Genomic DNA, 55,680 nt, shown 5'->3' with positions numbered 1-55,680 from the left:
GCGTTGAGGAGACGATGGCCCTGTCGCGCAAGGGCGTCGGCGCCTTCCCGGTCGAGGCCAATAATCTTTTGCAGACCAAGGTCGCCAAGATGGCCCAGGCCGCTGACCCGCTGCTCCTGAAGGACATCGAGCTCAACAATAAGGGCGCCGAGGCGGAGACCAGGGCGGCGGCCGACAGCTACCGCACCATCTTCCGCGTGCTGGTCGGCATCATCCTGGCCGCCGTCCTGCTCGCGATCGCCGCGGCGTATTTCCTGATCCGCGACGTGTCGCGCGGCATCAGTTCGATCATTCAGCCGATGCAGGCGCTCGGAGAGGGCGATCTCGCCGCCGAAGTGCCGCATCGCGGCGAGCGGACCGAGATCGGATCGATGGCCGATGCGCTGCAGATATTCAAGGAGGCTCTGATCGCGAAGCGGGCGGCCGACGAAGCGGCGGCGCGCGATGCGGAGGCCAAGATCGAGCGCGGACGCCGCGTCGATGCGATCACCCGCAAGTTCGAGGCCATGATCGGTGAGGTCGTCGGCACCGTCTCGTCAGCCTCGACCGAACTGGAAGCGTCGGCGACGACGCTGAGCGGCACCGCGCGGCGCGGGCAGGAGCTCTCCACCGTCGTTGCTGCGGCATCGGAAGAAGCCTCCACCAACGTCCAGTCGGTTGCGTCGGCCTCCGAAGAGCTCTCGTCCTCCATCACCGAGATCAGCCGGCGCGTGCAGGATTCGGCGCGCATGGCGGCCGAAGCCGTCGAGCAGGCTGCGCGCACCAACGAGCGCGTCAACGAGCTGTCGCAGGCGGCTGCCCGCATCGGCGACGTCGTCGAGCTCATCAACACCATCGCGGGCCAGACCAATCTCTTGGCGCTGAACGCGACCATCGAGGCCGCACGCGCCGGCGAAGCCGGCCGCGGTTTTGCGGTCGTTGCCTCCGAAGTGAAGGCGCTGGCCGAGCAGACCGCGAAGGCGACCGGCGAGATCGGTCAGCAGGTTGCGGGCATCCAGGCGGCGACGCAGGAATCCGTCAGCGCCATCCAGGAGATCGGCGGTACCATCGAAAGACTGTCCGAAGTGTCGTCGGCGATTGCCGCCGCCGTCGAGGAGCAGGGCGCCGCGACCCAGGAGATCTCGCGCAACGTGCAGCAGGCCTCGCTCGGCACGCAGGAGGTCTCCTCGAACATCACCGACGTGCAGCGCGGCGCGGTCGAGACCGGCTCGGCCTCGACGCAGGTGCTGTCGGCGGCAAAGTCGCTGGCGTCAGACAGCACGCGCCTCAAGGTCGAGGTCGCGAGTTTCCTGGAGTCGGTGCGCGCGGCCTGATCCTTAAGGCATGATCCGGAAAAGTGTGCAGCGGTTTTCCGAAAAGGCCATGCTCAAACAAAGAGCCGAAGTGCGATAAGTCGCGCTTCAGCTGCCTGGCTGTGCGACGGGTGGCGGCGTTTGCCGGCGGAACAGGATCCGCTGGTAGAGCCACCCGATGGCGACCAGCACGATGCCGAGCCCCATGAAGGACAGCGCGCGGTAGACACCCGTGAGCGCCGACATGTCGATGACGAAGGCCTTCAGGATCGTCAACGCGATGACGATGGCCGACGCCAGCCGCGCCCGCTCCGAATTGACCAGGATGCCGACGCCGAGCAGCACCACGCCGAAGGCGAGCCAGCCGATCGAGTAGGTGTATTGCTCGGCGCCCGTGGTCACGCCGATGGAGAGGATCGGGCCGTGATAGAAGCGTCGAATCTCCAGCGATAGATAAGCGAGCGCGAACACCAGCGCGCCGCCAGCCAGCGTATTGGCATAGGCCGTGGGGCGGTGACCCGCGACCGCATAGGACAGCAGCAGCATCAGCAGCGACGGCAGGGCGTAGCCAAGCAGGATATAGTTGAAGATCGGTCCGCCGACGTCGGTGCGCCAGAGCAGAGGATTCTCCAGGAGCAACAGTCCGCCGACGGCGATCAGGCCTGCGATGACCGTGAGAATGACCGCGCCGACATTGTGGACGATGCTGCGGCTCCGCAGCCGTAGCCGTTCGAGCCCGATCGCCATGGCGAGCGTGACGCAGACCTGGAGCGCGAATTCGAGCAGCGAGGGCGCCGCCGTCATGTTGCCCCCGGTTGCGAAGTGACGGATCTCCATGAAGGCGAGCAGCGCCGTGAACAGGATCGCAGCCGCTTCCACCATGCGCAGCGGCGCGTCATCAGCGCGGCGGCGCAGGAAGATGCTCGCGCCCCAGAACGACAGCGCCGGCAGGCCGTAGCCCCAGAGCAGCCAGTTCAGGATCGGCGTGGTGCCGACGGCGTCGCCGACGATGCGGGGATCGTAGGCCACGCGCGCGGTGACGATGGCCGCGAAGATCGCCGCGAGCCAGCGCAGGAAGGGAATCGGCCGCTGCATCGAAATCCAGGCCGTGCCGAGCGACATCAGCGCCAGCGCTATCGTCAGCCAGCCCTTCTCCAACGCGAAGGTGAGCGCCAGCGCCAGCGCGCCGAGCGTGCCTGTTGCGAACAGCGCGATCGAGATCGGCAAACCGGGTCGGTTCTCGCGCCGGGTCAGCGCCTCGGTCGCAGTGCCAAAGGCTGCGGCCAGGATCACTGCGAGGATCGCGAACGGGATCGAGCGATCGAGATGGGCGATGCGGGCATAGAGCGCGACCAGCAGCGCAATCGGCGTTGCGGTCGCCGTCGCCGCCCACACCACGGGGATGATGGGCGAGGCAGAACGTCCCTGCGCGAGGAAGCCGGCGATGCCAAAGCCCGCGGCGAACAGCGCGGCCATCACCAGGTGCAGCATCACCGAACTGTCGGTCGCGACGGGGCCGATGCCGGGCAAGGGACCGCCGGGCAGCACCAGCATGTCCGGATTGGCGCGCACGGCCCATTCGGCAAACATGATGAAGACGAACGCGGCGGCAGCACCTAGCGCGCCGGTCGCGGACGGTGCGCGCCAGGCCACCAGCAGCGTCGCCGCAACCAGGATGGTGAACGTGATCAGTCCGAGATCGGCGTGCGAGCTCGACAGCACGATCAGCATGGCGCCGAACAGATAGGCCGCGAGCGAGCCCGATGAGATCGGCTCGATCGTGCCGTCCTCGATATCGGGACCGAACATGAACCCGCACACGACCAGCAGGCTCGCGAGGACGAAACCCGCGATCACGTGGAAGGCATGCGGCGCGACCAGTTGCGCGCCGAGGTCGAGCCCTGGGAAGGTCCAGAGCAGCGCGAACACGATGGTGGTGACCGCGAGCCAGCGCCACAGCCGGATGCGGGCAAGACCGAAGCTCGCAGCGCTGACGATCGCGAGATAGACGTAGAGCGCCCAATAGTCCGGCTTGTCGCTGGAGACGAGGATCGGCGTCACGAACGCGCCGACGACGCCCAGACCCGCCAGTGCGGGCCCATGCAACAGCGCGGCAGCCAGCGTGCACATCGCGACGATGCCGAGCAGCACGAAGGCGGTTGCGGGCACGAGGAAGTCGTAGAGCGCGTAAGCTGCATAGATTGTCGCAAATGCGACGGCCGTGCCGGCCGCGGTGAGGATCGCCGGAATATTGGCGATCGGCAGCGCTTCGATCGCGGAGATGCTTTCCTTGCGGCGCGTCCATTCGCCGGCACCGAGCAGCGCCAGCGCAAAGAGGCCGCCGAGGAACACGCGCACGCCGGGGCCGAGCAGGCCGGCTTCGATCGAATAGCGAACCATGAAGAAGCCGCCGAGCGCGAGCGCAAGGCCGCCGATCCAGACCACCCAGCGCGTGCCGAGCCGTTCTTCGAGCCCGGGCGTGGCTGCCGGGACCGGAGGCGGTGCGGAAACTTCGCCCGCATCCGCCTGGAGAGGCGCGATCTGCTCCGTTGCGAGCGGCGGCGCCAGTTCGGGTTCGGGCGGAAGCGGTGGCGGCACGGCCGCGCTTGCAGCCGGCGCGAGACCATCCTGCAAGGGCATCGGCGCGGGCGGTTGGATCGGTCGCGCCGTGCGCGCGGCCTCTTCCAGCAGGTTCAGCCGCCGGCGCAATTCCGTGATCTCGTTGGAGGCTCTCAGCGCAAACATGAACGCAGCGATCGCACTTATCAGTGCAACGAGCTCAAACGGGTTCTCGAACATAAGGCCTCCAGGCGATCGGCCAGGGAGGCGAATCGCGCAAATCTATCCTAGCGACGGGAGCGCATGCGCAAACCGGGCGCGGGCCGCTCCTGCAGCACTTCGCGGCGGAAACGGTAGAGCGCTGCCGGCCGCCCGCCGGTCTGTGTCGACATCACCCCGGTCGGTTCGACCAAGGCCTCGGTCTCCACAAGACGGCGGAAATTTTGCTTGTGCAGGTGCCGGCCCGAGATTGCCTCCACCGTGTGCTGCAGTTCAGTGAGTGTGAACTCGGCGGGCAAAAGTTCAAAGATGACAGGGCGGTACTTCAGTTTTGCGCGCAGCCGCGCGATTCCGGTTGCCAGAATCCGGCGGTGGTCGAACCGCATCGAGATACCGAGGGAAGGAAGCGCCTTGCGCGCTAATGCCGCAGGGCGGCCATCCCGCCGCGCCTCCTCGATCAGGCCGGCCTCGTAGAGCAGCTCGTAGCGGTCGAGCACGCGCTCCTCGTCCCAGGGCGCTCCGTCCTGGCCGAAATAGAGCCGCACGCGATCCTTCCGCGGCAGCGCGCGTGTCGTCTCCGGCGTGTCCTCCTCGGCCCATCGTGCCAGTGCCGGAATGATGTCGCGCGCGATGATTGCCGGCGGCTGCTCGCGCCAGTCCTCCCAGGGGAAGAAGCGGTACCAGGGCTCGAAGGTCGCCCCCGGCGCCGGCGCGGCGTTGTCGGCGGCGCGGGTCAGCGCGAGATATCCGATCGAAACCATATGCGCGTCGGTATCGCTGGCCTCCGCATGCCGGCCGCGATCGCCAAATGTGTAGAGCTGCTCGACATAGCCGAGCTTCAATCCCGCCTGCGCCTCGACCCAGGCGCGCAGCCCGATCTCGAACGTGCGATGGGAAAGCGCATCGAACGGACCGAAGGGGAGTCCTGCGAGCTGATCGCTGCCGCGCGCGGTCAGGATCAGCGGCTCATTGCCCTCGATCGCGACGATCGCAGCGGTCAGGCCGATCTCGATCGGCGTCAGCAGCTTGTCGCTCATCCGGCGGCGATCGAAGAGATTTGTGCGGTCATTCGAGATCGATCACGAAAGGGCGGCCCTCGACCAGCATCGCGCCGGGGCCCATCTCGTCGAGCGCGCGCAGCATGCGGCCTTCGCGGCCGAGCGCGCGGTCGGCGAGGCCGACGATGCGCCGGTTGGGCGAGGCGATTGGCGAGGCCGCGCGGATCTTCCTGGCGATCTCTATCTCGTCGCGATGCGGGTTGAGCGCGCAGACCGCGGCGAACGCGCTCGCGGTGGAGCGGCTGATGCCGGCATAGCAATGCACGACCAGCGGCGCGCTGCGGTCCCAGCTGCGCACGAAGTTGAGGACCTGCTCGATGTGTCCCTCGGACGGGGCGACAAAACCGTCCATTTCCTCGGTGATGTCATCCATCGACACTTTGAGATGATTGGCGGGCAGCACCGAGACGGGCCGGGCCACTTGCTCGACATTGGCCATCACCGTCAGCACATGGCTGGCACCGGTGAGGCGGACGGTTTCGGGCAATGCGGCGAGCGAACAGACGTGGATCATGGCAGTCCCTTTTGGAAACCGATTATAGCGAGCTGCCGTAGGGTGGGCAAAGCGAAGCGTGCCCACCACTTCTGTTGCAATTGCGGAAGGATGGTGGGCACAGCGTTTCGCGCTTTTGCCCACCCTACCAGAGCGGAACACACCTACGAAAACACCGCATTGAACCGCTCCAAAAAGCGCTTCTCGGCCCGGGCGGCGGTCCAGGGCGTCAGGTAGTCGCGCTCGGTCGCCTCGGGCAGGCCCGGATCGCGGCCGAACAGGCGCCTGGCCTCGCTCTCGCCGAAGCCGGCCAACCGGGTTGCCTCCAGATACGCTGCACCGCGATCGGCGGCCTTGATCGCCTGCGTGATCTCGTCGGCGAGATCAGGCGGCAATCCGAAGCGGATATGGATAGCGCCGAGCAGGCGCTTCTCGACCGCCTTGTAATGGCCTTCGAGCACCGCCTTGAACGGCGAGATCATGTCGCCGATGACGTATTCGGGGGCGTCGTGCAGCAGCGCGGCGAGCCGTACGCGCTGGTCCACCCGCGGCGTTTCGTGCCGCATCACGGTCTCGACCAGCAACGTGTGCTGAGCCACCGAGAAGATATGCGCGCCGACGGTCTGCCCGTTCCAGCGCGCGACCCGCGCCAGGCCGTGGGCGATGTCGGCGATCTCGACGTCGAGCGGCGAGGGATCGAGCAGGTCGAGCCGCCGTCCCGACAGCATGCGCTGCCAGGCGCGGGACGTGACGTCGTTGGTGGCCGGCTTTCGTGCCGTCATTTGACTTTGAGGCGCGGCTTGCGGGCGGTCTTGCCGCAGATTGCGTGACAATGACAGTCGACGAGATGATCGTTGACCATGCCGGTCGCCTGCATAAAGGCGTAGACGATGGTCGGGCCGACGAACTTGAAGCCGCGCGAGGACAGTTCCTTCGAGATCTGCACCGAGAGCGGCGTCGACGCCGGCACGCTCGCAGTGGTCTTGAAACGGTTGACCTTGGGTTGGCCGCCCATGAAATCCCACAGCAGTCTTGAGAAGCCCGGGCCTTTCTCCATGATTTCGAGATAGGACTTTGCGCTCAAAATCGCGCCGTCGATCTTGGCGCGGTTGCGCACGATGCCGACGTCGTTCATCAGCGCGTGGACTTTCTTGGCGTTGTAGCGCGCGATCTTCTCCGGCTGGAAATCGTCAAACGCTTTGCGAAAATTGTCGCGCTTGCGCAAAATCGTGATCCAGGAGAGGCCGGCCTGAAAACCGTCGAGGATCAGCTTTTCATAGAGTGCGCGGTCGTCGTATTCCGGCACGCCCCATTCGGTGTCGTGATAGGCGACGTAGAGCGGATCTTCGCCGGGCCAGGGGCAGCGGGTGAGGCCATCGGCGTGCAGGCGGGGACCACGGCTCATGCGACGGGCTGCTTGGCTGGCATGCGGACGACGTCCGGTTCAGCGAGCTTCACGCTCAGGCCGCCGGCCGTGAGCGTCAGGCCAGCATCGAGCGCATCGGCGACACGATCGGTGCGCACCAGTGCGATGCCCGCGCCGCGCGCGGTCGAGCCCATGGTGCCGACCGGCTTGTCGCCGGCGAGAACGGGCACGCCGACTTCGGGCGCGGGACCGTCGATCAGCACCTTCACGCTGCGGGTGCGCGCGGTGCCGCGGTGCTGCATGCGCGACACCACTTCCTGGCCGACATAGCAGCCCTTGTCGAAATCGACGCCGGCCAGCCGGTCCATGTTGGTCTCGTGCGGAAAAGCATCGCCATACATGAAATCGAGCCCGCCGCGCGGCACGCCAAGCGCGATGCGATGGGCCTCGTAGTCGGCGGCATCGACGAGTTCCGCGCCGATCAGGCTGGCGAGCTTCTCCTTGAGGTCCGCCGGGATCAGGATGCGCACGCCGAGCCGCTCGTCGCGGGGATCCGCGAAGGTGAGGTCCGGCTGGGTCGCGAGCGCGCCATCCCAGGCCGCGAGCACGCCGAGATCGTCGGTGAGGTTTTCCACCGCGACCTTGGCGCGTAGCTTGTAGAATTTGAGCTTGTCGGCGAGGGCCTGCGCCAGCGCGCGCGGGCAGTCGATCAGGAAGCCGCCGCCATGGCCGGCAGGCGCCTCGGTGATCAGGAAATCCACGACGATCTTGCCCTGCGGCGTCAGCAGGGCCCCGAATCGGCCCAGTCCGGGTTTCAGCCTGTCGACATCAGTGGTGACGAGGCCGTTGAGGAAGTTGCGCGCATCCTCGCCCGTGACCTTGACCACGCCCCGATCACTGACAAACGCTGCTTTCATGCGAAAATCTCTTGCGACATCTTGGCAACGAACGTAAGCCCCCAAAAGATGAACGACAAGACCTCAAGCCCTGCGCTTGGGGATGAGAGAGACGGACAGCCATGACCCAGCGCTTTGACGTGATCCTGAAATCCGGCACGGTGGTCAATCAGGACGGCGAGGGCGTCCGCGACATCGGCGTCACCGGCGGCCGCATCGCCGAGATCGGCAGTCTGTCGCAGGCCTCCGCAGGCGAAACCATCGACTGCAAGGGCCTGCACATCCTGCCCGGCGTGATGGACACGCAGGTGCATTTCCGCGAGCCCGGCCTGACGCACAAGGAAGATCTCGAGACCGGCTCGCGCAGCGCCGTGATGGGCGGCGTCACGGCGGTGTTCGAAATGCCGAACACCAATCCGCTGACGGTCACCGAGGAGGCGTTCACCGCGAAGATCAAGGCCGGCCATCATCGCATGCATTGCGATTTCGCCTTCTTCATCGGCGGCACCCGCGAGAACGTGAACCATCTGCCGGAGCTGGAACGCGCACCGGGCTGCGCCGGCGTAAAGGTGTTCATCGGCTCCTCTACCGGCGCGCTGCTGGTGGAAGATGACGAGAGCCTGCGCCGTATCTTCCAGGTGATCCGCCGTCGCGCGGCGTTCCACGCCGAGGACGAGTACCGTCTCAACGACCGCAAGCCGCTGCGCATCGAGGGCGACCCGCGCTCGCATCCGGTATGGCGCGATGAGACGGCGGCGCTGATGGCGACGGAGCGCCTGGTCAACCTCGCGCGCGAGACCGGCAAGCGCATCCATGTGCTGCACATCTCGACCAAGGAAGAGATCGAGTATTTGCGCGACCACAAGGACGTCGCTTCCTGCGAAGCGACGCCGCATCATCTCACCATGGCCGCACCGGAATGCTACGAGCGGCTCGGCACGCTCGCGCAGATGAATCCGCCGGTGCGCGGGGCCGATCACCGCGCCGGCATCTGGCGCGGCATCGAGCAGGGTATCATCGACGTGCTCGGCTCCGACCACGCGCCGCATACGCTGGAGGAGAAGCAGAAGACATATCCGGCTTCGCCCTCGGGCATGACCGGCGTGCAGACGCTGGTGCCGCTGATGCTCGACCACGTCAATGCGGGTCGTCTCTCGCTCGCGCGCTTTGTCGATCTCAGCAGCGCGGGCCCCGCGCGGCTGTTCAACATCGCCTGCAAGGGCCGCATCGCAGCCGGCTACGACGCCGACTTCACAGTCGTGGACCTCAAGCGCAGCGAAACGATTACCAACAAATGGGTCGCCTCCAAAGCCGGCTGGACGCCCTATGACGGCGTGCGCGTCACCGGCTGGCCCGTCGGCACTTTCGTCCGCGGTCGACGTGTGATGTGGCAGGGCGAGCTGACGACACCGTCGCAGGGCGAGCCGGTGCGGTTTTTGGAGACGTTGAAGGCGTAGGACGCGTCGTATCGCCAGGGCGACATTGGGGAGCCGGTCATGATCAAAAAAGCATCCCTCATCTCCACCGAGCAACTCGCATCCATGCTCGGGCTATCAGACCTGCGGCTCTACGATTGCACGACTTATCTCGAACCTTTGCCGGAAGGCAGCGACGATCCCTATCTTGCGGTGCCTGGCGACAAGACCTTTGCGGCCGGCCACATCCCGGGCGCCGATTTCCTTGACCTGCAAGGCGAGTTCTCCGACCAATCCACGCGCCTCCGCTTCATGATGCCGTCCGTCGCCCAGCTCGAGGCCGCCTTCGGCCGTCACGGCATGGATGCGTCCAAGACCATCGTGCTCTACAGCATAGGCACCATGATGTGGGCGACGCGGGTTTGGTGGATGCTGCGCTCGCTCGGTGTCGAGGCCATGGTGCTCGACGGCGGGTTCGACAAATGGAAGGCGGAAGGCCGGCCGATCGAGCAGGGTGCGCCGAAGGTCTATCCGCCGGCGACCTTCAAGGCCTCGCCGCGCGCTGGGCTCTTCGTCGACAAATCCGCCGTGCTCGCCAAGCGCGGCGATCCCTCGACCGTGATCGTCAATGCGTTGGGCTCGCAGTTTCATCGCGGGCTGGAGCCGAGCCGCTATGGTCGGCCCGGGCGGGTTCCCGGCAGCGTGAATGTATCAGCGGCGACGCTGGTCAACCCCGACAAGACGCTGACCACGCTAGCGGACGCTGAGGCGAAGTTCACCGCGCAGGGGATCACGCGCGACAAGAACGTTATCTGCTATTGCGGCGGCGGTATCTCGGCGACGATCAATCTCTTCCTACTCAGCGCGCTCGGTTACGACAAGCTCACGCTCTACGATGCCTCCATGGGCGAGTGGGCGAGGGACACCAGCCTGCCGATCGAGACGGACTAGATTCTTGACCCTCCAGGTGAGGGTAAGCAAGAAATCCGGGAACCTTTTTCACACGCTCGCATCCAATGTCCGGTAGATTTGGAGGCGAGCCCGTGACCGCCATGCATCGCACTGCAACATTCCCGGCCATCGATACCGGCACGCCCGAGGCGGAGCTCGTCCGCCGCGCGCAGGCTCGCGATGAGGCCGCGCTCCGCGCGATCATGCAGGCCAACAACCGCAGGCTCTATCGTCTTGCCCGCGGCATCCTGCGTAGTGACAGCGAGGCCGAGGACGTGGTGCAGGAGACCTATGTCCGCGCATTCACCCATCTCGATGGGTTTCGCGGCGAGTCTGCCCTGTCGACCTGGCTGTCGCGCATTGCGATCAACGAGGCGCTCGGCCGCGTGCGCAGCCAAAAAACCCACGTCGAACTGGGATCGGTGCCGGAGGCAACGCTCGAAGCCCAGATCATCCAGTTTCCCCTGTCGTCCGCCGATCCGGAAAAATCCATGGCCCAACGTGAGATCCAGCGCGTCGTCGAGCGCGCGGTCGATGAATTGCCCGACGTCTTCCGCATGGTCTTCATCGCGCGGGTGATGGAAGGCATGAGCATGGAGGAGACGGCGGCGCTGCTCGGCGTCAAGCCGGAGACGGTGAAGACCCGGCTGCATCGCGCGCGCGCCATGCTGCGCGAGAACGTCGAGAAGAAGATCGGTCCTGTGGTGATGGATGCGTTCCCGTTCGCAGGCGTGCGCTGCGAGCGCCTGACCGAAGCCGTGCTGAAGCGCCTCGGAATTGGCGCGTAATTTTTAGGGAACGTCCGCGGATATTTTTCATCCAACTCCTGTGCAAGCAACGCGCCGGAAAAATGCCGGCACCACAGGAGTGTCAAACATGTTCATTCGATGGAGCGTGGCGATCGCCGCGGTCGCCCTTTTGTCCAGCCCTGTGCTGCAGGGCGCCAGAGCGGCCGACAAGCCGACCGATCCGCAGATCGCGCATATCGCCTACACTGCAGGCGTAATCGACATCAACGCCGCCAAGCAGGCGGTGAAGAAGGCGAAGAACAAGGACGTCAAGGCGTTCGCCGAGGACATGGTCCGCGACCATGAGGCCGTCAACAAGCAGGCGCTCGAGCTGGTCAAGAAGCTGAACGTCACGCCGGAGGATAACGACACCAGCCGCACGCTGAGCAAGCAGGCGAGCGACAAGCTTGCCGAGCTCGACAAGCTCGACGGCGCAGCCTTCGACAAGGCCTATGTCACCAACGAGGTTGCGTACCACAAGGCGGTCAACGGCGCGCTGGAAACCCAGCTCATTCCGTCCGCCAGCAATGCCGAGCTGAAGAGCCTGCTGCAGACCGGCCTGAAGATCTTTCAGGGCCATCAGCAGCACGCCGAGCATGTCGCGGCCGAGTTGAAATAGGAGGCGCGCGATGAGGCCGGGACGGCTGTTGTCGATCGCAACCGCGATCGCGTTGGTATCGATGATCGTCCCGGCAGGCGCGGAGACGGTTCAGATCACGATGGAGAATCTCGAGATCACGCCGGCTGACGTCGCGTTGAAGGTTGGCGACACCGTCGAGTGGATCAACAAGGACGTCTTCGCCCATACGGCGACGGCTGTGAACGGCGATTTCGACGTCAATCTGCCGGCAAAGAAGTCGGCGACGTCAGTCGTGAAGAAGGCCGGAACTGTTGAGTATTACTGCCGCTTTCATCCGAACATGAAAGCGACACTCAAGATCGCACCGTAGCGGTTCCCAGGTGTCGGGAAGAACTCCCGACGTTTTCCGGACTATTGCTTATCTACGCGGACCTGCATCCGTGCGATAACGACCCCAGACATCGCGACGTGTCGCGGGTCATTCATCCGAAACTGGCCCCGCTCGTCCGAGCGGGGTCATTTTTTGGGAAGGCTTACTGCCTCGCAAGGTCGACGGAGAATTCGCCGTTGCGCACGCGTCCGGCAAGACCCTCGACGAACTTTGCCACCGGATCTTCGCCATAGGTGCCGACGAGCTCGGCGAGCGCGGCAAACAGGCTCGCCTGCGCGAGGCAGTCGCCATCGACGCCATCATGGCGTGCTTCGGCCCATGCCTCGTTGAGATAGCTGAGTGCAGCCTGCTTCTGCTCGTGATCGGGCAGCGGCGCGCGGGCGGGTGCGTAGGAAATCGGAGAACTCATGAATCCCGGACAAAGGCTGGAGGCGCAATCCACGGCGACGCGCTGGTCATTAACGTGTAGCACGCGCGCCGGAACCGCCTAGTCCACATCTTTAAGAACGGTTAACGGGCCTGAACAATGTGGATGAGTGGTTCCACGTGCGCGCGTGGCGCAGCTCAGTTCGCGTAGCGGGCGGTCAGATCGCGCGAGATTTTCGAGCCTTCCTCGATGTAGCGGCGGATCGCGACGGAGGCGGCCGGCGTGCAGCTCCGATAGGTTTGCTGGAAGCCGTTATAGCCGCGGTTGAAGCCGGCGATCATGCGGGTGCGGCGCTCGCCGGAGGGGGTTTCGGCGTCGATCAGCGCCTGCATCTCGTTGCGCCATTTGTTGCCCTCATTGGCCCCGCAGATGCCGCGCAGATAGTGCAGGCCGCCGAGGATTTCCGCGAGCCGCTGCAGGTCGCCGTCGAACGGCGCGGCCGCGTCCTGGGCCCGGGCAGGCAGCGCGGCGCAGGCGAGAATCAGGGCAAGAATGGCGAGATATCGCGGGAACATCGGCGGTGATATGCCCCCTCTGGCCAGGGGAAGCAAGGCAGGCCAGGAACCCGGATCAGGACCCGGATCAGGACCCGGATCAGGCCCGAATCAGCCGTTCCGCCTGCAAAATGACCTCTTCCAGCCCCCCGGTCAGCTTGAGGTCGCCAAGCGCGTGGAATTCGGACGGCACGAGCCAGCGGAAGTCGTCGAGCTCGTCGTTCAGATTGGGTTCCTTACCGACCCAGCGGGCGGCAAAGGACATGATGAGGTAATGACCGGCGCCGCCGGCCGCCGGCAGCACCTCGCGCCAGCCGGCGAGGCCCACGATCTCAATCTGGAGCCCCGTCTCCTCGTTGACCTCGCGCGCGAGCGCCTGATGCAGCGATTCGCCGAATTCGACCCGGCCGCCCGGCAGCGAATAAAAACCCTTGGCGGGCGAGCGGGCGCGGCGGACCAGCAGCACCTTGCCCTCGCGGAAGATCGCGGCGCTGACGGCGAGCTGGGGGCGGGCGGGCTGAGCGGGCGACGACACGGCTCTTCACCTCTCCCCAGCGGGGAGAGGTCGATTTGCGCAGCAAATCGGGTGAGGGGGCTCAGTTCTCACGAGGGAGCGTAACCCCTCACCCGGCGCTCCGCGCCGACCTCTCCCTAAAAGAGAGGTTGACCGTGCGTGCCGCAAGGTTCGACCGAATCTCATCGCGTCAGCCCGCCATTATGTTGTCGATGTCGGCTTCGCTGCCGCCATTGATGATGCCGCCGCAGGCCGCGATCAGCGGCTTGACCCAGAGGGTGGCCTGCTCGGCGAGGCGGACGCGGGTCTTGTCCTGCTCGACCTCGCGCATGGCCGAGCCGACCGCCGTCAGGATCGAGGTCATGGTGTCGGTGATGTGGTCGAACTGGGCGCGCACGGCAGGCTCGGTCCTCTCATAGGCCTCAATGGCGAGGTCGCGCGCCTTGAAATTCGAGGCCGTGAAATGCTCGGCATAGGACAGCGGCGTCCAGGTCAGAAAATCTTCGGCGCATTCCGGCATGTCCGGGACCATTTCGAGCAGCATCACGGCTTCATTGAAATGGTTCAGATAGTCGGTGGCAAGGCCGGTCCGCGGGTTGATATTGGCCACGCGCAGCCGCTCGGCCCAGGCCGCCGCCTCGGCGCCCGTCACGACTTGCTTTTGCGCGGGGGTGGCGACCATCGAGTTCATCGGGGGCAGTGTTAACGTTTGGGGTTAAAAGGACCTGAATGGACCCTATATAGGCTCTCAGAATGTGCGGACGCTTCGTCATAACCTCGGCCCCTGCGGCCCTGCGGCAACTCTTTGGCTATCTGGAGCAGCCGAATTTCCCGCCCCGGTATAACGTGGCGCCGACGCAACCGATCCCGGTCGTGTTCGTCGACAAGGGCGCGCGCCATTTCCAGTTGATGCGCTGGGGGCTGCTGCCGACCTGGGTCAAGGACCCCCGCGGCTTCACGCTCCTGATCAACGCGCGCTCGGAGACGGTTTTGGAAAAGCCCGCCTTCAAGAACGCGATTCGCAGGCGGCGCGGCCTGATCCCGGCCGACGGCTATTACGAATGGAAGGCGGAGGGCGGGCGCAAGCAGCCCTATTTCATCCACCGCGCCGACGGCGCGCCGCTCGGCTTTGCCGCCGTGTTCGAGACCTGGGTCGGCCCCAACGGCGAAGAACTCGACACCGTCGCGATCGTGACGGCGGCGGCGAGTGAAGATCTCGCCGCGCTGCACGACCGCGTGCCCGTGACGATCGGCCCAGAAGATTTCGAGCGCTGGCTCGATTGCCGCGGCGACGAGGTCGACGCGGTGTTGCCGTTGATGATTGCCCCACGCATCGGCGAGTTCGCCTGGCATCCGGTATCAACGCGCGTCAATCGCGTCGCCAATGACGACGAGCAACTCTTGCTGCCGATCAGCGCGGAGGAGATGGAAGCCGAAGCGCCGAAGCCGAAGAAGGTGGCGCGGAAGGCGGCCGCGTCGCAGGCCGATGACGGGCAGGGGTCGTTGTTTTGATCTTGGCTGCCGTAGGGTGGGCAACGCGAAGCGTGCCCACCATTGCGCGTCAAAAAAGCTGAGCGATGGTGGGCACGGCGCTGCGCGCCATTGCCCACCCTACGAAATCGGGGCGAGCCTACACTATCTCCCGCGCCCGCAGCTCCGCGATCTCAGCGGCATCGAACCCGATCTCACCCAGCACCGCATCCGTATCCGCGCCAACCTCCGGCGCCATGCGGTCGAGCTTGCCGCCGCCATGGGCGAGCCGAAAACCGCTGCCGGCGAAGCGCAGGCGGCCATAGGGCGTATCCAATTCCTGGATGGCGCCGCGTGCCGCAATTTGCGGGTGGTCGATGACCTCCTCGATCTTCCAGATGCTGGCGCAGGGTGCGCCGGCGTCTTCCAAAATGGTCTCCCATTCACGCGATGATTTTGTCGCCAGCGCCTCTTCGATGATGGAGCGCAGTGCGGGCTCGTTTTCGTTGCGCGCAAACCAGTCGGCAAAGCGCGGATCGCCAAACGTATCCTCGCGCCCCAGCGCGCTCATCAGCGCGCGATACTGTTTTTCGTTGTTGACGGCGAGTAGGATGTAGCCGTCGCCGCACCTGAACAGGTTCGCCGTGGTCTTGCGGCTGACCGCCTGGTTGCCCGAAAGCTGCTGGCGATGGCCGGCGACCGACCAGTCCGCGATCTGGCCCGACAGGAAGGCGAGCGTCGCCTCCAGCATGGAGACGTCCACGAGTTGGCCCTTGCCCGTGCGGTCACGCTGGTAGAGCGCGCTGGAGACGGCGAACGCAGCGGTCGCGCCAGAGAGCACGTCGCAGACGGCAAAACCCGCGCGCGTCGGTCCGGTCTCGGGATGGCCCGTGATCGCCATGATGCCGGACAGTGCCTGCACCTTGCCGTCATAGCCCGGCTTCAGGCGATCGGGTCCGGTCTGGCCAAAACCGGAGACGGCGCAGTAGATCAGCTTTGGATTGATCGCGGACAGCGCCTCGTAACCGATGCCGAGCTTGTCCATCACGCCGGGCCGAAAATTCTCCATCACGACGTCCACTGTCGCGGCGAGCTTCTTCACGATCGCGATCGCCTCGGGCTTTTGCAGATCGAGCGTCAGGCTGCGCTTGTTGCCGTTGACGGCCTGGAAGGCCGGCGCCAGGTTGCGCTCGGCCCATTCGCGCGACAGCGGCGTGCGGCGCATGTCCTCGCCCTCGCGCCGCTCGACCTTGATGACATCGGCGCCCAGCAGCGCGAGCTGGTAGCTCGCATAGGGGCCAGCCAGCACTTGCGTGAAGTCCAGGATCTTCACGCCCTCGAACGGTCGGGTCACGCCGCTCCTCCCTGATGTCTTTCTTGATCAGGCCGCGCGGTTGCCCCGCGCGATCTCCTTCTGCTTGTCGAACTCGGCACGGCGGCGCGCGAGTTCCTCCGGCGAGAGCTGCGCGACGTTGTTGTAGTCGAGCTTCCAGGAGGCGTCCTCGCTCCAGCGCAGCGGCGACTGCATGGTGGTCTGCGGCCCGCTCGCGGTCTCCAGCAGCCTTAGCGCCAGCTCGAGCGTCTGCGCCTGCGAGGCGACGTCGTGCGGCTTTCCGGCCGAATTGCCGAGCGGGAAGTCGGAGAATAGGAAGCGCGGCACGGCGGCGTGCTCGACGATATCTTTCGCGCAACCCATCACCACGGTCGGAATGCCGTTGGCCTCGAGATGCCGCGCGACCAGCGCGGTGGTCTGGTGGCACACCGGGCAGTTCGGCACCAGGATCGCGACGTCGACCTTGTCGGCGAGGCAGCGCGCGAGGATGTCGGGCGCGTCGGTGTCGAGCGTGACGCGATGGCTGCGGTTGGTCGGCGCGCCGAAGAAGCGCGGCGCGACCTCGCCGATGCGACCCGAGGCGGAGGCCTTCAAAAGCTGCGGCAGCGGAAACCAGGTGCCGTTGTCGGTCGCCGTTGTGTGCTTGCGGTCGTAGCCGATGTGCGAGATGCGCAGATCGTGTTGCTTGGTCGTGTCGCCGTCATAGACCTGGTAGAATTTTGCGCTGCCATTATACGCCGCGCCCGGTCCCTGGTCGCCCTTGGTCGGATCGTAGGGCGCAGCCGTGGTGATGATGGTCACCCGCGATTGGGCGAGTGGCTTCTTCAGCGGCTGGAACGGTGCCTCGACATAATGCGCCCAGCGATAGGGCGTGGTGTAGCCGATCGCCGTGTAATAGTCGCGCGTGCGCTGCATATAGGGGATGGGGGCGTCATAATCGGGCGCAAAGCCGAATTCGTCGTCGCGCGGGACTGACATGGTGCGCGTCTCCTCATGTTCTCGTTGCTGCCAGACTAGAGATAGTCGGCGCGATGCTCAACGGGGAGCAGGGCGGCGCAGGTCTGAGTTGCAGGCGTGAAATGGAGCCGAATCGACGATGCCACTTACCCTCCCCTGGAGGGCCCTGGAGGGGGAGGGTCGATCGCGCGCAGCGCGAGCGGGGTGGGGTGACGGTCCCTCCGCATCGAACGCTGCCCGTGTTGAGAGATCACCCCACCCCGGCGCTTTGCGCCGACCCACGAGCGAGCTACGCTCGTCTCGGACCCCTCCAGGGGAGGGTGAAGGCGCGCCCGCATCAGCTATCTGAAAATATGAAGCGCCGCGTGTTGCAGCAGCATGATCGTCTTCGCGTCCATGATGCGGCCGTCGGCGACCATGGCCAGCGCCTCGTCGATGCCGAGCTCCAGCACCTCGATCTCCTCGCCTTCATCGGCCAGGCCGCCGCCGTCACTGATCCGCATCTCCGGCTCGTACTCCGCGACGAAGCAATGGATCTTCTCCGTCACCGCGCCGGGGGTCATGAAGGCCTCGAACACCTTGTGGACGTCGTGCAGGCGGTAGCCGATCTCCTCCTCGGCCTCGGCACGGATACGCGCTTCGGGGGCGGCATCGTCGAGCATGCCGGCGGCGGTCTCGATCAGGAGGTCGTCATAGCCGTTGACGAAGGCGGGCAGGCGGAACTGCCGCACCAGCACCACGGTGCGGCGCTGGCGGCTGTAGGGCAGGAGCGCCGCGCCATTGCCGCGGTCATAGACCTCGCGCACCTGCGTCTGCCATTCGCCGTTGTTGCGCCGCCACTCGAACGTGGTCGATTTCAGCAGGTATTTCTTGTCGGAGAGCACGCGGACGTCTTTGACGCGGACGCGATCGGAAACGGACATGCGGGCCTCTATCGCGATTTCATGGAGTAGGTTCGCGGCCGTCGAGCCACTTTGCGAACATCACCGAGGTCGACTCGGCAAATCCAAGCGACGCATAGAACGCGTTGGCCTGCGCGTTCTCGCGCCGGACCAAGAGCTGGAGCTTCTGGATGCCGGCCTCGCGGAGCCAATCTTCCGCGGCAGCCATGATCGCCCGGCCGAGGCCGCGCGCGCGGCGGTCGGGATCGACTGCGACGTAATAGACCCAACCGCGGTGGCCGTCATGGCCGACCATCACCGTTGCCAGGATCGCGTTGCCCTCGCGCCCCACCAGGACGGTGGAATTATCGCGGCGCCGCGCGAGCGCGATGTCGGCGTGCGGATCGTTCCACGGGCGTGTCAGGCCGCAGCGCTGCCACAGCGCGACGACGTTTTCGATGTCGCCATCGGCGATCGGACCGATCGCGAGCGGGGTCGGCGAGACGGGCGCGTTCACAGCACTTTTCCCGGGTTCATGATGCCCTGGGGATCGAGCATCGCCTTGACCTGGCGCATGAGTTCGATCGCGGTCTTGTCCTTGACGTCGGGCAGCTCGTCGCGCTTGAGCACGCCGATGCCGTGCTCCGCCGAGATCGAGCCGCCCATGCGCAGCACGATGGCGAACACCACGGCGTTCACATCATGCCAGCGCGCGAGGAAGTCGGCACTGTTGCCGCCGACCGGCTGGCTGACATTGTAATGCAGATTGCCGTCGCCGAGATGACCGAACGGCACCGGCCGCGCGCCGGGGATCAGCTTGACAACCGCGGCGTCGGCTTCCGCGATGAAGGCCGGCACGGCGGCCACCGGCACGGAGATGTCGTGCTTGATCGAGCCGCCCTCCGGCTTCTGCGCCGCGGACATCTCGTCGCGCAGCTTCCAGAAGCCCGCGCGCTGGGTCAAATTCGCCGCGATCACGGCGTCGTCGACGATCTCGTCCTCCATGGCGCGGGCGAGAATTGCCTCCAACGTCGCGCGCGCATCGTCACGCGGCGAGGACAATTCCATCAGCACGTACCAGGGATGCTTCTCCTCAAGCGGATCGCGCACGTCGATGCCGTGGCGGATCGAAAAGTCGACCGCCATCTCCGCGAGCAGTTCAAAGCTCGTCAGCGCATTCGATGCTTCGCCTTGCGCGATCGTCAGCAGCTTGAGGGCAGCCGCCGGCGATTTCAGCCCGACGAACGCCGTCTCGACCGCCCGCGGCTTTGGAAACAGTTTGAGCGTTGCCGCCGTGATGATGCCGAGCGTGCCTTCCGCGCCGATGAAGAGGTTGCGCAGGTTGTAGCCCGTGTTGTCCTTCTTCAGCTTCGACAGCGCGTTGAGCACGCGGCCGTCCGCCAGCACGACCTCGAGCCCCAGCGCCATCTCGCGCGCGACGCCGTAAGCCAGTGCAGCGGTGCCGCCGGCATTGGTCGAGAGATTGCCGCCGATGGTGCAGCTTCCTTCCGCCCCGAGCGACAGCGGGAACAGCCGGTCGACCTCGGCCGCCTTCTGCTGCGCAATCTGCAACACCACGCCGGCCTCGCAGGTCATGGTGTTCGATGCCGTGTCGACTTCGCGAATCTTGTCGAGGCGCCGCAGCGACACCACGACCTCGCCATTGTGCGGCGTCTGGCCGCCGACCAGCCCGGTGTTGCCGCCCTGCGGCACCAGCGCGATTCTGTGCTCGGAGGCGAGCTTGCAGATCGCAGAGACTTCCGCGGTCGAGCCGGGCCGCAGCACGAGCGGCGAGCGGCCGTGGAACAGATTTCGCTCCTCGGTGACGTAAGCCTCGATGTCGGCCGCGTCCGTGATCGCGTGCCTGTCGCCGACGATCTTGCGGAATTTTTCGATCAGTTCGGGCGACAGCGGCGGGTTGGCGGATTTATTGACGTTCATCTCTTCTTACTCTTCATGATTTTGCGCATGATCTGATCGGAAAACCGCAACACACTTTTCCGGATCATGCGCTACCGCGCGACCGCGGCGCGCCGCAGCCGGTCGTTGATCGCTTCGCCTAACCCGTCTTCGGGCACCGGCATCACCGCAATTCCACGCGGGCTCTTCGCGTCGAGCGCGCGAAGATAGCCGAACAGATTGGCGGCGGCTTCATCGAGATCACCCGTGGGCGACAAATTCATGACGGCGGCCGCCGCTTCGCAGCCGGGTGAGCGTGCCGGGCCGAAGGCGAGCAGCGCCTCGCCGGGCTCAACGTCGCGCGCATTGAGCCGTACGGCGGCGCGGGGTGCGTAATGCGAGGCGAGCATGCCCGGCGCCAGCGGCTGAATGCTGTCGCTTTCGAGGTCGGCCGGCGGCCGCGCCAACGGCGCGCCGAGCACGGCCTCGATCCGCTCGCGCGCGAGCCCACCGGGCCGCAGCAGCATCGGCGCCTCGAAGCAGCCGACGATGGTCGATTCGACCCCGACCTCGACCTGTCCGCCATCGACGATCAGGTCAATGCGGCCGGAGAGGTCGGCCTCGACATGCGCGGCCAACGTCGGTGAGACGTGGCCCGAGATATTTGCGGACGGCGCCACCACCGCGCCGCCAAAGGCGCGCAGGATGTCTTGCGCGACCGGGTGCGCGGGAATGCGGATCGCGACCGTGTCGAGGCCCGCGGTCGCAAGCTCCGCGACAGGGCAATCGTCCGTCTTCGGCACCACCAGCGTCAGCGGCCCCGGCCAGAACGTCTCCGCAAGCGCGGTCGCGCGCGCGTCGAACCGGCCGATCCGCTTTGCTGCCGCGAGGTCCGCGACATGGGCGATCAGCGGGTTGAAGGCGGGCCGCCCCTTGGCCGCGTAGAGATGGGCGATGGCAACGGCGTTGGCGGCGTCCGCCCCGAGCCCGTAGACCGTCTCGGTCGGGAACGCCACCAGGCCCCCGGCGGCAAGCGTCCGGGCGGCGGCCTCGGCGGCGTCCCGGCCGGCCGGTCGAATCAGCGTTTTCAGGCCCGTTTTCACAGGGATTAAATTCCTTAAATCGGCCGCTTGCGGTGCGCCAAACCCGACGCTATAAGCCGCCTTCTTGTCGGAGTGTGGCTCAGCCCGGTAGAGCACTGCGTTCGGGACGCAGGGGTCGCAGGTTCGAATCCTGCCACTCCGACCATCCTTTCAAGTACTTATAGTTTCGATGTTTTTTGCGCGCAATGACGTGCGCAATGATTTGGGGCACGGCAGCCATGCCCGTCGGTCTCAAGGCCTACGCCAAGGAGGTCGAGGAGCAGATTGGGCAGATCCACGACGATCTTGCCCCGCTCCAGGCCGGAAAATGATGATCGGAGAGCGCCGGCGACGACCGGGATCGCATTTTGGTGAGTTCCTGTTCTCGGCAAGCAGCGAAGATGCCAAGGCGGGATCTCGCGCGCCTTAGTGTACAAATTGCAAAAGGTCAGAGCCGGTCCTCAATTCCCGGGATCGATTCCTCTCGCCCGATAAACGAACTGGGGCCTGGTGATGCCGAGCATCCGCGCTGCCGTCGAAATCTTCCCGCCCGAACGCCGCAGCGCCTCCGTGTAGATTCGTTGGCTTAGCTCGTTGATCGTGAGCGATTTGGCAGCCATCTGATCCACTATGCCACCTACATAGGTGTCTGCAGAACTCGGAGATGCCGTGACCAGGTCGCGCGAGAGGTGCTTCGGTTGAATTTCCCGCAATAGCCCGTTGCCGCCGTCGAGCCTGGCGTTGAACGAGGCGCTCAGGAGAACCGAGCGCAATTGCGGGAGGTTTCCGGGAAGAGCCATCGCCTTGAGCGCGTCGAGCGCCGCACGGGAGAGACGATACTGCGGCGAGGCGTCGTTCTCCTTCATCCCAGCGAGCATGGCACGAGCGATATCGGCGATGTCGCCACGCCGGTCCTGAAGGCCGGGAAGCTCGATCGGCAGAACCGCAAGAGCGAAGAGAAAGTCCCGGCGGAGCGCGGGTATGGCGATCAACTCGCTCAGTCGATGAGTGGATGTGCCGGCCAATTGCAGCCCGGGCGGCAGGTCCTGATTCTCGACTCTTTCGGCCAACAGGAGTTGGCATTCCTCGGGCAACGTCTCGATATTCTCCAGCAGCCACGTCTCACGCGATTGTTTCAATTTCCGCAGCCAGATATCGATCTGCTCGCTGGTGAGGGACCTGCAGACGAAGCGCCGCAATCGGCCGTCCGCTCCGTGGCGCTGCTGATGCAGGTAGCGCGCCGCGAGGTGTTTTCCGCAACCATGCGGACCGACGATCAGCGCAGGCAGCCCTCCTGCGGCAACGTTGTCCAGCTGGCTGCGGATGGGCTCCAGCACAACGTCTTCGAGGTTTGCAATCACGTGTTTGGTCGTCGTTCTTGTCGGCGCACGGATCGTCGATCCGACCCTGCCGCTCCTGCGCGGAAGGTCTGCAAGCGATGGAACGACTTCCTCGCGGAACATGCGAACCGTGGGGTCGTCGGCACCCCAGCCGTCGGCCGTCCTGCCGGTCACCCGGCAGTGCTTGTGCCCCATCGCGGCACATTCCGTTTCCTTGTAGACGATCAGTTTGTCGAAGAAGTAGCTGGCATATCCCGACGCGTAGCCGACCTGCATCCAGCAAACGGGCTCCGACGCGTTGCGTTGGCGATTGAGAAACTCGGTCGCCTCCATTCCACCGTGCCAGAGAAACTCCGCTGCAAACTTGTTCTGCTTGAAATCGAAGTCGTTGTAGACGGTCTGCACGCGCACGACGCCGGACATGGTGTGCATCCGCGTGCCTGCGGTGAACGCGTCCCCCAGGTCGAGTTCAGGCCAGGAGGTGCGGATGAACTCCGCATCTTGCGTTCCCGCCTGAAACCCCAACCGCAGCAGAATGACCTGCGCGTCGTGGGGCCCGAAGCGGCGGACCAATTCCTCCTGGAGCTGAACGGCGATCGAGGCGCGATGGAGGACGAGCCGCGCGTTGCGCAAGCTGATATGCGCGTGAGCGGGGTCGTACACGATCTGCGAGAGCATGTCCCGCAACGTCGGCCGTCCACCGCGATCGAGCAGGCTGCTCTCTTCGATCTTGGAAATCATTTGGCTGCACTCCCACCCACCAAGCTTTTCATCTCGCTGTAGAGTTGCCGAGTTTGCATTATTTGATCAATCGAAATTCATGAAATACTCCATTCCTATTCACCCCAATCGTCGCCGAGGCGCGTTCGCCGATCGCGATCGAGGAAAACATCTCTATCGTTATCAATAGTTTGATCGATGTTCGAACGGGCGGTTGCGGCGCAACAGCGATTTCCTCTTTGACCCTTTTCCGACCGGGGTGATTACCTCCGGCCAAAAGAGGGTCGAAGTGCTCTTGGGGGGAAATCGGAATGCGGGACGCGAGCAAGATCGTGAAGCTGCCGGATGAGCCACACGCGGAGGCGATCAGGCGCTATGCGAAGGAAGGGGCCTTCATCGCGGGTGACGACAAGTCCTCACCCTGGATTCCCTTTGGCGACGTCGCAGCCATCAAGCACCTGTGTTTCGACGTTCGCAACAACGCGGCAGCCAACATTCTGTGGGTCAAGAGCGGCGGGCGGATCGGCACACACAAGCATCGCGGCTTGGTCTCTGCCGTCACACTGGAGGGGTCTTGGGGCTACTACGAGTACGACTGGATCGCCAGGCCCGGCGATTTCATCTACGAGCTCCCGGGAGCGGCGCACACGCTCTATTCCGACGATCCCAGCGGGATGAAGGCCCTGTTCTGGCTGAACGGCGCCATCGAATTCTTCGATGACAAGGGCGAGCATGATTTCACCGCCGATGTCTTCTGGTTCATCGAACACTACACGCGCTACTGCGAGGCGAACGGCCTCCCAATCAACAACGACATGTTCATCTGAGCCTGGTTGCTGCGATTGGGGAGGGGGCACGTGGGCGAGTTTGACTACGTCATTGTAGGCGCCGGTTCGGCCGGTTGTGTATTGGCGAATCGCCTGAGCGAGGATCCGAAAGTCAGTGTCCTCGTGCTTGAGGCTGGCGGCAAGGACAACAGCATCTTCATGAAGATGCCGCTGGCGTGGCGCCAGATCTGGCGCGGTCCCAAGTTCAACTGGAATTACACGACGGAGCCGGAGCCCTTTCTCGACGGGCGGCGCCTGTCGCTCCCGCGCGGCAAAGTCCTGGGAGGCTCTTCGTCAATCAACGGCATGCTCTACGTGCGGGGACATCCGCGCGACTATGATTTGTGGCGGCAGGCTGGGTGCGAAGGCTGGAGCTACACCGACGTTCTTCCCTATTTCAAGCGCGCCGAGGGTAGCTGGCGAGGTGAAGGCGACTATCACGGCGGCGCTGGACCGCTCGGCGTCAGCCCAACCGACGTTTCCAACCTGAATTTCGAGTTGATCCGCGACACGGCGATTGCCGCGGGGATTCCGATGACTGAGGATTTCTCGGGCGCGCAGCCCGAGGGATTTGGCATCGTCGACCTCACGATCAAGAACGGCGTGCGCAGCAGCGCATCGGCGGTCTACCTCCGCCCCGCGTTGAAGCGGGCCAATCTCACCATGCAGATCGGCGCCCTGACGGAGCGGATCCTGATCGAGAAGGGCCGCGCGACGGGCGTGACCTACGTTGCGAACGGCAAGCGCGTGTCCGTTCGCGCGAGGCGCGAGGTGATCCTGTGCGGTGGGAGCTACAATTCACCGCAGCTTCTCCTGCTGTCGGGTATCGGGCCGGCAGATGAAATTGCCGAACACGGGATAACCCCGGTTCACGAACTGCCGGCCGTCGGCAAGAATCTATCCGAACACGTGGTGTTTCACATTCAATTCGCGATCAAGCAGCCGATCACCTTCCTGAGCCGCCTGCGGGCCGATCGCGTCGCGCTGTCGGTGCTGCAATGGGCCATGTTCCGCACGGGTGATTTTGCGACCCAGGCATTGACGGCACTCGCCTTCGTGCGCAGCCGTCCCGATGTCGAGCGACCGGACATACAGCTCTTTTTCAACTCGACGCGCATGGACGCCAAAGTGTGGTTTCCCGGAATCACGCCGGCGCAACAGCACATGCTGGAGGGATATCCGTCGATCAATTATCCCGAAAGCCGCGGCGAATTGCGTCTGCGCTCGGCCGATCCGCGTGACCCACCGCGTATCCAGCTCAACTTTCTGGGAACCGAAAACGATCGCGCGACAGCACGCGAATGCATTCGTTTGGTACGACGCATATACAACACGCCGCCGCTCGGCTCGCTGATCGAGCGTGAGACGTCGCCTGGCGCCGAGATCGTCTCCGACGCCGATCTTGACGCATTCGTCCGGCGAACCGCCGAGGTCGGCCATCATCCCGTCGGCACCTGCGCGATGGGAGTTGGGCCTGCGGCAGTGGTCGATCCGCAACTGCGCGTGCGGGGCCTGGAAGGGCTGCGGGTGGTTGACGCCTCGGTCATGCCAACCGTGCCGGGAGGCAATACCAACGGACCGACAATCATGATTGCCGAGCGCGCCGCGGATCTCATCGCCGGGAAGACGCCGCTTGCCCCGGCTTCGAGTGCACTTTGATGAGTGGGTTGTCGAGCGCGCGATCGCCGATGCCATGGCCATCCGGAGCGGCCGTCGAGATGCATGGGAGAGTGGCTTTCAACCGTGTGGAGCGCCGGCGGCGAGCTTCACAAAGAAGCGCAAGGTTTGTCGTAGCCGTCGATCACTTGAGCAAAGGGGGAGTTTGATGAGACCATCTGTAAAAGGGACCGTGGTGGCGGTCATATGCGCACTTGCAGCATTGGCGTTCGGTGATCCCGCAGAAGCCGCCTCGGCGCCGAAATGCGGATTGAATACGGGCAAGCCCGCAACCGGTGCGCCCATTCCGATCGGCGGGATTGTTGGTCGGACTGGCCCGGCGGACTTCAGCTCTTCGGGCGATGCGGCTGCGGCGTATTTCAAGTGCGTCAACGAGAATGGCGGGATCAATGGCCGCCCGATCGAATACACGCTGGAGGACGACGCCTGGAAGCCGGAGCAGGCCGCGCAAGCCGCTGCCAAGCTTGTGGTCGACAAGAAGGTGGTTGCCCTGGCGGGCAGCAACAGCTTCGTGGAGTGCGCGGCTAACGAAGCGACCTACGAGAAGAACGACGTGCTCGTCGTCGCCGGCGTCGGCATCCCCCGGGATTGCTTCTTTGGCAGGAACTATTCGTCGACGAACGCAGGTCCTCGATTGAGCAACCTTGGAGCTGTGCAGTACATGCACCAGAAATTTGGCATCAAGAGTGTCGTCTGCGTTGCGCCCAACATTCCCGGCGTTGGCGATTTCTCCTGCGACGGCGTCAAGGCGTGGGGAGCTTCCAAGGGCGTGGTGGTCAACGTGATCCTGATCGATCCCGCGGCGATCGACATGACCTCCATCGTCCTCCAGGCAATGTCCTTCAAGCCCGACCTGATCGAGGCGAGCTTGCCGCGTGACGGTGTGATCGCCTTGCTCAAGGCCGCCGAGGACCAGGATCTTGCTCCCAAGGTAAAGTTCGCCGCGCCGACCTCGGTCTACAATCTCGAGTTTCCGAAAACGATCGGTCCCTATTGGGACAACAAGGTCTACGCCCAGCTCGAGCTCGAGCCTTTCGACAAGAAATCACCCGACATGCTGAACTGGTATGCGGTGCTCGACAAATATGCCTCCAAGAATGTCCAGCGCGATACTTTCAATCAGGCAGGTTATCTGGCCGCGCGTTGGATCGTCGAGGTCATGCTGCAGATGGACCCGGCGAAGATCGACCGTGCATCCGTTACGGCCGCTCTCCGCGGCATGAAGTCGGGCCTTGAATCCGACATCGCGTGCGGCCCTTGGTATTTCGGCCCGGGCAATCGGCACAATCCCAACCACGCCGGATCGGTGGCTGTGACATCGGGCGGGCAATGGGTGACCCAGCAGTCCTGCTTCGAGGTCGAAGATCCCGATCTGTCCGACGTCCTGGCGACCGAGAAAGAGCTGGGCATTCGCAAATAGGCGGACGTGCTTGGACGGAATCGGAAATGGACCGAGTGCGATGATCGTCGCCCTCGGTCCCCGGCGGCATAGGCCGCCGTCCACCAACGGCAATTCATGGAGCGCCTGGCGCCTCAAACAATCGAGTAGGTGATCGTGCCAACCCTTGGTCCTTTCGTCGTTTCCGGGCTCGCCACCGGCGCTGTGTATGCGCTTTCGGCGGTCGCAATCGTGATTCTTTTTCGTGCTTCCGGCGTCGTGAATCTCGCGCAAGGTGCGATCGGTGCGTTTTCGGCGATCATCGCCTGGCAGATCGGAAACTCTGGTGGTCCTCCCTGGATCGGCTGGATTGCAGGTGTGACCGCCGCGATAGCGGTTTCGCTGGCCTATGGCCGGCTCCTGGCTCCGCGCGTCGCTCATAGCGATCCGGTGGTGCGAGCGGTGGCCACGCTCGGCCTGGCGCTCGCGCTACTCGGCGTCATGGATTTCGTCTGGGGTGAATACGGCCGTGTTCTGCGTCTGCCGACCGACAGTCTGGGTGTCCGGATTCTGGATGTGCGGGTGACCTACACGCGCCTGATCGCGCTGGGATTAACTTGCGTCGTTACGGTCGGCACGATCTTTTTTCTGGGGCGGACTCGCATGGGGCTCGCGATGCGCGCGCTCGCCAACCGCCGCGAAATCAGTGCGCTGCTCGGCGTGCCAGTCCTCAAGGTCGATTCCTGGGCGTGGGCGATGTCGGGGCTGATTGCCGGCGTCAGCGGCATCCTGCTCGCGAACCTCGCGCGGATGCAGCCCCTGTTCCTGACGTTCATGGTCATTCCGGCAATTGCGGCCGCAATCGCCGGGCGTGTGCAATCGCTGGGTATCGCGGTGATGGGCGGCTTGGCAATCGGCGTGATCGAAGCAGTCGGTACGCCATTTCCGTCCATCGCGCCCTATCGCACGTTGACGCCCTTCGTTTTTGCCATCATCGCCCTGGTCTTCTTGCAGCGTCATGGGCAACCCCTGATCGGCGGAGGAGCGGGGCTCGGAGCTGACGATGCGCGCACAAGCGCCCCTGCAGGGAGTGTACGCCGTGGCGCATTGGTCGGGGTCGCCGCCGGACTTGCCGCCGCGCTGGTGGTGGCGCTGGCGACGCCCGAAATCGTCAGTTCCTACTGGCTGCGTGTGCTGACCGCTTCTGCCATCCTGGCGCTCGGCTCGCTCGCCACCGGAATTCTTTATGCGCAATTGGGCATGGTGTCCCTGTGCCAGTTCGCGTTGGTCGGCATCGGCGGTTGGGTCGCGTTGCGCTCCTGGCATGCAATCCACTGGCCCTTCGAAATGTCTCTGCTGTGCGGTGGTGTCGGCGCAGCGCTGCTCGGCCTGATCTTCGGGCTGCCGGCACTCCGCATGCGCGGTCTCTATCTCGCGTTGGTCACCTTGATGATCGCGGGCGGTTTCCAGGTGGTGATCACCGCCATTGATTTCCCCGACGGAGGAGCCGGATTCATCGGCAAGATCTACAATGGGCCGCGCCAATATATGAACCGCCCTGAATTGGCGACGACGGACGCCGGCTATTTTCGCTATTGCCTGGGAGCGCTCGTCATCGGCTATCTCATCGTTCTCTGGCATCAGCGTTCGCGAGTCGGACGCGCCTGGGCGATGATACGTCGCAGCGAAGCGTGCGCGCTGTCGGCAAGCGTCAATATCGTCTCCTACAAGATATGGGCCTTTGTGCTCGCCGGCTTCCTTGCGGGCATATGCGGCGGGCTGCTCGCGGGCCTCATCGGCACGCTCGACTTGACGTCGTTTCCGGCGAGCGAATCTGTCCTGCTCTTTGCGGTGACCGTTATCGGCGGTGCCTATAGCTGGCTGGGTCCGATTTTGGCGGGCTTGCTGCTGCGAGCTGTTCCCGGCCTCCTCAACGATTGGCATATCGACGGCAATATCGCGACGATCGTCTTTGGGGCCGGCCTGTTGCATGCGTTGATTACCGCCCCGCACGGCATTGCGGGCCAAATCCTTGATGCCGTCGGGCGCGTCAAGGTGCTCCTCGGGCAGGTGCGACGGGAGAAGACGGTATGATCGAGATCGACGGCCTGGAGGTCAGGTTCGGCGGGGTTACGGCCCTGAACGCGCTGACGGCCTCACTCGATGCACCGGTAACGGGATTGATCGGTCCGAACGGCGCGGGCAAGACGACGTTGCTCAACGTGCTCAGCGGCTTCATCACGCCGACCGCCGGCTCCGTGAAGATCGACGGACAGGACATCGCTCGTCTAGCGACGCATCGGCGTTCGGCATTCGGGATCCGTCGCACCTTCCAGACCGAGCAGGTGGTGCTTAATCTCTCGGTGTGGGACAACGTCGCGGGGATGCTCGATCACATTCCATATGGGACGAGCAGCCGCAACGAGGTCATCAACGCGGCTCTGCGCTATACCGGTCTCTCGGATCGAGCCCATCTGATGGGGAGCGCCCTCGCAACATGCGACCGGCGTATGGTCGAAATCGCGCGATGCATCGTCGGCGCGCCGAAGATCGTCATGATGGATGAACCCGGTGCCGGCCTGAGCGAATCCGAGTCTGATTTTCTGCGTAAGACCATTGTCGGCCTCCCGGCGTTCTGCGGCGCCCAGGTGTTGCTCGTCGATCACGACGTCGACCTGATCTCGTCGACCTGTACGAAGACGCTGGTTCTCGATTTCGGCACCATGATCGCCTACGGCCCTGTCGGTTCGACCCTGAAGGATCCGAAAGTGCGCGCCGCCTATCTCGGAGAAGCGGCATGACCGAGTGCATCCGGATCGAGCGTCTGACGATTGCGCGCGGTGGCAAGCAGGTCGTGCATGGCGTGAACCTCGAGATTCCGCCGGGGCAGGTCACGGCTCTGCTCGGCGCCAACGGGGCTGGCAAGAGTTCGCTGGTGCTCGCCGCGGCTGGTGCATTGCCGGTTTCCTCCGGCGATGTGCTGATCGACGGCAAGTCGATTGCCGGCCTCCGGCCCGAGCAGGTTCGCCGTCTCGGAGTTGCGGCCGTCCCCGAGGGCCACCACGTCCTCGGCGAATTATCGGTCCTCGATAATCTTCGGGTCGCCGGTCATCATTTGCCGGGCCGCAAGCGGGAGGACGGCATCGAGGCGGCGCTCGATACGTTTCCCGAGCTTCGCCAGAAGCTCGACGCGCGGGCGGGATCGCTCTCCGGCGGTCAGCAGCAGATGGTCGTACTTGCCCAAGCCATCGTCGATCGCCCGCGCTATATCCTTGCGGATGAATTGTCGTTCGGTCTTGCCCCCGTGATCGTGGCGAGGCTGGTTCCGGTGATCACGCAACTCGCCGCGGATGGCGTCGGCGTGTTGTTGATCGAGCAGTTTACGAATATCGCGTTGCGAATTTCTCATCGCGTCCACGTCATGGAGCGCGGACATATTCGGTTCTCCGGCCAACCCGAAGAGTTGCGGCAGAATCCGGATATTCTTCACAGCGCTTATCTCGCAGCGAATTGACGCGTCACAGGCTGCAGTCGTGTCGCGGATCGACGCGAGCTTTCTCGCTGCCACTCGAAGGTGGCGCTGGCCCGTTCGCCGCTAGCCCCTCTCGACGCCTCCGCAGCAGATCAGTCGTGCGGTCGCCCAAATGCGTGACCAAAGTGCGCCTTCAACGCGTCAACGAAGCTGCGAACCGCCGGCCGGTCCAGGCGATTTCGCGGCACGAGCGCCTTGATCCAGAACTCCGGGACAGGATAGTCGGCGAGAATCGGTACGAGCAGCCCGCTCGACAACGCTGGCTCGGCGACATGCCTGGCGAGGCGCGCGATGCCCATACCGGCGAGTGCCGCGCGCAACAGCAACTGGCTGTCGTTTGCACTCAGCCGGGCCTTGATCTCGACATTGATCAGGCCGCGGCGGCTTTCGAACCCCCAGCTCAATCCCGTGGTTGCGAAGGTGAGGCAGTCGTGCTGGACCAGATCGCGCGGGTGGCTGGGCTCGCCGCAGCGAGCAAGATAGGAAGGGGCGGCGCACAGCACGCGAGGATACGCGCAGAGCGGTTCATCGATGACTCCCGGATAAGAGGTCGGCAAAGCTCCAAGCGCGATATCGAAGCCTTCCTCTACCGGGTTGACCGACCGATCGAGCATGACAAGCTCGATGCTGATCTTCGGATTGGCAAGCTGGAATCTCGTGAGCACCTCTCCGAGACTGAGGATTGCGATCGTGGTCGGCGATTTGATGCGAAGATGTTCTTCCATTTCCGCCGACGATGCCGCCGAATCCTGAAAGATGCTGTCGAGCTGGCCGACCGCCGTTCGCAGTCGAGGCAGCCGCATCTCGCCTTCGGGCGTCAGCGTGATCCGCCGGGTCGTCCGATGGAGGAGTTGTACGCGCATCTGATCCTCCAGCCGGTTGATACGTTTGGTGATAACCGAAGGCACGACACCGAGCTGACGAGCCGCCGTGGTCAGGCTGCTGGTTTCCGCGACAAGCAAAAACGCTTTGATGTTCAGGATGGTATCCACCACACGCTCCCAAGATGCAGGCGGGAAGCATCTAGCATTATTTCCAAATCGAGAAAACTGAACAGATGAATCTGCGGATTTATTTCCGTCTCAAGAGGGTGCAACTCTCGGCTACCGCACCAGCGGTGAAGCCAAGAAACTCCAGGTGGGACGATCCAAGGATTATCAGGGTATGGGTGCTGACTCCCTGTCCGTGCGGACCAAGGCCTCGACCGCGACGCGCATCGTCAGGCGAGAGCCGTCTCGGCCGCTGCAGCGTTCTGCGGATATTTGCGTGGTCGGATCCGGCATCGCCGGCGTGTCGGCGGCGATTGAGGCGGCTCGACTCGGCAAGAAGGTGCTGCTGATCGACGGCCTTCCCGTGCTGGGCGGTCAGGCCGTCAATTCGATCGTCGGTACCATCTGCGGCATGTTTTCCAACGGCCGCGACGGCTATCAGCTCACCTACGGCATTGCCGAGGACATCATCCGTGACCTGTCCAGGACAGGGGCCGTTCACTACCGACAGGGCGTCACCAACATCATCATCTACGATGAGGTGGCACTGGGTCGCTGGATCGAGAACGCGATCCGCGATGCCGGCATCGACGTGCTGCTCGGCGCCGTGCTGCGCGAGGTCGAAGTGCGCGACCGCCGCGTGCGCGCGCTCGGTCTGGCAACGCGCTATGGCGACGTCCGCGTCGAGGCGAACGGTTTCGTCGATGCCAGCGGCGACGCCGCGCTGGTGTGGCAGGCCGGCTTTCCCTGCCAGGAGGCGGCCGACGGGCCGGTGTTCGGCACGCAGATGGTCGTGCTCGAGGGCATCGACGAGGCGCATGTGCCGAGCCGCGAGGAACTTCCGGCACGGATGCGCGAGCGCGCCGCGTCTTATGGTCTGGTGCGGCGGGAGGGGCTGAGCTTCATCATTCCCGGCCGCGGCATTGCGGCGATGAACATGACGCATATGGAGACGCCGCTCGATCCGTTCGAGATGTCGAACAAGACGCTCGAGGGCCGCGACCAGGCGGATCGCGCCGTGCAATTCCTGCGAAGCGAGTTTCCGAAGGCCTTTGGCAAGGCGCGCGTCCGCGCCTACGGTTTTCCCGGCATCCGGCAGACGCGCTGGATTCGCGGCCGCCAGCAATTGACCGCGGAGGACGTCATCACCGGGCGCGAGTTCGATGACGCGATCGCACGCACGGCCTGGCCGATCGAATTGCACGATTCCGGAACTGATCACGTCTGGCGTCCCTTCGGCGAAGATCACATGCACTATGTGCCGTTCGGCAGCCTCACGCCCCGCGACGCCGACAACGTCGTCGCGGCCGGGCGTTGCATCGATGCGGACAACGCAGCGCTGTCGAGCGTGCGAGTGATGGGACCGTGCATCGCCATGGGCGCCGCCGCGGCACACGCGCTCGATCTCGCGGGCACAGGCAGCGTGCACCAGATCGACATGGCGGCGCTGCGCCAGCGCCTGCGCGACAATCTTGAGCGCAAGGTCAGCGGCCACGACGTCGCCCGCGGCATCCGTCGGTTTGCAGAAGCGAGTGCCTGATATGAAGTTGACCGATGCGGAACGGAGGATGTTGGACGGTGCGGAGGGTGCAGCCGTTCAGAGAGCCATGGATCTGCTCGTTCGCTACGGCGAGGCGCTCGGCGCCGACCGGCTGGTGGAGACCAACAATGTGTGCGGCACATTTGTGGCCGCCGGGCCGATGATCCGCGAGTTTGCAAGCAAGGGGAACGACGCGATCTTCTCCGAATTCAACCTGGATAGTAACGAGCACGTCGCGATGCCGCCGGTGAAGGCATACACCTGTCATCTGATCATGGGCATCGACAGCGAGCACCCCGAAATGAGGCAGCTCTCGGAGGACGCCGCTCGGGTGCAGAAGGAAGGGGAGCGGTTCTTTGGCGCCAAGGGCGTCAATATGCTTTCCACCTGCACGCCGTACCAGGTCGGCAATGTCCCCGTGATGGGTGAGCACTGTGCCTGGATGGAATCGTCGGCGGTGATCTATTGCAACTCGGTGGTCGGCGCGCGCACCAACACCGAAGGGCGCGAGAGCACGGGGGCTGCGAGCATCACGGGGCGAATTCCCTATTTCGGCCTGCACATTCCCGAGAACCGCTTTGCGTCACACCTGGTCGACGTTCAGATCGCGGTCGACGACATGATGGATTGGGGACTGCTTGGATATGCAATCGGCGAGATGGTCGAGGAGGACATCCCGGTGTTTCGAGGCCTCACGTCGCAGCCAAGCTTGATCAAGCTGAAGCATTTCGGGGCCGCTGCGGCATCTTCGGGTGGCGTCGAGATGTATCATATGCCGGGCGTTACCCCTGAGACGAAATCGGAAGAAGGGGCTCTTGGCGGGAGGGCGCCGCGCCGAACCTGGGTCTACGGCCAGAAGGAGCAGCGCGCGGCCTACGAGAAGCTGAACTCGACGGCCAAATCGGCCGACGTCGACTTCATTATGCTGGGCTGTCCGCACAATTCCATCGAGCAGGTCTGGCAGGTTGCACGCCTGCTCGAGGGGCGGCGCATCAGCCCCAACACCTCGCTGTGGGTCTTCACGCCGCGCGCTCTGAAGGAGATTGCCGATCGCAGCGGCTATACCGACGTCATCAAGGCGGCAGGAGGGCACGTGCTCAGCGACACCTGCCCGGCGATCTCGCGGATCATGCCGAAGGGTACCAAGGTCGTTGCGACCGACTCGGCAAAGCAGGCTCACTATTTGCCGGCCATCACCGGTGTTCAGGCCTGGTTCGGCTCGGTGGCCGACTGCGTCGAAGCCGCCATCGAAGGGCGCTGGACCGGAGGCCTGCGATGACCAGGATTCTTCTGCACGGCCGCAAGGTAGTCGGCGGCGTCTCGGAGGGTGAGGCGCTGGTGACTCGCGACACCATCTCGGGCTGGGGAGGCATCGACCCGCGTACAGGCAAGGTCGTGGAGACGCATCATGAGCTGTGCGGTGTCTCCTTCAAGGACAAGATCCTCGTGTTTCCGGGCGCAAAGGGCTCGTCCGGCTGGTCACAATATTTCCATCTCGCGCGCCTTGCCGGCACCGCACCCAAGGCCATCCTCTACAACAGGACGACGACCAAGGTCGCGCTCGGGGCTGTGATGATGCGGGTGCCGGCGCTCACCGATTTCGACCGCGATCCGCTGTCGATCATCGAGAACGGCGACTGGGTCAGGGTCGACGCCGACCAGGGCATCGTGGAAGTCACGAAAAAGGATTCGTAGCGGATCGAGGGCGCCGTTACCGGCCGCGCAAAGATGCCTCCGGTAAGAGGGGCGGTTCGCAAGGGTGGAGGGAGTAGCAAGTGAGGCGGGCGTCTTGGTACATCATGGCGGTGATTGCGGCCTGCGTCGCGACGTCGTCGGCAAGGGGCGAGGATGATGCCGCGCTGGTCGCGGCCGCCAAGGCAGAAGGCAAGCTGACGTTCTACACCTCGTTTCTAGGCGCGCCGTTTCATCTCGCCGCCATCAAGAGCTTCGAGAAGAAATACGGCATCCCGGTCGAGCTCCTCGACGTCAGGGCAAGCGAGCTCCGCGAGAGGTTGCGGACCGAGCAGGCCGCGGGTCGTTTCATCGGCGATGTGATCCAGAACGGCGCCGCGACCATGATCCGCTCGCAGCGCGACGGAGAGCTGCAGCCGCATGGCGGCATCGTCAACGCGCGGCTTCTGTCGCCGCAGCAGCCCGCAACCGACGTCCTGGTGCCGAGCTATATCCTCGCCTACGGCATTCTCGTCAATACGACGCAGGTGAAGCCCGCGGACGAGCCGAAGAGCTGGAAGGACCTGCTCGACGCACGTTGGAAGGGCAAGATCCAGTCCGACGACATGCGTGCGCTTGGCGGTGGCCAGGTCATGTTCTCCGTGCTGCAGGATGCGCTTGGACGCGACTATCACGAGAAGCTTGCGGCACAACAGCCGATTTTCAGCCGCGACGTCGGCAACGACGAACGGCGCGTGGCGCGCGGGGAGTTTCCGATGCGTATCCCCCAGCTGTTCTCGAATACGACCGTCCTGAAGGGCTTGCCGGTCAAGCTTTTAATTCCGGAAGAGGGCGTTCCCTACATTCGCTTCGACATGGCCTTGCTGAGGAACGCGCCGCATCCCAATGCCGCGCGCCTCTTCATCAATCACTATCTCAGCGAAGAGGTGCAGCTGATCTACGCGAATGCCGGGCTGATCCCGGTCGTTGACAAGCTCAACGCGCCGATCAGGGAGGAAATGCGGGCGATGACCAGCGCCAGACTGCTTGGGACCACCAACGTCGACACCCAGGACGCCATGCTCGCGCTTGCGAAGGAAATCTACAAGTGACGGCGCCGGGCGGCGCATCTTTGGGCGAGGACGATATGCTCAATGGGAGAAACTTCATGATCGCTGGCGAGAGATCAACAAGAAGCGCCGAACGGGCGCTCAGGCGCTCATGGAACGGGCGATTGAGAAGGGACGACGTCCGAGGATGACGACCGATCCGTCTGCCAGCCCTCAAGGCTATGCTGGCGCCATCGATTGCGATCTGCACCCCGCCGTGCCGGGGATGGATGTTCTCGCGCCATATCTCGACGACTATTGGAAGGAGATGGTCGCCGTCCGGGCACTTGATCGCCTGAACCTCAATCTGACCAGCTATCCCCAGAACGCGCCCTTGAGCTGCCGTCCCGACTGGAAGCCGAAGGCCGGAACGAAGCCGGGATCATCGCTCGCCGCCATGCAGCAGCATGTGCTGGACCCTTTCCAGCTGAAGCTGGGCATTCTGAACTGCCTGTACGGCGGCCAGGTCATGCACAGCGAGGACATGGCCGCGGCGTTCTGCCGGGCGACAAATGAATGGATCCGCGACACCTGGCTCGACCGAGATTCCCGGTTGCGCGCCTCGATCGTCGTGCCCGCGCACAACACCGAGCTTGCCGTCGCGGAGATCGATCGCGTTGCAGCCGATCGTCGGTTCGTTCAGGTCTTGTTGCTGGTGTCCGGCGAGGTCACGCTCGGACGCCGGCAGCTGTGGCCGATCTATGCGGCGGCCGAGCGGAACGATCTGGCAATCGGCGTCCACGCCGGCAGTGCGTATCGTTATGCTCCGACCTCGGTCGGGTGGCCGTCCTACTTCATCGAAGACTACGTCGCACAATCCGGCGCGTTCGAGAACCAGCTGCAGAGTCTGATCTCCGAAGGTGTCTTTGCGAAGTTTCCGCGGTTGCGGGTTGTCATGATCGAGTCCGGCCTGACCTGGCTGAGCGGCTTCATCTGGCGTGCCGACAAGACGTGGAAGGGAGTCCGGGCCGAAGTGCCGTGGGTGACGCGCGCCCCGTCCGACATCCTGCGCGACCACGTGCGGTTCACGGTGCAACCGATCGACGATCCAGACGAAGCCGAGGGATTGCAGCGGCTGATCGACCATCTCAAGTCGGATGAACTGTTCCTGTTTTCCACCGACTATCCGCATTGGCAGTTCGACGGCGACGCCGCGCTGCCGTCCGGCCTGCCGCGGACGCTGGTGCGGAAGATCCTGCGCGACAACCCGCTCGCCGCCTATCCGCGCCTGGCGGATTCCGTCGGCAAGCCCCAAGCCGAGGTGCATGCATGAGCGTCACCGAACTCGACCGCGCCCGTTCCGCCCAGTCGAACTTGCGGATCATCGACTGCGACATCCATCCGGCGATGACTGCCTGGACCGAGGTTCATCCGTTCCTGGCGCGGCGCTGGATCGATCATTTGCAGGTCTATGGCAGTCACTTGCGTCACGCGTTCTCCGAAGCGCTCACCCATCCGCGCATGTCGCCGGATGCGGCCCGCGTCGATGCCTATCCGGACGAAGGTGGTCCGCCGGGATCGAGCCTTGCTTTGATGCGGCAACAGCATCTCGATCCCAATGGAGTCGACCACGGCATCCTGATCCCGTTGCGCTGGAATCCGGGCAGTCAGCGCAACCTCGAATTCGGCGTCGCGCTGACCCAGGCGATGAACACCTGGCAGGTCGAGCGTTGGGTTCGTCAGGAGCCCCGGTTGAGGGCATCGGTATTGATTGCCCAGGAGGATGCGGCCGGCTCGGTGGCCGAGATCGAGGCGCGGGCCGGCGATCCTAATTTCGTCCAGGTCCTCGTTTTGCCGCGAACTGACGAACCGCTCGGACGCAGGCGCTACTGGCCGATCTTCGCGGCGGCCGAGCAGGCCGGCCTTCCGATCGCCGTCCATGTCGGCGGGACCAACGGGCATCCCTCCACCGGCGGCGGTTGGCCCTCCTATTACATGGAGGAGCATCATGCGGTCGCGGAATCGATGCAGGCGATCGTCAGCAGCCTGGTTTTCGAAGGCGTGTTCGAACGATTCCCGAAGCTGCGCATCGTGATCATGGAAGGTGGGCTCGGTTGGATTCCCTCGCTAAGTGCGCGCATGGACAAGCATTGGGCGAAACTGCGCAGCGAAGTTCCACATCTGAAGCGCAGGCCGTCGGACTATGTCCGCGAGCATATCTGGTTCACGACCCAGCCGATGGAAGAGCCGGAAAGCGCGGCGCATTTGACGGAGCTTTTCGAGCGGATCGGTTGGGATCGGTTGCTGTTCTCCACGGACTATCCGCACTGGGATTTCGACGATCCGCGTTACGCATTCAGGGCGCCGCTGACCCCAGCGCAGCGTGATCAGATCCTGTTTGGAAACGCGCAGAAATTCTATGGACTGGACTGATGACGCGTCATGTCGTTGCCACTGTCGAGGAAATCCCTCCTGGTTCCCGCAAGATCGTCGAAGTGGGCGGGCGTGAAATCGGCGTCTTCAATCTGGCTGGCGAGTTTTTCGCGATCGCCAACCGCTGTCCTCACGAAGGTGCATCGCTGTGCAAAGGACGGATCGTCGGTCTGGTCGAGGCCGACGAACCGGGAAGCTATCGCTTCAGTCGCAAGGACGAGCTGGTGCGATGCCCGTGGCATGGGTGGGAGTTCGACATCCGGACCGGGAAATCGTGGTGCGATCCGCGGCGCACGAAGGTGAAGAGCTACGATATCAAGCTGGAGGACGGGGACGTCCTCGCCGAGACGAAGCTTCGCGCGGAGACATTCCCCGTGTCGGTTGAGAAACGATACGTCGTGATCGAGCTCTAGAGTGGCTGCACGTTTCGTCGCGCATCAGGTCAGAACGACCGAAGCGAACCGAGAAAAGAGAGTCGGGAGAATGACATGCTGAAAACGATGAAGAGCATAGTGACTGCGGCCTCGCTCTTCGGCTCCTGTTCCGCTGCCTTGGCCGAAAACCCCGACTGGTCAGGAGTCGTCGAGGCGGCAAGGAAGGAAGGCAAGGTCGTCGTATACAGCATGGCGCTTGGCGCGCCCTACTACGCCGCCGTACTGAAATCATTCGAGTCCAAGTACGGCATCAAGGTCGAGAGCCTGGATCTGCGCGCCAGCGAACTCGCCGAGCGCGTGCGCACCGAGCAATCCGCGGGACGGTTTCTCGGCGATACCGAGATCATCACGACGACGATGATCGAAGAGCAGCTCAAGACCGGCGACTATGTGCAGAAGGTCGGTGCGATTCCGAATGTCGCCAATCTGCGGGAGCCGTTCAAGGCATCAGATGTCAGTGTGCCCGCCTATGTGCAGCCGATGGGTATCCTGATCAATACGCGCCTGGTCAAACCCGACGAGGAGCCCAAGAGCTGGAACGACCTGAATGATCCCAAATGGAAGGGCAAGATCCTGTCTGATGACATGCGTCCGCTGGGCAGCGGGAACTCGATGTTCTCCGTTCTTCAGAACAAGATGGGAGCGTCGTTCAACGAGAAACTTGCCGACCAGAAGCCCGTGTTCAGCCGTGACATGCGTAACGACGCCCGTCGTGTCGCGCGCGGCGAGTATCCGATCTACGTCCCGCAGGTGTTCGCCTTCGCCTCGGATCTGAAGGGGCTTCCGATCAAGGTCGTCATCCCGGAAGAGGGGGCTCCCTATGCGCAGATGGAATTCGCGTTGTTGAAGAACGCCGCGCATCCGAATGCAGCCCGTCTGCTCATCAATCACTTCCTGGAAGTCGATTCGCAGCTCCTGTATGCGAATGCCTGGATGCTGCCGGTGGTGAAGGATGTTGCAGAGCGCGCCAATGACGATGCCAAAATGTTCGCCAATGCCAAGCTGATGGGCATGGCTACTCTCGCGGAACGCCCCAGCATGATGGAGCTGGCCCGCAAGCTCTACCAGTAAGCGCGAAATGAGCACGTTGTCCTCGAACGAGGTCGTGACGCAATCGATGCGATTGCGGTTTCGGGCCGACCGTCTGATGGAAGGCAAGGCGCCGCGGCGGCTGGCCCTCGCGGCACTGGCGTTGCTGCTCGCATTCCTTTCGCTCTATCCCCTGTCAATGCTGTTCTACGGCAGCCTGCACACCACGCCGCCGGGCATTGCCGGGACTTTTGATTTGTCCGGCTACCGCCAGGTCTTCACCTGGCCGACCGCCATGCTGTTCGCCAACACGGTAGGTATCTCTCTCCTCAAGACGATCTTCTCGCTTCTGTTGGCCGTTCTGTTCGGCTGGATCATTTCGCGCACGGACACGCCGATGCGCGCCTCGCTCGAGGTCCTGATCACGCTGCCGTTCTTCGTTCCGCCCATTCTCACCGCGATGGCTTGGGGCATGCTCGGCAACCCGCAGGTTGGCGTGATCAATCTCGTCTGGCGCTGGATGTCCGGCTCCGAGGCGTCTCTGATCAATGTCTACTCCTACGCCGGCGTGGTCTGGCACATGGTGCAATACTCGACGCCGTTCCTGTTCCTTTTCGTCGTCGAGGCGTTTCGCGCCATGGATCCGGCACTGGAGGAGGCAAGCCGCATGTGCGGCGCCTCGCAATGGGGCACGTTTCGCCGCGTCAGCCTGCCGTTGATGATGCCGGCGGTGATCACCGCATTCCTGCTCAGCTTCATTCGCGGGCTCGAAAATTTCGAGTCCCCGCTCTTCTTCGGCACGCCCGCGAGGATCGAGGTGGTGACCACCGCGATCTACAATTCCATCCACCACCAATCGATTCCGAACTATCAGTTCGCCAGCGCGCTGAGCTTCGTCATCATGGCGCTGATGTTCCTGCTGGTGTTCTGGCAATGGCGCCTGTTGCGGGGCCGTAGCTTCCAGACGGTGACCGGCAAGGGCTATTCGCCGCGCGTCATCAAGCTTGGGTCATGGCGCTGGCTGACCTTTGCGCTGTGCGTGGCCTTCTTCCTCGTCAGTGTCGTGCTGCCTATCGGCCAGCTCCTGCTCGGCTCGTTCTTCCAGTTCTTCGGCTTCTATCAGCGGGACATGCTGACGCTTGATCATTACCGCTCGGTTCTTGGCAATGACGAAGTGTGGCGGGCGTTTCGCAACACCTTCCTGCTCGGGTTCGGCGGAGCTTCGGTGACCATGGTGCTTGGCAGCATCGTCGCCTATGTGTCGACCCGAACCCGTTGGTCAGGTCGGCGGGTGATCGACGTGCTCGCGTGGCTGCCCTGGATGATGCCGGGCATGGTGCTCGCAGTCGGCTTCCTCTGGGGCTTTGCTTTCCTGCCTGGGGCAATCACGATCTATGGCACGATCTGGGCCTTGCTGATCGCGTATGTCGCGCTCGGAACCCCGATCTCCGTGCGTGTGATGTCAGCCGCCTACCATCAGCTCTCCTTCGACCTCGAGGAGTGCTCGCGCGTTCACGGCGCGAACTGGTGGCAGACCTTGTGGCGAATTCTGGTTGCGTTGGCCTGGCCGTCATTTGCGGTCGGCTGGGTCCTGACGTTCTTCGGCATCATGCGCGAACTGAGTGCTTCGGTGCTGCTGTATTCGGTGGGGTCGGAAGTGCTGTCCGTCGTCTTGCTGAGGATGTGGGAAAATGGGCAGGCCGAAGCAGTCAGCGTTGTCGGACTCATGATGATGTCGCTGGTTTTCCTGTTCCGCTGGGTGCAGCTGCGGCTCATCAAGCGCTACGTCAACGCGCTGTGATTGAAACGATCGGGATACGAACATGGCAGAAGTGCTTCTCGAAAACGTCTCCAGGACCTTCGGAGGGTTCACGGCGGTGGATGGCATCGATCTGCACGTTGCGGCGGGCGAATTCGTCACGCTGCTCGGGCCGTCGGGCTGCGGCAAGACCACCACGCTGCGGATGGTAGCGGGCCTCGAGGAGGCAACGGGCGGGCGGATATCGATCGGGCGGCGCGTGGTGAGCGAACCCGCCAGGCAAGTTCATCTTGCTCCTGACCGACGCCAGCTCGGCATGGTGTTCCAGTCCTACGCGATCTGGCCGCATATGCGGGTGTTCGACAACGTCGCTTATCCGCTCCAGGTGCGCAGGCGGTCGGCGGCGGAAATCCGCGAACGGGTCGATCGGGCGCTGCGGCTGGTGGAGATGGAGCGCTTTGCCGATCGGCCGGCGCCGGCTCTGTCGGGCGGACAGCAGCAACGGGTGGCGATCGCGCGGGCGATGGTGTTCGAACCCGAGGTGCTTCTGCTGGACGAGCCCCTGAGCAATCTGGATGCGCGGCTGCGCGCGCAGATGGGCGACGAGTTTCGCTCGCTGCAGAGGCGACTGGGCATCACGACCCTCTACGTGACCCACGACCAGGATGAGGCCATGGCGCTCTCCGATCGGATCGTGGTGATGCGGGGCGGGCGGATATTGCAGACCGGGACGCCCACCGAAATCTACCAGAGGCCCAACTCGGAGGCGGTCGCGAGCTTTCTCGGCTCGCCCAATCTTCTGGATGCGATCGTCACCGGGATCGAAGCGGCTGCGCCGGACCTTTCCAGGTTCGAAGTGCGGGGCGAGGATTGGCAGGGCATCGCGTATGGAAACCAGTCCTTCTCATGTGGGCAGAGCGTGCGCGTACTGGTCAGACCGGAGGATCTCCGCGTCGGGCCCATCGCGGGAGATGCCGATGCCGCCTGGCGCGGCGAGGTCATCTCGTCTGTTTACCGGGGCGCACGTCGATCCCTGCGTCTGCGGACGAGCGCGGGCGAGCTTCATTTCGAGGTGCCGGCATTGACGGACATGCGGCTCGGAGAGGTCGTTCAGGTCGAGGCCGCGAAATCGTCGCTGTGGGCCGTGGCGTCCAACTAGCCATCTCGACAGCGGAGGTCTGTGGCAGGGATCAATACGTCGCCCGCCCGCCGGACAGATCGAAGATGAGTGCGTGCGCGGCTTGCCGCCGCCGACCAGCCGCCGGCGATGACGGCGATGCGTCCGGAGAAATCGAGGCTGCTCATGCCTTTCCGCCTGCGGCTTCGGCGACGATGCGGCGCGCTGCGGCCAGCGCGCGGCGGCCCCATTCCTCGGCGCCGAGCCTTGGCAACCACTCGTCGTTGGGGATCTCCAGGCTGAGCGGCAGGTCGTCCGGCAGCGCGCCCACCAGGCCGCGCAGGTCGATGCCGCCGTCGCCGGGCAGCAGTCGGGCGCATCGCGCGGTGTGGATCAGCTCCTCGTTGGTTGCGGGAATGCCGGCCGGTGCGTCGCAGAGCTGGCCATAGCTGAGGAGATGGCGGGGCAGGCTCGCGATGTCGTCGAGCGTGGTCGCCGAGCGCGCGGCATGCAGCGCGTCGACCAGGATGCGGCCGTTCGGCTCGCCGGCATTCTCGACGATGCGCAGCGCGGCCTTCGCGTTCTTCACCGCGGTCCACGGCATGAATTCGAGATCCGCCGTGAGGCCGTAGGGCGCCGCCGCGCGGCAGAATGCGGCGAAGGAATCGGTCAGGCGCGCCTCGTCCGGATCATCGCCGGCAACGAGGATCGCGCGCGCCTTCAGCTTGCCTGCGGTCTCGAGGAAGGCCGCGAAGCGTTCGGGCGCAAAGTCGGCGCCGAGCCGCGCGATCTCGACGTCGAACACCGGCACGCCAGTATCTTTGATGCGGCTGACGGTCTCGCGCAGCATGGCGGCGTCGGTCGTGAGCGGCGAGAAGTCGCCGCCGGGCGCCGCCGGCGCGATCCGCGCGCCGATTGCCTGGTAGCCGAGCTTGGCGGCAAGCGTCAGGGCATCCGGCGGCGCCATTGGCGCGGAGGTGAGGTAGGCGAGCGAATAGATGCGGGTCATGATCGCCTCGCTCTAGGCCAATGGCGAGATCGCGGTCGGCAGCGCGACGATCGAGCGCATCTCGCCGGTCAGCCAATCCGGCCCGACCTTCGGCGGCCAGACGCCCCTGGCGACCGACTCGCTGCGCGCCGCGGCGCGCACATCCAGGCTCGCGAACGGCCAGATATCGGTGAAGCGCGGCGGGGCGACAAAGGCGGTCGGGTCAATCTTCGGGCGGATGCCCTTTTGCTCAAACAGTGGCACGCGGTTTCTCCCCAAACTCACCATCAAGAAGTGTGGCCCGAGCCCACTGGGCACACCGGCCCTTCGCAAACGTCATGCGTACAGAAGCGGCAGATCCTACGCGCCGTCGCGCGGCCATCGGTGGCACTTGCAAGCAGCAAATCGACAAGAGTTTCCAAGGAGCGTGCTTCTCTCTTATCAAGGACGCTGACGAGGTTTGCCGCTTCCACCAAGCGAAGGCAAGCTCAGCAGCGCCACGGTACCAAAAATACCCGGCCATCCTCCGATCCGGATCGATTTCAGGATTCTCGATCAGGTTCCCGAAAGCCCGCTCGAGAGCCATTGAGCGTCCGGTGGTCCCCATCTTGATCCGGTCCGGGGCATTTGCGACGCGATTCCAGAATTGCAACCTCTAATTGTCTTAAAGAATCCGCAATTGGGGGCAAAAGGTCGCAGCATAGCCTTTGCGAGACGGCCTGCGGTCGAAGTATTTCATTGTCAACCGAAGGTAGCTAATTTAAAATTCCTCACGTCATTTCGAAAGCGGCATTTTCCGATGACCGAGATCGAGGCTTGGCGGCAGCGACGAAATGAATCCCCCGAAACTGCGTTTACGCGGCTCAACCTGCTGGGCGCCTCGCCGGGCTTCCGCGAAACGCTGCGGATCATCGAGCGGATCGCCGGCGTCGACGCCACGGTGCTGATCCAGGGCGAGACCGGGACCGGCAAGGAGTTGGCGGCCCGCGCGCTGCATTACCTCAGCTCTCGTCACGAATTCCCGTTCATCCCGGTCAATTGCGGCGCGCTCCCCGACAATCTGCTCGAGAGCGAATTGTTCGGCCACGAGCGCGGCGCATTCACCGACGCCAAGACGTCGAGCCGCGGCCTCGTTGCGCAGGCCGAGGGAGGCACGCTGTTTCTGGATGAGGTCGAGGCGATGACGCCGCGTGCGCAGGTCGTGCTGCTGCGTTTTCTCCAGGACCACACCTATCGTCCGGTCGGCGGCCGGCAGGTCGCCAGCGGCAATCTGCGGATCATCGCGTCGAGCAATGTGGATCTCGAAGGGATGGTTCGCCGCGGCGAGTTTCGCCGCGACCTCTTGTTCCGCTTCGGCATCCTGAACGTGACCATGCCGCCCTTGCGCGAGCGAGGCCGTGACGTGGTGCTGCTGGCGGAGCATTTTCTCGACTGCTTCGCGACCCAATATGAGCGGCCGCGCAAGCGTCTTCATGTCAAATCGGTCGACTGGCTGCTCTCGCATGATTGGCCCGGCAACATTCGCGAGCTGGAAAACCTCATGCTGCGCGAATTCCTGCTTGCTGACGGCGAAGTGATCCGGATCGCGCCGATGCGGCAAGCGGAGGCGGAGAAGGCCTGCGATCCGATCGACGCCGATGAGACGTTCAAGTCAGCCAAGGCGCGGGCGATCGCGCAATTCGAGAAGAATTATCTGCGCCACCTCCTGACCGAGGCCTGCGGCAACGTCTCGCTCGCCGCGCGCATCTCGCACAAGGACCGCAGTACGCTCAACAAGCTGGTCAAGAAGCACGGGTTGGCCTCCGATCGCTTCCGGACCGGTTCGCCGCGCAATCCGCGCTGACGGGCAGGACGCGGCGGCCGAATGCGGCGCCGCGTGGCTTCAGTGCGCGTAGGAGGCGGCCTGCGGCTTCTGGTCGGGCGGGAGCAGGCGCGGGTCGGGGCTGAAACTGAATACGATGTTCTTTTTCGGGATGAACAGCGTGAACCGCCCCGTCGGCGTCGCCAGGAACGCGGTGTAGGTCTCCGGATTGAGGATGCTCGCCTTGTGCTTGGTGAGGTCGTCGCGAACCTCCCAGATGTCGCCCGTCTTCTTCTCGGTCCCGGTGATCACCGTCTTGCTGAGGGGGTCGACGTCGGCGTGATGGCCGGAGAAATCTTCGCCGGGATCCTTGATGCGTTCGCGCGGATCGCGCCTGGGATCGGGCGGCGCACCGTGGGTGTGATAGTCGCCGACGATGCTGTGCTTGGCGGCCTCCGGCACCTTGTCGAGCGCCAGCCACGGATCGACCGCGGCGCTTTCGCCGCCGGCGCCCTGGCCGACCACGGCCTCGGTGAAGAAGAACTCGTCGCCGATCTTGTAGATCAGCCCGCCATATTCATTGCCCGACGAGAGGATGTTGGTGGGGTCCTTCGACTTGATCGATTTGGGATTGCAGATGGCCAGCGCCGCGTGAGCTGCCTGCCAGGCGGTCGGATAGCCGCTGGCCTTGGAGGCCGCAGGCTTGGCATCCTTGGCGGGGCCATCCCGTTGCACCACCGGCGACGGAGCGGAGAGGCGGGTTGGAGTCGCCGCGAAGGATGGGCGACCTATACCTTCGGTGGCCCGGTCCGCTTCGGCCTCGAGCGCATCATTGAACGCGCCGAGACGCTGCGGTCGCGCGTGAGGGCCGGACGAGAGAGCCTGCTGCACGACATGTGTGAGTTCATGCGCCAGCAGGCGCTGGCCTTCCAGTGCATGCGGCGCATAGCGGCCGGGTCCGAACACGATATCGCGGCCGAACGTATAGGCATTGGCATGCACTGCGCGGGCTGACGCCTCGGCCTGGTGGCCGGTGTGGATCCGGACGTCGCCGAAATCATGGCCCAAGCGGCCTTGCATCTCGGCTCTGGTCGCGTTGTCGAGCGACCGTGCGGGTGAGTCCAGCGCCTGCTCGACGGCATGGCCGGCATCCGGTTGCAGCGTCGCGCTTTCATCCTTGCCGGCGGATTTGCGCTGCGCTCGGTTCCATGCCGGGCTGGTGACGGCACTGGCGGGTGATGACGTCCGCTGCGAGCCAAGCCGGATACGTACCGTCGTCATGCCGCGTCTCCGGCTGTGGCGCGACGGCTTAGGGCAGTTCGCGCCCGCGTCGCAGTCCAGCTGCGTCATAGCAGAATCGCCGTTCATCGTCATTTCGATTTGCGCAATGCCACTGAATTCATTCCGCAATTGCGATCGGCTGGGGAGATTTTCCCTCATGGGGTGATGCGCCCTCACTACGTCGCAAGTGCCGCTGCATCGCAACTTGCGAGATCGGCGCGGACCGGAGGTGAGGTCTATTCGACCCAGTCGTCGTACTTGCTCTGGAGAAAGACGTAGAATTTCAAGCAGTTTCGCGCTGGCACGACGCGTGCAGTCGGTACGCAAGACTTTTCCCGCGGAGTTTCATCCGTGCAGGCGGTTAGCGAGCGAACCATTGCGATTGCAGGAATTATCGAGCGCTACGTCACAGATCATCCGCATGCGGCCGACACGGCCGAAGGCATTCGCAGTTGGTGGGTCGCGCGCCAACGCTTCGGCGACTCCGTGGACGCGGTGCAGGAGGCGCTCGACTATCTGGTTGCGCGCCGCCGGCTCGCAAGCAGCGTGCTTCCGGATGGAACTGTCATCTTCCGCGCCGCCCATCCTCCCGATGATCCCGAGGAATAGCAGCACGCTGCGCAGTCCGCACAATTCGTCCATCAACAGACGCAATCGAAAGGACTACCGATGCCAGTACCCCTGACATATCCCGGCGTCTATATCGAGGAGCTCCCGAGCGGCGTGCGTACCATCGCAGGCGTGGCAACCTCGATCGCGGCCTTCGTCGGACGTGCCTGGCGCGGTCCGGTCGACGAGCCGGTCACGATCTTCAGCTATGCGGACTACCAGCGGCAGTTCGGCGGGCTGTGGCGCGACAGCACCATGAGCTATGCCGTGCAGCAGTTCTTCCAGAACGGCGGCAGCCAGGCGATCATCGTCCGCGTCGCAACCCGCAGCGGTGGTTCGGCGGCAACATCGGCAAACTTCAAGCTCACCAACAACGAAATCTTCATGGCGGCGAGCCCCGGCTCGTGGGGCATGAACCTCAAGGTTTCGGTCGATCACAACACGCGAGATCCCGCCAACGTCTCGCTCTTCAACCTGACCGTCTTCGACGACCCCGACACCAAGAACGATGCGGTCAAGCAGGGCGGCAGCGGCACGCGCGAGGTGTTCCTCAACGTCTCCGTCGACCCGGCGGATCCCCGCTTCGTCACCACCGTGCTCAAGCAGCAATCGACCCTGCTGCGCGTGTCCAGCGGGTTGAGCGCCGCGACCCCACCCCTGGCTCCCGCGGTGCAGGCGTCTGCGGTCGCGACCGCAGCGTCCGGCACCGACGGCATCGCAGTCAGCTCAACGGAGGTCACGGCATCGGCCAATTCCACCACGACCCCAAAAACCGGAATGTACGCGCTGGACCGCGCTGACATCTTCAACATGCTGTGCATTCCGCCGTACACGCCGACCACGACCGACAACGCCAATACCTGGCCGGATGCCGCCAACTACTGCAAATCCCGCCGCGCGATCCTGCTGGTCGATGCGCCGTCCACATGGACGGCGAACCCGGTGCCAAGCGTATCGTCCCTTGGCGTCACCGCGACGCGGTCCTATGCCGCCGTATACTTCCCGCGCCTGTTGATGCCCGATCCGCTCCAGGACAACAATTTGCAAGCCTTCGCGCCCTGCGGCGCGGTGGCGGGAACGTTCGCCCGCACCGATGTTACCCGCGGCGTCTGGAAGGCGCCGGCGGGGACCGACGCGGGCTTGCAGGGCGTGCTCGGTCTTTCGATCAACGGCCTGACCGGCAATCTCAGCGACAACGAGATCGGCGGCCTCAATCCGGTCGGCATCAACAGCATCCGCAGCCTTCCGATCATCGGCACCGTGGTATGGGGCGCGCGCACGCTGGACGGCGCCGATGCGCTGGCGTCGCAATGGAAGTACGTCCCGGTCCGCCGGCTCGCGCTCTACATCGAGGAGAGCCTGTTCCGTGGCACGCAATGGGTCGTGTTCGAACCGAATGACGAGCCGCTATGGGCACAGATAAGGCTCAACATCGGCGCCTTCATGAACACGCTGTTCCGGCAGGGCGCCTTCCAGGGCGCGACGCCGAAGGACGCCTATTTCGTCAAATGCAGCAGCGAGACCACGACGCAGACCGACATCGACAACGGCATCGTCAACATCGTCGTCGGCTTCGCACCGCTCAAGCCCGCGGAATTCGTCGTCATCCAGATCCAGCAGATCGCTGGCCAGATCGAAACCTGAGGACGCGCCATGGCTCAGTTCAGCGTCAACGCGCAACGCTTTGATCCCTACAAGAACTTCAAGTTCCGGGTGAAATGGGATGGCCGCTACGTCGCGGGCATCTCCAAATGCTCGTCACTCAAACGCACCACCGAGGTGGTGGAGCATCGCGAGGGCGGCGATCCCTCGACGTCGCGCAAATCGCCCGGCCGCACCAAGTTCGAGGCCATCACGCTGGAGCGGGGCGTCACCCATGACGTCGCCTTCGAGCAATGGGCGAACAAGGTCTGGAATTTTGGTTCCGGGCTCGGGATGGAGGTGTCGCTGAAGGATTTTCGCAAGGACCTCATCATCGAGGTCTACAACGAGGCCGGTCAGCTCGCGCTCGCCTACAAGGTCTACCGCGCCTGGGTGTCGGAATTCCAGTCGCTGCCGGACCTCGACGCCAACGCCAACGCGGTCGCGATCCAGCACATTAAGCTCGAGAACGAGGGCTGGGAGCGCGACTACGAGGTCGCCGAGCCGAGCGAGCCGACCTTCGTCGAGCCGTAGCCGCGGGGATCACGCAGGATGAACGCGCTGGCAGACCATGCACTGCTCGGTCTCTGGGAACGCGGCGCCGGATGCGGTCCGGTCGCACGCGCGCTCCTGCTGCTCGGCGCGGCCATGCCGGAGAGCAGCGCGGAGCGCTGCGCCGAGATCGCGATCGGCGCACGCGACGCGGCGATCCTGCAACTGCGCCGTGCCACCTTCGGCAACACCCTCGTGGGCTGCGCCAACTGCCCAGGCTGCGGCGAAGAGCACGAGTTCGACCTAGATGTCGAGCGATTGCTGGCGGGCACGCCGCCACGCGAGCACGGCGAGATCGTGCTCGCGAGTGGCCTGCGCTTTCGGCTGCCCAACAGCGGCGATCTTGCGGCGGTCGCGCGCCACAACGACGTCGACGCTGCCGTCCGGCAGTTGTTACAACGCTGCTGCCTCAATGCGCCGTCCGGGATCGATTGGTCACAATCCCTGCTTGATGAGGTCGAGAGCGGAATGGCCGCGGTCGAGACCAAAGCCGACATCGAGCTGCGGTTCGATTGCGTCGCGTGCGGGCAGGTGTGGCACGATCGGCTCGACGTCGCCGGCTGGGTTTGGGAGGAGATCGCGGCGCGCGCGGGGCGGTTGCTCGACGAGGTGCACGCGCTTGCGATGTCCTATGGCTGGAGCGAGCAGCAGATCCTCGCGATGAGCGATGCCAGGCGCGATGCCTATCTCCAGCGGTGCTTCACATGACCGGGTATCTGCGCTGGCTGGCGGGGCGGGCACTGGGGCAGGGGCTCGGCATGCGCCCGGTGCGTCCTCCGATCTCGCTTGCGCGCGCAGCCCAGGGCGAAAGTCCGCTGCCGGCGGATCACGCGGAGGCAGCGCCCGAGCATGTCGCGCAAAGCCAGTTCCCGCCACCGCCGAGCAGGCACCAGACGGCGGCGTTGCCCGCGGGTGCGGTTGACGACATCCCCGTCGCAACGAGTTTTGCGTTCGAATCCAACCCTGTGTCCAGCGAAGCGCAGGCGCCGATGCCGAGTGAGCCCGTTGCGAGCCACCGTATCCCGATCCGCGCCGCCGGGAAGGAAGAGCCGCGGCCGGCCCTCAGGACGCGAGACGCGCCGGATGCGGACCGGCGTGGAGCAGAAGGCCAGCGCGACATCGCGGCGGAAACGTCGCTGCCGATCCGGCCTGCACCCGTGGACAGGTCGGTTGAGATTGCCGGCCGTCCCCGACCCAAACCCGAGAGGCCGCTTGCGCCGCGCGTTGCGACCCGCGCGATCCGCGGTCGGCCTGCCGATGTCAGGACATCAGGTTTTGAAGCAGCCCCGCCTGCCGACGTGCACATCCATATCGGTCGCGTCGAATTGACGGCGATTGCGCCCGCTGTGCCCAGCCGCCGCGAGTCAGCTTCGACCGCCAAAAAACCGATGTCTCTCGATGAATATCTTCGTCAGCGCGGCCGGAGGCCGTCATGAGCAACGCGCTCGCGATTGCCGGCGTCACTGCGGTTCTCAAGGACCTGTTGGATGGCGGCCTGATCGACCACAATCTGGCCAGCACCATGGGGAGCGGCGTTGTGGTCTCGGCGCTCGCGCCCGATGCGATCGAGCTCGGTAACGATACCACGCGGCGGCTTAATCTCTTCCTGCATCAGGCCACGCCCAACATCGGATGGCGTAATGTCGGCTACCCCTCGCGCAATGCCGCCGGTGAGCGCATCAGCAATCCGCCGCTGGCGCTCGACCTGCATTACCTCCTGACCGCCTATGGCACGCTGGATCTCGAGGCGGAGGTCCTGCTCGGCTATGCCATGCAGATCCTGCACGAGACGCCGGTGCTGGCGCGGGCCGCCATTCGCACCGCGCTCAATCCGCCGAGCCCGCCGGTCACCGGCAGCATGCTGCCGGCGATCTACCAGGCGCTGCAGGCCTCCGAGCTCGCCGACCAGATCGAGCAGATCAAGATCACGCCCTCGGTGATGAACACGGAAGAGCTGTCAAAACTCTGGACCGCGATCAACTCGCATTACCGGCCGACCGCGCCGTACCAGGTGACGGTGGTGCTGATCGAATCGCGGAAATCTGCGCGGGTGCCGTTGCCGGTGCTGACGCGCGGGCCGGTCGATCCGGTGACGCATCTGGAGCAGGGCGTCGATGTGCGCGCCGGCATGGCCTCGCCATATCCGGAGATCCAATCGATCGTGCTGCCGCATTCGCAGAAGGCCGCTAAGCTCGGCGACACCGTCGAATTTCACGGTCACGACCTCGATGGCAGCGGCCACACGCTGCTGCTCAGCAATATGCGCCTCGGCGTCAACATCGCGATCACGCCACCGGCGGCGGCGCCCGATGCGTCGATGGTGTCGTTTCTGCTGCCGCTCACCACAGCGGACTTTCCGGGCGGCTTCCCGGCCGGGATCTATGCCGCGACGCTACAGCTCGTGCATGGCACGGATCCGGCGCCGCGCCTCACCAACCTCGAGTCCTTGTCGATCGCGCCTGAGGTGACGTTCACGACACCGGTCAATCTCGCCGCCGATCAAAGTCTGACGCTGACGCCCACCTGCACGCCCGCGGTCCGTCCCGACCAGCGGGTGTCGCTCATGCTCGGAGGGCGCGAGGTCTTGGCCAATCCGTTCACGGCACCGACCAAGACGCCGACTTTCGTCTTCAAGCAGTTGAAGCCTGGCCTGTACTGGGTCCGCCTGCGTGTCGACGGCGTGGACAGCCAGCTGATCAACTACGACGTTTCGCCCCCAGTGTTCGTCGGGCCGCAGCTCGAGGTGAAGCCGTGACTGACACTGACCAGCCAGTGACCTGGGTCGATGAAAACCAGCGCTATCTGGTCGCCGAGCTGTTGCGCCTGCGCCGCCAGATCACCGGCGATACGCCAACCGACGATCGCCAGGCAAGCGGCAGCGCGCCGCGGATGTTGCAGCCGGCCGCGATCGACGTGATCGCTGACATCTTCGAGCTATCGCCGTTCGAGCGCGACATCCTGCTGCTCTGCGCAGGCATGGAGATGGATGCACAATTTTCTGCGGCCTGCGCGAGGCCGAATGGCGAGCGTGGCGCGAGCTTCGCCACGGCGCTCGGCAAGCTCGCCGAACCGCATTGGAGCGCGCTGACGCCCGCGCGTCCGTTGCGCCGCTGGCGGCTGATCGAGGTGGAGCCGAACCATCCGCTGACCAGCGCCGTCTTGCGGATCGACGAGCGCATCCTGCATTTTCTTGCCGGCATCAACCTGCTCGATCAACGGCTTTGGCCGCTGCTCACGATCCACCTGCCGTCACGCGTGATGGCGGCGCAGCACCAGACGCTCGCCAACGCCATCGCGGCGTGCTGGACCCGGCCGTCGATGCCACGCGCCGTCGTGCATCTCGGCGGCGATGATCCGTTGGGTGCCGAGGACGTTGCTGCGGCTGCGGCGGCGGCCTGCGGCCTCCAGCTTTTCGTGCTCCGGATCGAGGACGTGCCGGCCGGAGCGGCGGATCTCGAAAACTTCGTCGTGTTGTGGGACCGCGAGGCGGCGCTGCTGCCGGCCGCGCTGCTGGTGCAATGCGGCGATGGTGCCGTCAACGCCAATGTCCGCGAACTGGCGGCACGGATTCGCGGCCCACTGGTTGTCGTGGCCCGCGAGCCGGCGCGCTTGCGCGGCCCGACGCTCAGTCTCGAGCTCGGCAAGCCGGATGCTGCCGAGCAGAAACGGTTGTGGCGGGCCACGCTCGGAACGCACAGCGCCGAGCTCGACGCTGCGCTCGACAGCGTGACGGCACAGTTTCGCCTCACGGCACGCGGCATCGCCGTGGCCGGTGCCACGGTGAGCGATCGCATCGAAATCGGCGAACCGGCTGCGGCGGCGATTTGGAACGCCTGCCGCGAAGGCGGCCGGAGAGGCCTGGATGAGCTCGCACAGCGCATTACGCCTCGCGCCACATGGGACGATCTGGTGCTGCCTGACACGCAGCTCGGCGTGCTCAGGCAGATCGCGGCCCAGGTCCGGCAGCGGACGCGCGTCTATGACGAGTGGGGTTTTGGCAACCGCCACGTACGCGGCCTCGGCGTCGCCGTCCTGTTCAGTGGCCAGAGCGGCACCGGCAAGACCCTGGCGGCCGAAGTGCTCGCCAACGACCTCGCACTCGATCTCTACCGCATCGACCTGTCGTCGGTGGTCAGCAAATATATCGGCGAGACCGAGAAGAATTTGCGGCGCGTGTTCGACGCTGCCGAGGAAAGCGGCGCGATCTTGCTGTTCGACGAAGCCGACGCCCTGTTCGGCAAGCGCAGCGAGGTCAAGGACAGCCATGACCGCTACGCCAATATCGAGGTCAGCTATCTGCTCCAGCGCATGGAGGCGTATCGCGGGCTCGCCATCCTGACCACCAACCTGAAATCCGCGCTCGATGCGTCATTCCAGCGCCGGCTACGCTTTATCGTCAATTTTCCATTTCCCGATCTCGAGCAGCGCGAGGCGATCTGGCAGCGTAGTGTGCCGGCCGCAGCACCTACGGACGCGCTCGATTTCGGCAAGCTGGCCCGCCTCAACGTCACCGGCGGCAGCATCCGCAACATCGCTCTGAACGCGGCGTTCCTCGCAGCCGACGACGGCGGATCGCTCGCGATGCGTCATCTGCTTGCCGCGGCCCATGCCGAAAGCGCAAAACTGGAACGTCCGCTCGCGGAAACCGAAACGCGGGGCTGGACATGACACACCGCCCGCGATGCGTTCATGTCACCATCGACCGGCTGGTGCTGCGCGGCTTCCCGCCGGACCAGCGCGACGCGATCGCCGCCGGCCTGACCCAGGAATTGGTCGCGCAGCTCAGTAGTCCCGCCACCGCGCGGCAACTTCGTGTCAGCTGCTCGCTGGCCTCGTTGCGTACGGCACCCGTTCAGTTGGCGACATCGGCGACACCGCAGGCGATAGGCATAGGGGCAGGGCGGCGGCTGGCACGGAGTATCCCGTCATGATCCGCGCCGTTGCCGCCAAGGCCGCTCCGGCGGCCTGTCCGGTCGCCCGGTCGTCGTCGAGCCGGCTGCTGCAACGCAGATGCGCCTGCGCTGACCATGACGGAGCGCAGTGCGAGGAATGCAGCGGGACCAAGCTGCAACGCAAGGCCGCCGGCGGGCTCGGGCCTCCACGCGCGCCTGCGATCGTGGACGAGGTGTTGCGCAGGCCGGGGACGCCGCTGGACCAGGATGCGCGCGCCTTCATGGAGCATCGCTTCGCGCATAGTTTCGCAGACGTTCGCGTCCATACCGGATCCGATGCCACACGATCGGCCCGCGCCGTCAACGCGCATGCCTACACGGTCGGACGCGACATCGTGTTCGCGGGCGGTCACTACGCGCCCGATACCGCTCAAGGCAGGCGGCTGCTGGCGCACGAGCTGACCCATGTTGTGCAGCAGCGCGGCGCACCTGCGGCTAGCGCAGGCGGCGGATTGCAAATCGATCCGTCGCACAGCGCCGATGAAGTGGAAGCTGAGCAGATCGGCGCTGCGGTCGCCGCGGATCATTCGCTCGCGACCTCCGTCGGACCTGACCGTCCGAGGCTGCAACGGCCAGCGCAAATCGTGTCGCGGCTCAACACCGGCGCACCTGACGCCGTGCCGCTGGCGATGAATCTGGGCCAGACCGCGCGTAGCGGGATCCAGTTTGTGCCGACCGATGTCCAGGATACCGTCGTTGGCCCCGTCGGGGTCCGCGGCGGCCTGCTCGATGGCGGCATGAGCCGGCTCAGCGTGATCATCGGCGAAAACATGACGCTGCACTTGCTGTCGCTGGAACTGCTGCCGCTGTGGACCACGGCGACGCCGTTCACCCCGCCCGGCGCGGCCGCCCCGTTGCCGCTGGACATCGTTACGGCGGACCAGCTTGCGCAGGCGCTGCTGGTCTACAATCAGACCTACCTCGAAGTGCCGCCGGCGCAGCAACCGCCGGCGATGCAGAAATGGCGTGCAGGCTTGCGCCTTCCGCTGCCGGTCGAGATCGATGAGGCGACGCATGTTGCGACGGTGAATCCGCAAACGATCATCGCACTTGCCGGCGCCTTCGATCCTGCGATGGCGCCGGTGCTCCAGCAGCGCGCGACGGCGACGGTTGCACCGTCGGCGGCGCAGATCGCGGTCGAGGTCGCGACCTTCTTGCGTGATCCGCAGTTTGCAGACGCCACCAGCCGCGGCATCACCCTGGGGGCGCGCGCGTTGACCAGCGCGACGGCGGAGCTGCCATTCATCCGCGAGGTGTTCCGTCAACTCAGCGCGGCTGACGCGTTGGGCATTGCGA

General features: G+C 64.6%; 54 protein-coding genes and 1 tRNA gene (2 of these 55 only partly in view). 34 read left to right on the top strand and 21 right to left on the bottom strand.

Going from position 1 to position 55,680, the window contains the following annotated elements; all coding sequences use genetic code 11:
* Positions 1-1,313, top strand: partial view of a methyl-accepting chemotaxis protein gene (locus JQ632_RS06510; RefSeq protein ID WP_212401454.1) — the 3' portion only. Its footprint begins 376 nt before the window's first position; 1,313 of the gene's 1,689 nt are visible here — the last part of the coding sequence; its start codon lies off the left edge, out of view; the stop codon is at positions 1,311-1,313.
* A gap of 87 nt (positions 1,314-1,400) precedes the next feature.
* Here JQ632_RS06510 and JQ632_RS06505 read toward each other — a convergent pair whose 3' ends face one another.
* The 6 genes from JQ632_RS06505 to JQ632_RS06480 form a co-directional block, all read right to left on the bottom strand.
* Positions 1,401-4,091 carry a DUF2339 domain-containing protein gene (locus tag JQ632_RS06505; RefSeq protein ID WP_212401453.1) on the bottom strand — a complete coding sequence of 897 codons (2,691 nt, stop codon included), beginning with the start codon at positions 4,089-4,091 and terminating at the stop codon, positions 1,401-1,403.
* A 47-nt stretch (positions 4,092-4,138) separates the two neighbouring features.
* Positions 4,139-5,107, bottom strand: a complete 969-nt coding sequence (locus tag JQ632_RS06500; RefSeq protein ID WP_212401452.1) for an NrtR DNA-binding winged helix domain-containing protein — start codon at positions 5,105-5,107, stop codon at positions 4,139-4,141.
* Between the two features lie 28 nt (positions 5,108-5,135).
* Positions 5,136-5,642 carry a tyrosine phosphatase family protein gene (locus tag JQ632_RS06495; RefSeq protein WP_212401451.1) on the bottom strand — a complete coding sequence of 169 codons (507 nt, stop codon included), beginning with the start codon at positions 5,640-5,642 and terminating at the stop codon, positions 5,136-5,138.
* A gap of 143 nt (positions 5,643-5,785) precedes the next feature.
* Positions 5,786-6,403, bottom strand: a complete 618-nt coding sequence (locus tag JQ632_RS06490; protein ID WP_212401450.1) for a YfbR-like 5'-deoxynucleotidase — start codon at positions 6,401-6,403, stop codon at positions 5,786-5,788.
* Positions 6,400-7,026: a DNA-3-methyladenine glycosylase I gene (locus JQ632_RS06485; RefSeq protein WP_212401449.1), complete on the bottom strand. Its 627-nt coding sequence runs from the start codon at positions 7,024-7,026 to the stop codon at positions 6,400-6,402. The genes JQ632_RS06490 and JQ632_RS06485 overlap by 4 nt, the downstream gene beginning before the upstream one ends.
* Positions 7,023-7,904 carry a folate-binding protein YgfZ gene (locus JQ632_RS06480; protein WP_212401448.1) on the bottom strand — a complete coding sequence of 294 codons (882 nt, stop codon included), beginning with the start codon at positions 7,902-7,904 and terminating at the stop codon, positions 7,023-7,025. Before JQ632_RS06480 ends, JQ632_RS06485 begins: the two co-directional genes overlap by 4 nt.
* A 101-nt stretch (positions 7,905-8,005) precedes the next feature.
* Between JQ632_RS06480 and JQ632_RS06475 the strand changes: the two genes are divergently transcribed.
* The 5 genes from JQ632_RS06475 to JQ632_RS06455 all read left to right on the top strand — a co-directional run bounded on the left by JQ632_RS06475 (position 8,006) and on the right by JQ632_RS06455 (position 11,987).
* On the top strand, positions 8,006-9,340 hold the full coding sequence (locus JQ632_RS06475) for a dihydroorotase (RefSeq protein WP_212401447.1): 1,335 nt from the start codon (positions 8,006-8,008) through the stop codon (positions 9,338-9,340).
* A 39-nt stretch (positions 9,341-9,379) separates the two neighbouring features.
* Complete coding sequence (locus tag JQ632_RS06470; protein WP_212401446.1) at positions 9,380-10,249, top strand: sulfurtransferase; 870 nt, start codon at positions 9,380-9,382, stop codon at positions 10,247-10,249.
* A 101-nt stretch (positions 10,250-10,350) separates the two neighbouring features.
* Positions 10,351-11,037, top strand: a complete 687-nt coding sequence (locus tag JQ632_RS06465) for an RNA polymerase sigma factor (RefSeq protein ID WP_249151485.1) — start codon at positions 10,351-10,353, stop codon at positions 11,035-11,037.
* 88 nt (positions 11,038-11,125) lie between these two features.
* Positions 11,126-11,656, top strand: coding sequence for a DUF4142 domain-containing protein (locus JQ632_RS06460; RefSeq protein WP_212401444.1), 531 nt, complete (start codon positions 11,126-11,128; stop codon positions 11,654-11,656).
* Positions 11,657-11,666: 10 nt separating this feature from the next.
* On the top strand, positions 11,667-11,987 hold the full coding sequence (locus JQ632_RS06455) for a cupredoxin domain-containing protein (RefSeq protein ID WP_212401443.1): 321 nt from the start codon (positions 11,667-11,669) through the stop codon (positions 11,985-11,987).
* A 163-nt stretch (positions 11,988-12,150) separates the two neighbouring features.
* Here JQ632_RS06455 and JQ632_RS06450 read toward each other — a convergent pair whose 3' ends face one another.
* From JQ632_RS06450 to JQ632_RS06435, 4 genes are all read right to left on the bottom strand, one after another.
* Entirely contained in the window at positions 12,151-12,417 is a 267-nt protein-coding gene (locus tag JQ632_RS06450) for a hypothetical protein (protein WP_140979584.1), read from the bottom strand.
* A 155-nt stretch (positions 12,418-12,572) separates the two neighbouring features.
* A complete protein-coding gene (locus tag JQ632_RS06445) occupies positions 12,573-12,950 on the bottom strand; it encodes a TIGR02301 family protein (protein WP_212401442.1) in 378 nt (125 codons plus the stop codon).
* 79 nt (positions 12,951-13,029) lie between these two features.
* Positions 13,030-13,464: an NUDIX hydrolase gene (locus JQ632_RS06440; RefSeq protein WP_212401441.1), complete on the bottom strand. Its 435-nt coding sequence runs from the start codon at positions 13,462-13,464 to the stop codon at positions 13,030-13,032.
* A gap of 169 nt (positions 13,465-13,633) precedes the next feature.
* Complete coding sequence (locus JQ632_RS06435; RefSeq protein ID WP_212401440.1) at positions 13,634-14,134, bottom strand: hypothetical protein; 501 nt, start codon at positions 14,132-14,134, stop codon at positions 13,634-13,636.
* A gap of 62 nt (positions 14,135-14,196) precedes the next feature.
* Here JQ632_RS06435 and JQ632_RS06430 point away from each other — a divergent pair, with 62 nt between their 5' ends.
* Positions 14,197-14,955, top strand: a complete 759-nt coding sequence (locus JQ632_RS06430) for an SOS response-associated peptidase (protein WP_212401439.1) — start codon at positions 14,197-14,199, stop codon at positions 14,953-14,955.
* A 118-nt stretch (positions 14,956-15,073) separates the two neighbouring features.
* On the opposite strand, the gene JQ632_RS06425 is transcribed toward JQ632_RS06430, so the two are convergent.
* From JQ632_RS06425 to JQ632_RS06400, 6 genes are all read right to left on the bottom strand, one after another.
* A complete protein-coding gene (locus tag JQ632_RS06425; RefSeq protein ID WP_212401438.1) occupies positions 15,074-16,267 on the bottom strand; it encodes a CaiB/BaiF CoA-transferase family protein in 1,194 nt (397 codons plus the stop codon).
* Between the two features lie 27 nt (positions 16,268-16,294).
* Positions 16,295-17,224, bottom strand: a complete 930-nt coding sequence (locus JQ632_RS06420) for a glycine reductase (protein ID WP_212401437.1) — start codon at positions 17,222-17,224, stop codon at positions 16,295-16,297.
* 320 nt (positions 17,225-17,544) lie between these two features.
* On the bottom strand, positions 17,545-18,126 hold the full coding sequence (locus JQ632_RS06415; RefSeq protein WP_212401436.1) for an NUDIX domain-containing protein: 582 nt from the start codon (positions 18,124-18,126) through the stop codon (positions 17,545-17,547).
* 19 nt (positions 18,127-18,145) lie between these two features.
* Positions 18,146-18,601: a GNAT family acetyltransferase gene (locus tag JQ632_RS06410; RefSeq protein ID WP_312015573.1), complete on the bottom strand. Its 456-nt coding sequence runs from the start codon at positions 18,599-18,601 to the stop codon at positions 18,146-18,148.
* On the bottom strand, positions 18,598-20,025 hold the full coding sequence (locus tag JQ632_RS06405) for an FAD-binding oxidoreductase (RefSeq protein WP_212401435.1): 1,428 nt from the start codon (positions 20,023-20,025) through the stop codon (positions 18,598-18,600). Before JQ632_RS06405 ends, JQ632_RS06410 begins: the two co-directional genes overlap by 4 nt.
* Positions 20,026-20,096: 71 nt before the next feature.
* Positions 20,097-21,086: an L-threonylcarbamoyladenylate synthase gene (locus JQ632_RS06400; protein ID WP_212401434.1), complete on the bottom strand. Its 990-nt coding sequence runs from the start codon at positions 21,084-21,086 to the stop codon at positions 20,097-20,099.
* A gap of 68 nt (positions 21,087-21,154) precedes the next feature.
* On the opposite strand from JQ632_RS06400, the gene JQ632_RS06395 reads away from it, so the two are divergent.
* Positions 21,155-21,231: transfer RNA gene (locus JQ632_RS06395), tRNA-Pro, on the top strand.
* A gap of 295 nt (positions 21,232-21,526) precedes the next feature.
* Here the strand turns inward: JQ632_RS06395 and JQ632_RS06390 are convergent.
* Positions 21,527-23,146: a XylR N-terminal domain-containing protein gene (locus tag JQ632_RS06390; protein WP_212401433.1), complete on the bottom strand. Its 1,620-nt coding sequence runs from the start codon at positions 23,144-23,146 to the stop codon at positions 21,527-21,529.
* Positions 23,147-23,436: 290 nt separating this feature from the next.
* Here JQ632_RS06390 and JQ632_RS06385 point away from each other — a divergent pair, with 290 nt between their 5' ends.
* From JQ632_RS06385 to JQ632_RS06360, 6 genes are all read left to right on the top strand, one after another.
* Positions 23,437-23,952 (top strand): 2,4'-dihydroxyacetophenone dioxygenase family protein, encoded by a 516-nt coding sequence (locus JQ632_RS06385; protein WP_212401432.1) that lies wholly within the window; start codon positions 23,437-23,439, stop codon positions 23,950-23,952.
* A gap of 30 nt (positions 23,953-23,982) precedes the next feature.
* Positions 23,983-25,611, top strand: coding sequence for a GMC family oxidoreductase (locus JQ632_RS06380; protein WP_212401431.1), 1,629 nt, complete (start codon positions 23,983-23,985; stop codon positions 25,609-25,611).
* A complete protein-coding gene (locus tag JQ632_RS06375; RefSeq protein WP_249151454.1) occupies positions 25,544-27,049 on the top strand; it encodes an ABC transporter substrate-binding protein in 1,506 nt (501 codons plus the stop codon). The genes JQ632_RS06380 and JQ632_RS06375 overlap by 68 nt, the downstream gene beginning before the upstream one ends.
* A gap of 129 nt (positions 27,050-27,178) precedes the next feature.
* Entirely contained in the window at positions 27,179-29,101 is a 1,923-nt protein-coding gene (locus JQ632_RS40230) for an ABC transporter permease (RefSeq protein ID WP_212401430.1), read from the top strand.
* Positions 29,098-29,808 (top strand): ABC transporter ATP-binding protein, encoded by a 711-nt coding sequence (locus JQ632_RS06365; protein WP_212401429.1) that lies wholly within the window; start codon positions 29,098-29,100, stop codon positions 29,806-29,808. The genes JQ632_RS40230 and JQ632_RS06365 overlap by 4 nt, the downstream gene beginning before the upstream one ends.
* On the top strand, positions 29,805-30,521 hold the full coding sequence (locus JQ632_RS06360) for an ABC transporter ATP-binding protein (RefSeq protein ID WP_212401428.1): 717 nt from the start codon (positions 29,805-29,807) through the stop codon (positions 30,519-30,521). The genes JQ632_RS06365 and JQ632_RS06360 overlap by 4 nt, the downstream gene beginning before the upstream one ends.
* Positions 30,522-30,631: 110 nt before the next feature.
* On the opposite strand, the gene JQ632_RS06355 is transcribed toward JQ632_RS06360, so the two are convergent.
* Positions 30,632-31,531 carry a LysR family transcriptional regulator gene (locus tag JQ632_RS06355; RefSeq protein WP_212401427.1) on the bottom strand — a complete coding sequence of 300 codons (900 nt, stop codon included), beginning with the start codon at positions 31,529-31,531 and terminating at the stop codon, positions 30,632-30,634.
* Positions 31,532-31,703: 172 nt separating this feature from the next.
* On the opposite strand from JQ632_RS06355, the gene JQ632_RS06350 reads away from it, so the two are divergent.
* The 10 genes from JQ632_RS06350 (at position 31,704) to JQ632_RS06305 (ending at position 42,602) form a co-directional block, all read left to right on the top strand.
* Complete coding sequence (locus JQ632_RS06350; protein WP_212401426.1) at positions 31,704-33,068, top strand: FAD-dependent oxidoreductase; 1,365 nt, start codon at positions 31,704-31,706, stop codon at positions 33,066-33,068.
* A gap of 1 nt (position 33,069) precedes the next feature.
* Positions 33,070-34,347: an aconitase X catalytic domain-containing protein gene (locus tag JQ632_RS06345; RefSeq protein ID WP_212401425.1), complete on the top strand. Its 1,278-nt coding sequence runs from the start codon at positions 33,070-33,072 to the stop codon at positions 34,345-34,347.
* The gene (locus JQ632_RS06340; RefSeq protein WP_212401424.1) at positions 34,344-34,763 is read left to right on the top strand and encodes an aconitase X swivel domain-containing protein; all 420 of its coding nucleotides are present in this window, start codon (positions 34,344-34,346) and stop codon (positions 34,761-34,763) included. The genes JQ632_RS06345 and JQ632_RS06340 overlap by 4 nt, the downstream gene beginning before the upstream one ends.
* Before the next feature lie 80 nt (positions 34,764-34,843).
* Positions 34,844-35,851 (top strand): extracellular solute-binding protein, encoded by a 1,008-nt coding sequence (locus tag JQ632_RS06335; protein WP_312015572.1) that lies wholly within the window; start codon positions 34,844-34,846, stop codon positions 35,849-35,851.
* A 145-nt stretch (positions 35,852-35,996) separates the two neighbouring features.
* Entirely contained in the window at positions 35,997-37,121 is a 1,125-nt protein-coding gene (locus JQ632_RS06330; protein ID WP_212401423.1) for an amidohydrolase family protein, read from the top strand.
* Positions 37,118-38,221 carry an amidohydrolase family protein gene (locus tag JQ632_RS06325; RefSeq protein WP_212401422.1) on the top strand — a complete coding sequence of 368 codons (1,104 nt, stop codon included), beginning with the start codon at positions 37,118-37,120 and terminating at the stop codon, positions 38,219-38,221. The genes JQ632_RS06330 and JQ632_RS06325 overlap by 4 nt, the downstream gene beginning before the upstream one ends.
* The gene (locus JQ632_RS06320; protein ID WP_212401421.1) at positions 38,221-38,634 is read left to right on the top strand and encodes a Rieske (2Fe-2S) protein; all 414 of its coding nucleotides are present in this window, start codon (positions 38,221-38,223) and stop codon (positions 38,632-38,634) included. The genes JQ632_RS06325 and JQ632_RS06320 overlap by 1 nt, the downstream gene beginning before the upstream one ends.
* Positions 38,635-38,709: 75 nt before the next feature.
* Positions 38,710-39,726: an extracellular solute-binding protein gene (locus tag JQ632_RS06315; RefSeq protein WP_249151451.1), complete on the top strand. Its 1,017-nt coding sequence runs from the start codon at positions 38,710-38,712 to the stop codon at positions 39,724-39,726.
* Positions 39,727-39,733: 7 nt separating this feature from the next.
* A complete protein-coding gene (locus tag JQ632_RS06310; protein WP_212401420.1) occupies positions 39,734-41,485 on the top strand; it encodes an iron ABC transporter permease in 1,752 nt (583 codons plus the stop codon).
* Between the two features lie 22 nt (positions 41,486-41,507).
* Positions 41,508-42,602: an ABC transporter ATP-binding protein gene (locus JQ632_RS06305; RefSeq protein WP_212401419.1), complete on the top strand. Its 1,095-nt coding sequence runs from the start codon at positions 41,508-41,510 to the stop codon at positions 42,600-42,602.
* A 142-nt stretch (positions 42,603-42,744) separates the two neighbouring features.
* Here JQ632_RS06305 and JQ632_RS06300 read toward each other — a convergent pair whose 3' ends face one another.
* Together JQ632_RS06300 and JQ632_RS06295 are read right to left on the bottom strand one after the other, a co-directional pair.
* Positions 42,745-43,569, bottom strand: coding sequence for a sugar phosphate isomerase/epimerase (locus tag JQ632_RS06300; RefSeq protein ID WP_212401418.1), 825 nt, complete (start codon positions 43,567-43,569; stop codon positions 42,745-42,747).
* Positions 43,570-43,581: 12 nt separating this feature from the next.
* Positions 43,582-43,812 (bottom strand): NIPSNAP family protein, encoded by a 231-nt coding sequence (locus JQ632_RS06295; RefSeq protein ID WP_312015571.1) that lies wholly within the window; start codon positions 43,810-43,812, stop codon positions 43,582-43,584.
* A 535-nt stretch (positions 43,813-44,347) separates the two neighbouring features.
* Here JQ632_RS06295 and JQ632_RS06290 point away from each other — a divergent pair.
* Positions 44,348-45,391 (top strand): sigma-54-dependent Fis family transcriptional regulator, encoded by a 1,044-nt coding sequence (locus JQ632_RS06290; protein WP_212401417.1) that lies wholly within the window; start codon positions 44,348-44,350, stop codon positions 45,389-45,391.
* Between the two features lie 39 nt (positions 45,392-45,430).
* On the opposite strand, the gene JQ632_RS06285 is transcribed toward JQ632_RS06290, so the two are convergent.
* Positions 45,431-46,630, bottom strand: coding sequence for a DUF4157 domain-containing protein (locus tag JQ632_RS06285; RefSeq protein ID WP_212401416.1), 1,200 nt, complete (start codon positions 46,628-46,630; stop codon positions 45,431-45,433).
* A 351-nt stretch (positions 46,631-46,981) separates the two neighbouring features.
* Here JQ632_RS06285 and JQ632_RS06280 point away from each other — a divergent pair, with 351 nt between their 5' ends.
* The 9 genes in view from JQ632_RS06280 to JQ632_RS06240 are tightly spaced (at most 60 nt apart) and all read left to right on the top strand, a layout consistent with a single transcriptional unit that may run on beyond the window.
* Positions 46,982-47,239 carry a hypothetical protein gene (locus JQ632_RS06280; RefSeq protein WP_212401415.1) on the top strand — a complete coding sequence of 86 codons (258 nt, stop codon included), beginning with the start codon at positions 46,982-46,984 and terminating at the stop codon, positions 47,237-47,239.
* A 60-nt stretch (positions 47,240-47,299) separates the two neighbouring features.
* A complete protein-coding gene (locus JQ632_RS06275) occupies positions 47,300-48,883 on the top strand; it encodes a phage tail sheath C-terminal domain-containing protein (protein WP_212401414.1) in 1,584 nt (527 codons plus the stop codon).
* A gap of 9 nt (positions 48,884-48,892) precedes the next feature.
* Entirely contained in the window at positions 48,893-49,414 is a 522-nt protein-coding gene (locus tag JQ632_RS06270; protein ID WP_140979389.1) for a phage tail protein, read from the top strand.
* Positions 49,415-49,432: 18 nt separating this feature from the next.
* Positions 49,433-50,140 carry a hypothetical protein gene (locus tag JQ632_RS06265; protein WP_212401413.1) on the top strand — a complete coding sequence of 236 codons (708 nt, stop codon included), beginning with the start codon at positions 49,433-49,435 and terminating at the stop codon, positions 50,138-50,140.
* Entirely contained in the window at positions 50,137-50,868 is a 732-nt protein-coding gene (locus JQ632_RS06260) for a hypothetical protein (RefSeq protein ID WP_212401412.1), read from the top strand. Before JQ632_RS06265 ends, JQ632_RS06260 begins: the two co-directional genes overlap by 4 nt.
* Entirely contained in the window at positions 50,865-52,187 is a 1,323-nt protein-coding gene (locus JQ632_RS06255) for a DUF4255 domain-containing protein (protein ID WP_212401411.1), read from the top strand. Before JQ632_RS06260 ends, JQ632_RS06255 begins: the two co-directional genes overlap by 4 nt.
* Positions 52,184-54,100 (top strand): ATP-binding protein, encoded by a 1,917-nt coding sequence (locus tag JQ632_RS06250; protein ID WP_312015570.1) that lies wholly within the window; start codon positions 52,184-52,186, stop codon positions 54,098-54,100. The genes JQ632_RS06255 and JQ632_RS06250 overlap by 4 nt, the downstream gene beginning before the upstream one ends.
* Positions 54,097-54,363, top strand: coding sequence for a hypothetical protein (locus JQ632_RS06245; RefSeq protein WP_212401410.1), 267 nt, complete (start codon positions 54,097-54,099; stop codon positions 54,361-54,363). The genes JQ632_RS06250 and JQ632_RS06245 overlap by 4 nt, the downstream gene beginning before the upstream one ends.
* Positions 54,360-55,680 carry the 5' portion of a DUF4157 domain-containing protein gene (locus JQ632_RS06240; RefSeq protein WP_212401409.1) on the top strand. Its footprint extends 737 nt past the window's final position, so 1,321 of the gene's 2,058 nt are visible here — the first part of the coding sequence; it begins with the start codon at positions 54,360-54,362; the stop codon falls past the right edge of the window. Before JQ632_RS06245 ends, JQ632_RS06240 begins: the two co-directional genes overlap by 4 nt.

Origin of the sequence: Bradyrhizobium liaoningense (genome assembly GCF_018130955.1) — a bacterium.
Taxonomy (GTDB): domain Bacteria; phylum Pseudomonadota; class Alphaproteobacteria; order Rhizobiales; family Xanthobacteraceae; genus Bradyrhizobium; species Bradyrhizobium liaoningense_C.
This window is presented reverse-complemented; position numbering and strand designations above follow the sequence as displayed.

What these genes read in the sequence shown, in the direction of transcription:
- JQ632_RS06505 (WP_212401453.1), bottom strand. Translation starts at nt 4,091, where the DNA reads ATGTTCGAGAACCCGTTTGAGCTCGTTGCACTGATAAGTGCGATCGCT.
- JQ632_RS06500 (WP_212401452.1), bottom strand. Translation starts at nt 5,107, where the DNA reads ATGAGCGACAAGCTGCTGACGCCGATCGAGATCGGCCTGACCGCTGCG.
- JQ632_RS06495 (WP_212401451.1), bottom strand. Translation starts at nt 5,642, where the DNA reads ATGATCCACGTCTGTTCGCTCGCCGCATTGCCCGAAACCGTCCGCCTC.
- JQ632_RS06490 (WP_212401450.1), bottom strand. Translation starts at nt 6,403, where the DNA reads ATGACGGCACGAAAGCCGGCCACCAACGACGTCACGTCCCGCGCCTGG.
- JQ632_RS06485 (WP_212401449.1), bottom strand. Translation starts at nt 7,026, where the DNA reads ATGAGCCGTGGTCCCCGCCTGCACGCCGATGGCCTCACCCGCTGCCCC.
- JQ632_RS06480 (WP_212401448.1), bottom strand. Translation starts at nt 7,904, where the DNA reads ATGAAAGCAGCGTTTGTCAGTGATCGGGGCGTGGTCAAGGTCACGGGC.
- JQ632_RS06475 (WP_212401447.1), top strand. Translation starts at nt 8,006, where the DNA reads ATGACCCAGCGCTTTGACGTGATCCTGAAATCCGGCACGGTGGTCAAT.
- JQ632_RS06470 (WP_212401446.1), top strand. Translation starts at nt 9,380, where the DNA reads ATGATCAAAAAAGCATCCCTCATCTCCACCGAGCAACTCGCATCCATG.
- JQ632_RS06465 (WP_249151485.1), top strand. Translation starts at nt 10,351, where the DNA reads ATGCATCGCACTGCAACATTCCCGGCCATCGATACCGGCACGCCCGAG.
- JQ632_RS06460 (WP_212401444.1), top strand. Translation starts at nt 11,126, where the DNA reads ATGTTCATTCGATGGAGCGTGGCGATCGCCGCGGTCGCCCTTTTGTCC.
- JQ632_RS06455 (WP_212401443.1), top strand. Translation starts at nt 11,667, where the DNA reads ATGAGGCCGGGACGGCTGTTGTCGATCGCAACCGCGATCGCGTTGGTA.
- JQ632_RS06450 (WP_140979584.1), bottom strand. Translation starts at nt 12,417, where the DNA reads ATGAGTTCTCCGATTTCCTACGCACCCGCCCGCGCGCCGCTGCCCGAT.
- JQ632_RS06445 (WP_212401442.1), bottom strand. Translation starts at nt 12,950, where the DNA reads ATGTTCCCGCGATATCTCGCCATTCTTGCCCTGATTCTCGCCTGCGCC.
- JQ632_RS06435 (WP_212401440.1), bottom strand. Translation starts at nt 14,134, where the DNA reads ATGAACTCGATGGTCGCCACCCCCGCGCAAAAGCAAGTCGTGACGGGC.
- JQ632_RS06430 (WP_212401439.1), top strand. Translation starts at nt 14,197, where the DNA reads ATGTGCGGACGCTTCGTCATAACCTCGGCCCCTGCGGCCCTGCGGCAA.
- JQ632_RS06420 (WP_212401437.1), bottom strand. Translation starts at nt 17,224, where the DNA reads ATGTCAGTCCCGCGCGACGACGAATTCGGCTTTGCGCCCGATTATGAC.
- JQ632_RS06415 (WP_212401436.1), bottom strand. Translation starts at nt 18,126, where the DNA reads ATGTCCGTTTCCGATCGCGTCCGCGTCAAAGACGTCCGCGTGCTCTCC.
- JQ632_RS06405 (WP_212401435.1), bottom strand. Translation starts at nt 20,025, where the DNA reads ATGAACGTCAATAAATCCGCCAACCCGCCGCTGTCGCCCGAACTGATC.
- JQ632_RS06390 (WP_212401433.1), bottom strand. Translation starts at nt 23,146, where the DNA reads ATGATTTCCAAGATCGAAGAGAGCAGCCTGCTCGATCGCGGTGGACGG.
- JQ632_RS06385 (WP_212401432.1), top strand. Translation starts at nt 23,437, where the DNA reads ATGCGGGACGCGAGCAAGATCGTGAAGCTGCCGGATGAGCCACACGCG.
- JQ632_RS06365 (WP_212401429.1), top strand. Translation starts at nt 29,098, where the DNA reads ATGATCGAGATCGACGGCCTGGAGGTCAGGTTCGGCGGGGTTACGGCC.
- JQ632_RS06360 (WP_212401428.1), top strand. Translation starts at nt 29,805, where the DNA reads ATGACCGAGTGCATCCGGATCGAGCGTCTGACGATTGCGCGCGGTGGC.
- JQ632_RS06350 (WP_212401426.1), top strand. Translation starts at nt 31,704, where the DNA reads ATGGGTGCTGACTCCCTGTCCGTGCGGACCAAGGCCTCGACCGCGACG.
- JQ632_RS06345 (WP_212401425.1), top strand. Translation starts at nt 33,070, where the DNA reads ATGAAGTTGACCGATGCGGAACGGAGGATGTTGGACGGTGCGGAGGGT.
- JQ632_RS06340 (WP_212401424.1), top strand. Translation starts at nt 34,344, where the DNA reads ATGACCAGGATTCTTCTGCACGGCCGCAAGGTAGTCGGCGGCGTCTCG.
- JQ632_RS06330 (WP_212401423.1), top strand. Translation starts at nt 35,997, where the DNA reads ATGACGACCGATCCGTCTGCCAGCCCTCAAGGCTATGCTGGCGCCATC.
- JQ632_RS06325 (WP_212401422.1), top strand. Translation starts at nt 37,118, where the DNA reads ATGAGCGTCACCGAACTCGACCGCGCCCGTTCCGCCCAGTCGAACTTG.
- JQ632_RS06320 (WP_212401421.1), top strand. Translation starts at nt 38,221, where the DNA reads ATGACGCGTCATGTCGTTGCCACTGTCGAGGAAATCCCTCCTGGTTCC.
- JQ632_RS06315 (WP_249151451.1), top strand. Translation starts at nt 38,710, where the DNA reads ATGCTGAAAACGATGAAGAGCATAGTGACTGCGGCCTCGCTCTTCGGC.
- JQ632_RS06310 (WP_212401420.1), top strand. Translation starts at nt 39,734, where the DNA reads ATGAGCACGTTGTCCTCGAACGAGGTCGTGACGCAATCGATGCGATTG.
- JQ632_RS06305 (WP_212401419.1), top strand. Translation starts at nt 41,508, where the DNA reads ATGGCAGAAGTGCTTCTCGAAAACGTCTCCAGGACCTTCGGAGGGTTC.
- JQ632_RS06300 (WP_212401418.1), bottom strand. Translation starts at nt 43,569, where the DNA reads ATGACCCGCATCTATTCGCTCGCCTACCTCACCTCCGCGCCAATGGCG.
- JQ632_RS06290 (WP_212401417.1), top strand. Translation starts at nt 44,348, where the DNA reads ATGACCGAGATCGAGGCTTGGCGGCAGCGACGAAATGAATCCCCCGAA.
- JQ632_RS06285 (WP_212401416.1), bottom strand. Translation starts at nt 46,630, where the DNA reads ATGACGACGGTACGTATCCGGCTTGGCTCGCAGCGGACGTCATCACCC.
- JQ632_RS06275 (WP_212401414.1), top strand. Translation starts at nt 47,300, where the DNA reads ATGCCAGTACCCCTGACATATCCCGGCGTCTATATCGAGGAGCTCCCG.
- JQ632_RS06270 (WP_140979389.1), top strand. Translation starts at nt 48,893, where the DNA reads ATGGCTCAGTTCAGCGTCAACGCGCAACGCTTTGATCCCTACAAGAAC.
- JQ632_RS06265 (WP_212401413.1), top strand. Translation starts at nt 49,433, where the DNA reads ATGAACGCGCTGGCAGACCATGCACTGCTCGGTCTCTGGGAACGCGGC.
- JQ632_RS06260 (WP_212401412.1), top strand. Translation starts at nt 50,137, where the DNA reads ATGACCGGGTATCTGCGCTGGCTGGCGGGGCGGGCACTGGGGCAGGGG.
- JQ632_RS06255 (WP_212401411.1), top strand. Translation starts at nt 50,865, where the DNA reads ATGAGCAACGCGCTCGCGATTGCCGGCGTCACTGCGGTTCTCAAGGAC.
- JQ632_RS06245 (WP_212401410.1), top strand. Translation starts at nt 54,097, where the DNA reads ATGACACACCGCCCGCGATGCGTTCATGTCACCATCGACCGGCTGGTG.